The sequence below is a fragment of the Helicobacter pylori genome, assembly GCF_003636935.1.
GTDB lineage: Bacteria > Campylobacterota > Campylobacteria > Campylobacterales > Helicobacteraceae > Helicobacter > Helicobacter pylori_CH.
Genome location: NZ_MVVH01000009.1, coordinates 1 through 57,347, shown reverse-complemented (window position 1 = coordinate 57,347; position 57,347 = coordinate 1). Strand labels below are relative to the sequence as shown.

Below are 57,347 nucleotides of genomic sequence, written 5' to 3'. Positions count from 1 at the left end.
TATCCTTAATTATTGAAATAAACTTTGCATTATACTCAAAATAGCCTTTAAAAAGACTGATTTTAAGGCTAATTTTTAAATGGTTCGTTTAAGAACTACTTTTTTTGAGACATAGAACTTTTAAAGCCTTTCATTCTATCAATAGTGTCTCGGTATTTGGCAATATTTTCTTCTGTAAGTTCTGTTACAGCTTTTTTCATGACAACGGCATACATCCTGTTTAAGATCTTATGTGTCGCATCTTCTTTATTCTTTTCCAAATCTTCATGGATAATGCTGTTAGAAGAATCAAACCCTCCAGAATTACTGTGTTTATAAGTATAGGTCATTGCCTGAAAAGTCCCTACTTCCACAGCAAAATCATGGATTACACGATTGCTTTCTGGCTCATAAAAATTAAACCATACAGAGCCTGAGCTTTGATCCACTAGCGTGTCCAAATTAGGATTATTGGGATCTTTTAAATTCATTTTCAAATCTTCTAAGATTCCTACCCACCCTTTCAAATCCAAAACGGAAAAAATCTTTCTCTTATCTTGCGCGCTTAAAGCTTTTTCATCTTGAAAACGCAACACTTGATAGCCTCTTTTTTCAAAAATAGTTTGGATTTGATTGACTAAAGCGTCTTGAAACTTATCAATATAGGGTTTTAGATTATCGCTCACTTGAATGTGCGGCGCTAAAATACCTACAACATGATGGTTTTGTGGGGCTTGAACAATATGTATCGGATAATTAAAATCTAGTGGCGTAACATGTTCAGAGCTTGTTTGCATTCTTTCATGAGTTTGAGCTGGTTGTTGATTTTTGGCGTTATTTGGTGTCTTTGTTTCAGCGCTTGGATTCATCGCACAACCAATCAACACGCTTGAAAGCCCTAAAGCCACCAACATTTTAGAATAAATTCTAACTTTTTTAAAGATAAACGAACGCTCCATAAAAGACTCCTAAAAATTAAGATGAACTCTCATCATATCCTATTCATGCTATTTTTAAGTAAACCAATTTGCGCTACAATTTTCTTTTTTTCTAAATTTCAAGCATGGCGATTTTAGGGGATTTTATGCTCTATTCTTTACTATATGGCTATTTCAATATCAATCTTTTCCAGTATTTGACCTTTAGAGCAGGGTTAGGGTTTTTCATAGCCTTTTTCCTCACGCTTTTTTTAATGCCTAAATTCATTCTATGGGCCAAGGCTAAAAAGGCTAACCAGCCCATTTCTAGCTTCGTGCCAAGCCACCAGAATAAAAAAGATACCCCTACGATGGGGGGGATTGTGTTTGTTTTTGCAACCATTGTTGCGAGCGTGTTGTGCGCGTCTTTGGGTAATCTTTATGTGTTGTTAGGGATAATCGTGTTAGTGGGCTTTAGTTTTGTGGGTTTTAGAGACGATTACACTAAAATCAACCAACAAAATAACGCCGGAATGAGCGCGAAAATGAAATTTGGCATGCTTTTTGTCCTTTCGCTTGTGGTGTCTGTTTTATTGAGCCTTAAAGGGTTGGACACTTTTTTATATGCGCCGTTTTTGAAAAACCCTTTGTTTGAAATGCCCACGATGTTAGCGGTTGGTTTTTGGGTGTTGGTTTTTTTATCCACGAGCAATGCGGTGAATTTAACCGACGGCTTAGACGGCTTAGCGAGCGTGCCTAGCATTTTCACCCTCTTAAGCCTTTCTGTCTTTGTGTATGTGGCAGGGAATGCGGAATTTTCTAAATACTTGCTCTATCCTAAAGTCATAGATGTGGGGGAATTGTTTGTTGTCTCGCTGGCGTTAGTGGGATCGCTCTTTGGCTTTTTGTGGTATAACTGCAACCCGGCAAGCGTGTTTATGGGCGATAGCGGGAGTTTGGCTTTAGGAGGGTTTATCGCTTATAACGCTATTGTTTCGCACAATGAAATCTTACTCGTTTTAATGGGATCTATTTTTGTAATAGAAACTTTGTCTGTGATCTTGCAAGTAGGGAGCTATAAAACCCGTAAAAAACGCCTTTTTTTAATGGCGCCCATCCATCATCATTTTGAACAAAAAGGTTGGGCAGAAAATAAGGTGATCGTGCGTTTTTGGATCATTTCTATGCTGAGTAATTTAGTCGCTCTTTTAAGCTTGAAGGTGCGTTAAAATGAAAATCTCTTTATTTGGGCATGGCAAAACCACTCTAGCCTTAGGGCGTTTTTTTAAAAAAAACCATAACGAAGTCACATTTTTTGATGATAAATTCCCTTCATCTTTTAAAGATAGCGAGGGTTTTCTTTGCTATCCCAGTAAGGATTTTAACCCTAATGATTCCCAACTAGAGATAGTCAGCCCTGGCATTAGTTTCACGCACCCTTTAGTTATAAAAGCCAAGCATTTAATGAGCGAATACGATTATATTGACAGCTTGTTTGATTCTGTTTTCACGCCCACTATAATAAGTGTTAGCGGCACTAATGGTAAAACCACCACGACAGAAATGCTCACCATGCTTTTAGAAGATTTTAAGGCTGTGAGTGGGGGGAATATCGGCACGCCCTTGATTGAATTGTTTGAAAAACAATCGCCCTTGTGGGTGTTAGAAACAAGCTCCTTTTCTTTGCATTACACTAATAAGGCTTACCCTTTAATCTACTTGCTCATCAATGTAGAAGCCGATCATTTGACTTGGCATTGCAATTTTGAAAATTATTTGAACGCTAAACTCAAGGTTTTAACATTGATGCCTAAAACTTCGCTCGCTATCCTCCCTTTAAAATTCAAAGAGCATTCAAGCGTTCAAAACTCGCAAGTGCAAAAAATCTTTTTTGACACAAGCGAAGAGATTTTAAAATATTTAGAAATCCCTTCTAACACTCTTTTTTTTAAGGGAGCGTTTTTACTAGACGCTGCCTTAGCCCTTTTAGTTTATGAGCAATTTTTAAAAATAAAGAATTTAAAATGGCAAGATTATAGAGAAAACGCCCTTAAAAGACTGAACGCTTTTAAAATCGGATCGCATAAAATGGAAGAATTTAGGGATAAACAAGGGCGTTTGTGGGTAGATGACAGCAAAGCCACGAATATTGATGCCACCTTACAAGCCCTAAAAACCTTTAAAAACCAAAAAATCCATTTGATTTTAGGGGGCGATATTAAAGGGGTCAATTTAACCCCCCTTTTTGAAGAATTTAAAAACCATGAAGTAAGCCTTTATGCCATAGGCTCAAGCGCTTTCATCATCCAAGCCTTAGCGTTAGAATTTAATGTTTCTTGTCAGGTTTGTTTGGAGTTAGAAAAAGCGGTTCAAGAAATTAAAAGCGTTTTATCGCAAAATGAGGTCGCTTTGCTTTCACCCAGCGCGGCCAGTTTGGATCAATTTTCTTCATATAAAGAAAGGGGTGAAAAATTCAAGGCGTTTGTTTTAAAAAATTAAAAAATTAAAGCGTATGCACTACAGCGTCTAATTGTGAAATTTTTTGAAAAATCTCGTTCCGTTCTGCTTCGTTTGAAACTTCCATAGAAACGTTAAAGCTATAAAATTTAGCGTTTTTAGAAGTGTTTTTCAATTCCAATTTAAAGGGGCGTTGGTAGGTTTCTAAAAGCTCTTTTAACACGCTTGTATCTTTAGTGGTCATAATCACCCTATAATCCCAAGCACAAGGGTAAATAATGGTGGGTTTTCCTGAATCAGACGGCATTGAGTAGCTCCTTAAACAATTTAGGAATGGCAATAGGGCTGTATGTGGAACGATTGACAAAGCCAAACTTGATTTCTGAAGCAAACACTTTAAAAGGCTTCATAGGCTCTAAAGAAGCGTTCTGGATGCAATAAATTTCTTGAAAAAGCACCACAAAAACCTTTCTTAATTCTTTAATTTGCGTTCTTATTTCTAAGACCTGCCCAAGGCTTGCGGGGGTGAAAAAATCCGCTTTGATAGAGCGGATAACAAACACGCCTTCTTCATTTTCTGGCAAGACATTTTTTTTAAAAAAGAACTCGCTCCTAGCCCTTTCGCAATATTTCAAATAATTCGCATGATAGACCACGCCTTCAGAGTCGGTATCTTCGTAATATACCCTACAGTGCATTAATTCCCCTTACTTAAATAATGAAATTTTCTTAAAATTATACAATATGTAACTTAACTATAGTATAATCTAGGGGCGTTGCTCTATATTTTTAGGTATTTTTAAAGTGGGTTTTTTCTTAAATCTTAAGATCTTTAAAGATTTTAAAAAACTAATACAGCAATAGTTGGACGATTGAAGACATAGCTCTTTAATTTTAATCATTGACAAGGAGTTTGGTAGTTTAAAAATGGGTAATCATTTTTCTAAAATAGGATTTGTTTTAGCGGCATTAGGAAGCGCGATAGGTTTAGGGCATATTTGGCGTTTCCCCTATATGACTGGGGTGAGTGGTGGGGGTGCTTTTGTCTTATTGTTTTTATTTTTATCTTTAAGCGTTGGCGCGGCGATGTTTATCGCTGAAATGTTACTCGGGCAAAGCACGCAAAAAAATGTAACAGAAGCTTTTAAAGAGCTTGACCTTAACCCTAAAAAACGCTGGAAATACGCAGGGCTTTTGCTTATTTCTGGGCCTTTAATACTGACTTTTTATGGCACTATTTTAGGTTGGGTGCTTTATTATTTGGTGAGTATTAGTTTTAATTTGCCTAACAGTATCCAAGAATCTGAACAAATCTTTAATGATACCTTACAATCCATTAGGTTACAATCCATAGGGCTTTTTAGCGTTTTATTGATAACCGGATGGATTGTTTCTAGGGGGATTAAAGAAGGCATTGAAAAACTCAATTTGGTTTTAATGCCCTTACTCTTTGCTACTTTTTTTGGTTTGCTTTTTTATGCGATGAGCATGGATTCTTTTTCTAAAGCTTTTCATTTCATGTTTGATTTCAAACCGAAAGATTTGACTTCTCAAGTGTTTACTTATTCCTTGGGGCAGGTTTTCTTTTCTTTAAGCATAGGTTTAGGGATCAATATCACTTATGCTGCGGTTACTGATAAAACGCAGAATTTGCTTAAAAGCACTATTTGGGTGGTTTTATCAGGGATTTTGATTTCTCTTGTGGCAGGGCTTATGATTTTCACTTTTGTGTTTGAATATGGGGCGAATGTCTCACAAGGCACAGGGTTAATCTTCACTTCTTTACCGGTGGTTTTTGGCCAAATGGGAGCGATAGGTATTCTTGTTTCAGTTCTTTTCTTGCTCGCACTCGCTTTTGCTGGCATCACTTCTACGGTAGCTTTATTAGAGCCAAGCGTGATGTATCTTACCGAAAGGTATCAATACTCTCGTTTTAAGGTTACTTGGGGTCTTGTAGCGCTAATTTTTATCGTAGGCGTGGTGTTGATTTTTTCGCTTCATAAAGATTATAAAGACTCACTCACTTTTTTTGAAAAAAGTCTTTTTGATTGGTTGGATTTTGCATCAAGCACCATTATCATGCCTTTAGGCGGGATGGCAACCTTTATTTTTATGGGCTGGGTTTTGAAAAAAGAAAAATTGCGTCTTTTGAGCACGCACTTTTTAGGCCCTAAATTGTTTGCATTTTGGTATTTCTTGCTTAAATATATCACCCCTTTAATTGTGTTTTCCATTTGGTTGAGCAAGATTTATTAAAATATTTGGCATGGGAAAATTTTCTAAATTAGGCTTTATTTTAGCCACTTTGGGTAGCTCTATCGGTTTAGGGCATATTTGGCGCTTTCCTTATATGGTAGGTCATAATGGGGGGAGCGCGTTTGTGCTTTTATATCTGGCGCTAACCTTGAGTTTAGGCATTGCTATGCTTTTAGTAGAAATGCTGATCGGGAATTTGGGTAGAAAAGACGTTGTTTCTAATTATCAAATACTAGATCCTAAAAGGAAAAAATATTACCCTTTCACTTCTTTTTTTATTTTAGGCGGCCCTCTCATTTTATCCTTTTATGCGGTGGTGTTAGGCTGGGTGCTTTACTATCTTTTTGTAGTAACTTTTGATTTGCCTAAAGATTTAGAGCAAGCTAAAATGCAATTTAGCATGCTCCAAAATGGCAGTTTAATCTGGCCTGTTATTGGCTTTAGTGCATGCTTATTGCCGACAATATGGTTTGTTTCTAGGGGGATTGAAGAAGGGATTGAAAAATTAAATGTCGTGCTTATGCCGTTATTGTTTGTGATTTTCATAGGGCTTTTAATCTATGCGATGACTTTAGAAAGCATGCCTAAAGCTTTGCGCTTTTTATTTAATTTTGAGATTCAAAAGATTGATTTTAAGGTTGTTATGGACGCTTTAGGGCAGATGTTCTTTTCTTTGAGTTTGGGGGTAGGCACGATTATTACTTATTCAGCTTTTACGCCCAAAAAAGAAAATCTATTCAAAAGCTCTTTATTTATTGTCTTGCCCGGTATTTTAATCTCTTTGATTGCTGGGGTGATGATTTTCACCTTTGTGTTTGAATACCATGCAGATGTGTCTCAAGGGCCAGGGCTTGTTTTTATTTCCTTACCTTTGACTTTCGCTAAAATGGGAATCAGTGGGCAGATTGTATCGCTTTTTTTCTTTATAGCGCTTGTTTTTGCCGGGATCACTTCCACGGTTTCTTTGATAGAGCCTTTAGTGCTTTATCTTATTAATCGTTTTAATTTTTCGCGCACTCAAGCGTCGCTATGGATAGGGGTTGTTGTGTATGTTTTAGGCGTTTTAGTCATTCTTTCTATGAATGAACGATACGCTAAGTTTTTGAGCTTTGCCCATAAGAGCGTGTTTGGGTGGCTGGATTTCATCACTTCTTCATTTTTAATGCCTTTGGGAGGCTTGTTTTCAGTCTTGTTTGTGGGATGGATTTTAAATAAAAAGCGCTCTTTTTTAGCCACGAAGTATTTCTTTAACGCAAACGCTTTTAAAGCGTGGCATTTTAGCGTTCGTTTTATCGCGCCTGTAGTGATTTTAGCGATTTTCATCTTGCAATTTAAGTGAAAATAAGGATGCTTGATGAAAAGCATTTGGCTCTTTATGATTTTTGTAGTTTGTCAGTTAGAAGGCAAAAAATTTTCACAAGATAATTTCAAGGTGGATTATAACTACTATTTGCGCAAACAGGATTTGCACATCATTAAAACGCAAAACGATTTGTCCAATGCCTGGTATCTCCCTCCACAAAAAGCTCCCAAAGAACATTCTTGGGTGGATTTTGCTAAAAAATATTTAAACATGATGGATTATCTAGGCACTTATTTTCTGCCTTTTTATCATAGTTTCACCCCCATTTTTCAATGGTACCACCCCAATATCAACCCGTATCAACGCAATGAGTTTAAGTTCCAAATCAGTTTTAGAGTGCCTGTATTTAGGCATATTCTTTGGACTAAAGGCACGCTTTATTTAGCTTATACCCAAACTAACTGGTTTCAAATTTACAATGACCCCCAATCCGCTCCCATGCGAATGATGAATTTCATGCCTGAACTCATTTACGTTTATCCTATCAATTTTAAACCTTTTGGGGGTAAGATAGGGAATTTTTCTGAAATTTGGATAGGTTGGCAGCACATTTCTAATGGCGTGGGGGGTGCGCAATGTTACCAGCCTTTTAATAAAGAGGGTAATCCTGAAAACCAATTCCCAGGAGAGCCTGTAATCGTTAAAGATTATAACGGGCAAAAAGATGTGCGCTGGGGGGGGTGCCGCTCGGTGAGCGCGGGGCAACGCCCTGTGTTTCGTTTGGTTTGGGAAAAGGGAGGCCTAAAAATCATGGTCGCTTATTGGCCCTATATCCCTTATGATCAATCCAACCCTAATTTGATTGATTATATGGGGTATGGTAACGCTAAAGTTGATTACAGGAGAGGGCGCCATCATTTTGAATTGCAACTTTATGATATTTTCACGCAATACTGGCGTTATGATCGCTGGCATGGAGCTTTCCGCTTAGGCTATACCTATCGCATTAACCCTTTTGTGGGGATTTATGCGCAGTGGTTTAACGGCTATGGCGATGGCTTGTATGAATACGATGTTTTTTCCAATCGTATAGGGGTAGGAATACGCTTGAACCCTTAAAAAAGCGTTCTTTTATGCTATAATAAGACTAAAAATTCAAGGGGATTATTCAGCTATGAAAATCAGTGTTAGTAAAAACGATTTAGAAAATGCTTTGCGCTATTTGCAAGCTTTTTTGGATAAAAAGGACGCTTCTTCTATCGCTTCACACATCCATTTGGAAGTCATTAAAGAAAAGCTTTTTTTAAAGGCTAGCGATTCCGATATTGGGCTAAAAAGCTATATTTTTACGCAATCTAGCGATAAAGAGGGCGTTGGCACGATCAACGGGAAAAAGTTTTTGGATATTATCTCATGCTTAAAAGACTCTAATATTATTTTAGAAACTAAAGATGATAGCTTGGTGATCAAACAAAATAAAAGCTCTTTCAAACTCCCCATGTTTGACGCTGATGAGTTCCCTGAATTCCCTGTTATTGATCCCAAAGTGAGTATAGAAGTCAATACCCCTTTTTTGGTAGATGCGTTTAAAAAGATCGCTCCTGTGATTGAGCAAACCAGCCACAAAAGGGAATTAGCCGGTATTTTAATGCAATTTGATCAAAAACATCAAACCCTTTCGGTGGTAGGCACGGATACCAAGCGGCTCTCTTACACGCAGTTAGAAAAAGTCTCTATCCATTCCACTGAAGAAGATATTTCTTGCATTTTACCTAAAAGGGCTTTATTAGAAATCCTTAAGCTTTTTTATGAAAATTTCAGTTTTAAAAGCGATGGCATGCTAGCGGTGGTTGAAAACGAAACGCACACTTTTTTCACCAAGCTCATTGATGGGAATTACCCCGATTATCAAAAAATCCTCCCCAAAGAATACATTTCTTCTTTCACTTTAGGCAAGGAAGAATTTAAAGAGAGCATTAAGTTGTGCAGTTCTTTAAGCTCCACCATTAAACTCACTTTAGAAAAAAACAACGCTTTGTTCGAATCTTTGGATTCTGAGCATAGCGAAACGGCTAAAACCTCTGTTGAGATTGAAAGAGGTTTGGATATTGAAAAAGCCTTTCATTTGGGCGTGAACGCTAAATTTTTCCTTGAAGCCTTGAACGCCTTAGGGACAACGCAATTCGTTTTACAATGCAATGAACCTTCTTCGCCTTTTTTGATCCAAGAGCCTCTTGATGAAAAGCAAAGCCACTTGAGCGCTAAAATTTCCACTTTGATGATGCCAATCACATTATAAAGGCTTGATTGAATGCAAAATTACCAGAGCCATAGTATTAAGGTTTTAAAAGGCTTAGAGGGGGTTAGGAAACGCCCTGGAATGTATATTGGCGATACCAATGTGGGTGGGTTGCACCACATGGTGTATGAAGTCGTGGATAACGCTGTGGATGAGAGCATGGCGGGCTTTTGTGATGCGATTAATATCACTTTGACTGAGGAGGGGTCATGCATTGTAGAAGATAACGGGCGAGGCATTCCTGTAGATATCCACCCCACGGAAAAAATCCCCGCTTGCACCGTGGTTTTAACGATATTGCATGCGGGGGGCAAGTTTGATAATGATACTTATAAAGTTTCAGGCGGTTTGCATGGCGTGGGCGTTTCGGTTGTGAACGCTTTAAGCAAACGCTTGATTATGACCATTAAAAAAGAGGGTCAAATCTATCGTCAAGAGTTTGAAAAGGGTATCCCCATTAGCGAGCTTGAAATCATTGGCAAAACCAAAAGCACTAAAGAAAGCGGCACGACTATTGAATTTTTTCCTGATGAAAGCGTGATGGAAGTCGTTGAATTTCAAGCGGGTATTTTGCAAAAGCGCTTCAAAGAAATGGCGTATCTTAACGACGGCTTAAAAATTTCTTTCAAAGAAGAAAAAACCCAACTGCAAGAGACTTATTTCTATGAAGACGGCTTGAAACAATTCGTTAAAGACAGCGCTAAAAAAGAATTGCTCACCCCCATTATTTCGTTTAAAAGCATGGATGAAGAAACGCGCACTTCTATAGAGGTCGCTTTAGCGTATGCTGATGATTATAATGAAAACACTTTAAGCTTTGTAAACAACATTAAAACTTCTGAGGGTGGCACGCATGAGGCGGGCTTTAAAATGGGCTTGTCTAAGGCGATTTTACAATACATTGACAATAATATTAAAACCAAAGAGTCGCGCCCCATCTCTGAAGACATTAAAGAGGGCTTGATCGCTGTTGTGAGCTTGAAAATGAGCGAGCCTTTATTTGAAGGGCAGACTAAATCCAAACTCGGCAGTTCGTATGCGCGCGCGTTGGTTTCAAAATTAGTCTATGATAAAATCCATCAGTTTTTAGAAGAAAACCCTAACGAAGCCAAAATCATTGCTAATAAAGCCCTACTAGCTGCAAAAGCCAGAGAAGCCAGTAAGAAAGCCAGAGAGCTTACCAGGAAAAAAGATAATTTGAGTGTCGGCACTTTGCCTGGAAAATTAGCCGATTGCCAGAGTAAAGACCCCTTAGAGAGTGAGATCTTTTTAGTGGAGGGCGATAGCGCGGGCGGGAGCGCTAAACAAGGGCGCGATAGGGTTTTTCAAGCGATCTTGCCTTTAAAGGGTAAGATTTTAAATGTGGAAAAAAGCCATTTGTCAAAAATCCTAAAATCAGAAGAAATTAAAAACATGATCACGGCTTTTGGGTGCGGCATTCAAGAGAGTTTTGATATAGAAAGATTGCGCTATCATAAAATCATTATCATGACCGATGCTGATGTGGATGGGAGTCATATCCAAACCTTGCTGATGACTTTTTTCTATCGTTATTTGCGCCCACTGATTGAACAAGGGCATGTTTATATCGCTCAAGCCCCTCTTTACAAATACAAGAAAGGCAAGACAGAAATTTATCTTAAAGACAGCGTCGCTTTGGATCATTTTTTAATTGAGCATGGCATCAATTCGGTGGATATTGAAGGGATTGGCAAGAACGATTTGATGAATTTGTTAAAAGTGGTGCGCCATTACCGCTACGCGCTTTTGGAATTAGAAAAACGCTACAACTTGCTAGAAATTTTACGCTTTCTCATTGAAACTAAGGACGCCTTAAGCCTTGATATGAAAGTTTTAGAAAAAAGCATTTTAGAAAAATTAGAGGGCTTGAATTATCAGATCTTACGCTCTTTTGCTACTGAAGAAAGCTTGCATTTGCATGCGCAAACCCCTAAAGGCTTGGTGGAATTTAATTTAGATGACAACCTCTTTAAAGAAGTGTTGTTTGAAGAAGCACATTACACTTACCAAAAGCTTATGGAGTATAATTTAGATTTCTTGGAAAATAAGGATATTTTGGCGTTCTTAGAAGAAGTGGAAAATCACGCTAAAAAGGGAGCGAATATCCAGCGCTATAAGGGACTGGGCGAGATGAACCCTAATGATTTATGGGAAACGACCATGCATAAAGAAAACCGCAGTCTCATCAAACTCAAAATTGAAGATTTGGAAAAAACCGATGCAGTTTTTTCGCTTTGCATGGGCGATGAAGTAGAGCCTAGAAGAGCCTTTATCCAAGCGCATGCTAAAGATGTGAAACAGCTAGATGTGTAAGGGATTTTGATTAGAACCCCTAAACATTTAACCAAACAAGAGAGCGTGAATTTAGGGGCTTACTACACGCCCCCTTATTTAGTAGATTGTGCTTACAAGCTTTTAAAAAAGCATGTTGGTATTGAAAACTACACGCTTTTAGACACCGCATGTGGCAATAAAGAGTTTTTAAAACTCCACCACCCTAAAAAAATAGGAGCGGATATTGACCATGAGTGTGATGCTTTAATGATAAACGCTCTAGCCAATCCTAAAAGAGAAAATTATGGCATTAGCCAAGATGAGCCTTTAATCATCGTGGGCAATCCCCCCTATAACGATAGAACCTCCTTTATCAAACAAGATATTAAAAATAAAGATTTCATTTTTGAGATAGACAACGATTTGAAATCTAGGGATTTAGGGATAAGTTTTTTAAAATCTTTTGCAATTTTAAAGCCGGCGTTTATTTGCGTGTTACACCCTTTATCTTATCTCATCAAAGAAGCTAATTTTAAGCAATTAAAGCTATTTAAGGATCATTACAGGCTTTTAGACGCTTTGGTTGTTTCTTCTAAATCTTTCACTAAAAGCAACGAATTTCCTATTGTGATAGCTTTATATGAGCGAGGGCGAATGGACTATGCAGATATTAGGCGTTTTATTTTTCCAACTGATTGCGATACGACGCTATGTTTAAACGATTTTGACTATATAGCCAATTATGTGGATAAATACCCTAACGCTAAAAAGGTTGGGGCATGCGTGGGCTATTTTTTCCCTATGCGAGACATTAACGCTCTTAAACGCAACAAAACTTTTTTAAACGCACCAAGTGCTAATGCGGTGTATATCAGTCAAGATAAATTGATTTATTACCAATATATCCATTATTTTAAGGAAATCGCCCCTAAAATCCCTTATTATTTTGGTAATTTGGATATTATCATTGATCATTTCGCTTTTTTAGAAATTAAAGACGCTTTTTTAAAAGATAAACGAGCGCGTTTAGAATATTTTAAAAAATTGTTTCAAGGACACCCTTGTGAGTTTGATTGAGATTGATGATGATAAAAAAGTAATTGAGGTTTCTATTCCTTTAACTTCAATTTCAGGCAAAGTGCGTGTGAAAATCAGACATGCCTTTAGCGATTATGGTATTTCAACAGCGACCAGAAAAATCCCTTTTAGTTTAAAGCATTATGTAGAGTGGCAAATCGGTTATGATGTCCCCATTAAAGATAAAGAAAAATTGGAGCTCACTACTTTAAAAGATGAAAAATATCATTTTTTAGGGGCTAATAATAAAGTAAAAACTCTTTATGAATTGAGCGAAATGATTTATTACGCTAAGCAATTAGGTTTAATCAGTTTAGAAAATTTAGAAAATACTTTAAAATATTTAGAAAAACAAAAACAATTTATAGAAGATAATTTTATGATTACAAGAGAAAGATTTAGATCGCATCAATTTGATGGCATGGATTTTGAACTTTCACGCATCTCTTACCCTTTACTCATTCATTCTTTTAACGATAATCAATTGAGTGAAATCGTTATTAGAGAACAACAATACGGCTCTAAAACCCAAGCCATGCTGTATTTTTGCTTTTCTGTTTTGGAATTAAAAACCACTACCCCCTTATTAAACAGAACCGCTGCACTCAAAGAACATGCTTTTTTAACCATCCATAAAACCAACGCTCTTGTGTTTTTAGAAATGCTTAAAATTTTTGGACTTTTAAGCCAAGCGCACCATAACGATGTGTTAAAGATTTTAGAAAAAATACTTCAAAATTAACAATGATACGAATTGTTAAAAAGGGAATATCCAACGCTATAAAATCTAGGCGGGATAAAACCATTTATGAGAAACCACCATGCACCAATAAAACGCGCTTCATAAAGCTATAAAAACAAGGCTAGGCTTTAAACTTGTCGTTTTTCTTTAATGGCTTATGTTATACTAATGAAATACAGATCCAATTGAAGGCATTAAACAACTGCATGGTATTTTTTCATAAGAAAATTATTTTAAATTTTATCTATTCTTTAATGGTTGCTTTTTTATCCCATGGGGTTCTTTTAAAAGCCGATGAAATAGTTAAAAAGCAAACTTTTAACTCTTTAGTGGGTGAAAGGCTTGTGTGGGATAAACTCACGCTGTTAGGGTTTTTGGAAAAAAACCATATCCCTCAAAAACTCTACTACAACCTGAGCTCTCAAGATAAAGAATTGAGCGCTGAAATCCAAAGCAATGTTACCTATTACACTTTAAGAGATGAAAATAACACGCTCATTCAAGCCCTTATCCCTATAAGCCAGGATTTGCAAATCCATATTTACAAAAAAGGGGAGGATTATTTTTTAGACTTCATCCCCATTATCTTCACTCGTAAAGAAAAAACTCTCCTTCTTTCTTTACAAACTTCGCCCTATCAAGATATTGTCAAAGCCACCAATGACCCCCTTTTAGCCAACCAATTGATGAACGCGTATAAAAAAAGCGTGCCTTTTAAACGCCTAGCAAAAAACGATAAAATCGCTATCGTCTATACAAGAGATTATCGTGTGGGGCAAGTGTTTGGCCAACCGACCATTAAAATAGCCATGATTAGCTCTCGTTTGCACCAATACTATCTTTTTTCCCATTCAAACGGGCGCTATTATGACTCAAAAGCACAAGAAGTGGCAGGGTTTTTATTAGAAACCCCGGTGAAATACACCCGCATTTCTTCGCCTTTTTCGTATGGGAGGTTCCATCCTGTCTTAAAAGTCAGACGGCCTCATTACGGCGTGGATTATGCGGCTAAACATGGCAGTTTGATCCACTCTGCATCAGATGGCCGTGTGGGTTTTATAGGGGTTAAGGTGGGGTATGGGAATGTGGTTGAAATCCATTTGAATGAATTGCGCTTGGTGTATGCTCACATGAGTGCGTTTGCTAAGGGGTTGAAAAAAGGCTCGTTCGTTAAAAAAGGGCAAATTATAGGAAGAGTGGGAAGCACCGGTTTAAGCACTGGGCCGCATTTGCATTTTGGCGTGTATAAAAACTCCCGCCCCATTAATCCTTTAGGCTATATCCGCACCGCTAAAAGCAAATTACACGGCAAGCAAAGAGAGGTTTTTTTAGAAAAAGCTCAGCATTCTAAGCAAAAATTAGAAGAACTTTTGAAAACCCATTCCTTTGAAAAAAATTCATTTTATCTTTTGGAGGGTTTTTAATGTCTTATTTTAAGAATGCTTTCAATCAAAAATCTTTAATAGATGATTCTAGTGTGTATTTAGAGCCTTGTTCTAGCTCTAATTTCATAGAATTAAAACGCATGCATTATCATGAAGAGAATACTAAGAAAACATGGGATATTATTAGATCTTTAGACAGCGTGGCGGTTTTACTCTATGAAAAAGAATCCGATTGTTTTGTGATTGTGAAACAATTCCGCCCAGCCATTTATGCGCGCCATTTTCATTTTAAACATGAAATTGATGGATACACTTATGAATTGTGCGCAGGACTTGTGGATAAAGCCAATAAGAGTTTAGAAGAAATCGCTTGCGAAGAAGCGCTAGAAGAATGCGGTTATCAAATTAGCCCTAAAAATTTAGAAACCATAGGCCAATTTTATAGCGCGACTGGGTTGAGCGGGAGTTTGCAAACGCTCTATTACGCTGAAGTGTGCGCGGATTTGAAAGTTTCAAAGGGTGGGGGGATTGATGCTGAAAAGATTGAAGTGCTGTTTTTAGAGCGATCAAAAGCTCTTGATTTTATAATGGATCTTCAATACGCTAAAACCACCGGATTGTCTTTAGCCATTTTATGGCATTTAAAAAAATTTAAAAATACTAAAAATGTTTAAAAGGAATTGTATGTTAAGGCTTTTGATAGGACTTCTTTTAGTTGGCTTGATAAGCTTGCAATCAGCCTCTTGGCAAGAACCCTTAAGAGTGAGTATAGAATTTGTGGATTTGCCTAAAAAAATCATTCGTTTTCCAGCTCATGATTTGCAAGTGGGGGAGTTTGGTTTTGTCGTTACTAAACTTTCAGATTATGAAATCGTTAATTCTGAAGTGGTCATTATTGCCGTTGAAAATGGTGTCGCAACGGCTAAATTCAGAGCGTTTGAGTCTATGAAACAAAGCCATTTACCCACTCCAAGAATGGTCGCTAAAAAGGGGGATTTAGTCTATTTTAGGCAATTCAACAACCAAGCGTTTTTAATCGCTCCTAATGATGAAATCTATGAACAAATCAAGGCGACGAATACCGATATTAATTTTATTAGCTCTGATTTGTTGGTTACCTTTTTGAATGGGTTTGACCCAAAAATCGCTAATTTAAGAAAAGCGTGCAATGCTTATAGCGTGGGGGTGATTTATATTGTAACCACCAACACGCTCAATATTTTAAGCTGTGAGAGTTTTGAAATTTTAGAAAAAAGAGAGCTGGATACAAGCGGTGTGACTAAAACTTCTACGCCGTTTTTTTCTAGGGTTGAAGGCATTGATGCAGGCACGCTGGGGAAACTCTTTTCAGGAAGCCAATCTAAAAACTACTTCGCTTACTATGACGCTTTAGTGAAGAAAGAAAAACGCAAAGAAGTGAGGATTAAAAAGCAAGAAGGAAAAATTGACGCTAGAGAAAATAAACGAGAAATCAAGCAAGAAGCCATTAAAGAGTCTAAAAAAGCCAATCAAGGCACAGAAAACGCTCCTACTTTAGAAGAGAAAAACTACCAAAAAGCAGAGCAAAAACTTGACGCTAAAGAAGAAAGACGCCGCTTAAGAGATGAAAGGAAAAAAACTAAAGCCACCAAAAAGGCTATGGAATTTGAAGAAAGAGAAAAAGAGCATGATGAAAGAGACGAAAAAGAGACTGAAGGAAGAAGAGAAGCTTTAGGAATGGAAGGAAATAAAGGAGGAGAAAAAGTCAAACCTAAAGAAAATGAGCAAGAAATCAAGCAAGAAGCCATTAAAGAGCCAAGTAATGAAAGTAATGCCACCCAGCAAGGCGAAAACAAAAACGCTCCTAAAGAGAATAACGCTCTAAAAGAAGTGCCAAAACTCAGTCCTAAAGAAGAAAAACGCCGCTTGAAAGAAGAAAAGAAAAAAGCCAAAGCCGAACAAAGAGCGAGGGAATTTGAACAAAGAGCGAAAGAGCATCAAGAAAGAGATGAAAAAGAGCTTGAAGAGCGAAGAAAGGCGCTAGAAGCGGGTAAAAAATAACATGTTAGACCAACAACACATTAAATATTTTAAAAACCTAGTAGGGGGAGAGGATTTTTTCACTGATTTAGCGCATTTGAACGCTTATTGCTATGACGCTACTAAAGAAAGGCATTTGCCTAGCGGCGTGATTTTCCCTAAAAACGAGCGAGAAATCAGCCAGATTTTAAAATATTGCAACGAGTACCGCCTTATCGTTGTGCCTAGGGGGGCTGGGAGCGGTTTTACAGGGGGGGCGTTGAGCGTGAGCGGGGGGCTAGTTTTAAGCGTAGAAAAGCATTTGGATAAGATTTTAGAGATTGACACTAAAAATTTAATCGCTAGAGTAGAGCCGGGCGTGATTAACAAGCATTTCCAAAACGAAGTGGAAAAATTGAATCTCTTCTACCCCCCAGATCCAGCGAGTGAGAGTCAAAGTACTTTGGGGGGGAATGTCGCTGAAAATGCCGGTGGCATGCATGCGGCTAAATACGGCATCACTAAAGATTATGTCATGGCTTTAAGGGTGGTTTTAGCGAATGGTGAAATCATAAGGGCCGGCAAAAAAACGATCAAAGATGTCGCCGGTTTTAATGTTGCAGGGCTGATGATTGCTAGTGAGGGGTGTTTGGGCGTGATTTCTGAAATCACTTTAAAGCTTTTAGCCAAACCGCCTCTAAAACAAAGCGCGATGGGGGTTTTTAATCGTATTGAAGACGCCATGAACGCTGTTTATAAGACAATGAGCAGCGGCGTTACGCCTGTGGCGATGGAATTTTTGGATAATTTGAGCATCAAAGCGGTTGAAGAAAGATTTTCTAAAGGCTTACCCAAAGACGCTGGAGCGATACTCATCACTCAAGTGGATGGCGTGGTTAAAGAGCAGATTGCATGGCAACTCAATGAGATAGAAAAGCATTTCAAAGCCAATGGGTGCGTGGATTTTAAGATCGCTCAAAACGAACAAGAAGAGCAAGATTTATGGTTTTCAAGGCGTAACGCTTCTCAAAGTATTAGCGTTTATGGTAAAAAGAAATTGAATGAAGATGTGACCGTTCCTAGGGCGAGTTTGCCGAGTTTGTTACAAGAAGTCGCCAAAATCAGCCAAAAATACGGCTTTAAAATCCCTTGCTTTGGGCATACGGGTGATGGCAATGTGCATGTGAATATCATGCTAGAAGATCCTAAAAGGGATTTGGAAAAAGGGCATCAGGCTATGGAAGAGATTTTTCAGTCCGCTATCAGTTTGGAGGGGACTTTAAGCGGGGAGCATGGCATAGGCTTGTCTAAAGCTAAATTCATGCCTTTAGCGTTTAATCATAGTGAAATGGAGCTTTTTAGGAACATTAAAAAAGCCCTTGATCCTAATAATATTTTAAACCCTTTTAAAATGGGGCTATAAAATTTAAAAGTAAGGAAAGCGCATGAAAATCGGTGTTTATGGAGCGAGCGGTCGCATAGGGAAACTGCTTTTAGAAGAATTAAAAGGGGGGTATAAGGGATTAGAGCTGTCTAGCGTGTTTGTCAGGCAAAAATGCGAAACGGATTTCAGCTCTTTTTCGCACGCCCCTTTAGTAACCAATGATTTAAAAGCGTTTGTGAGGGCATGCGAATGCGTGATTGATTTTTCTTTACCTAAAGGCGTGGATCATTTGCTAGAGGCTCTTTTAGAATGCCCTAAAATTTTAGTTTCTGGCACAACCGGTTTAGAAAAAGAAACGCTAGAAAAAATGCAACAATTAGCCTTAAAAGCGCCGCTTTTGCATGCACACAACATGTCTTTAGGGATTATGATGCTCAACCAATTAGCCTTTTTAGTTTCTTTGAAATTAAAAGATGCGGATATTGAAATTATAGAAACGCACCACAATCTCAAAAAAGACGCCCCGAGCGGCACGGCGTTGAGTTTGTATGAGACTTGTGCCAAGGCTAGGGGGTATGATGAAAAAAACGCCCTAATCACTCACAGAGAAGGTTTGCGCTCTAAAGAAAGCATTGGTATAGCTGCTTTAAGGGGGGGCGATGTCGCTGGGAAGCACACGATAGGGTTTTATTTAGAGGGCGAATACATAGAGCTTAGTCATACGGCGACTAACCGATCTATTTTTGCTAAAGGGGCTTTAGAAGTGGCCCTGTGGCTTAAGGATAAAGCCGCTAAAAAATATGAAATCAGCGAAATGTTTGGTTGAATGTTTTAATTCTTTTTGAAATGGCGGTTTAAAGCGTTTCTTATTTTACCTAAGCTTTTAGAATATCATTTCAATTGTTTTGAGTTTCATTTACTTTTTGTTTAATAATAAATCATAGTATTCTAACTATATAATTCAAAGTATTTAATTATTAAAAAATTTTAAAACAAAAGGATATAAAATGAAAACGATTAGAAACGGCGTGGTGGTTGGCATGTCTTTACTTGGCGGTTGTGCTAGCGTTGAGACTCGCTTTGACGCTTTGCGTGTTGCTTGCATTAAAGACGCTTCTATAGAAAAAGAATCGTATTACACGCCTAAGGACTTTGGTAGCCCTTACCACACTGACTAAACCGACACTGGGCTTTAGAGGTGTTATTTCAGTGCTTTCTATCCCCTTAAAAAATGAGTTTTGCATAAAAAATAAAGCTAAAAACCCCACCTTTAAAAAATTAAAGAGCGTTGAGTAAGACTTATCCAAAAAGCAAAAAACCACTTTTTTAAGAACAAGGTATTTTTGCCTTATTCTAAATTTTTAGAGTGGGATTATTGACCCACTCATTCTCAATTCTAGCATGAATAAGTGGTGATAAATTCAAAAGGATGGGGTTTGCTCTCCCATGGGAACACTTCAGCGTTGAATTTAAGCGACTGATAGGCTTGGATAAATTCTTCGCTAAAGACCTGACCCTCTTTTAAATACTGCTTATCGGCCAACATTTCTTCTAGCGATCTTCTTAAAGTGTGGGGCATTTGTTTGATACCCTTTTCTCGGATTTCATCTAAAGTCAATTTGAAAAGGTTAATATCCATCGCTTCGCCGGGATCAATCTTATTTTTAACGCCATCCATGCCCGCCATTAAAATAGCCCCAAAAGCCAAGTAAGGGTTTGATGAGCTGTCCGGGAACCTGAATTCAAACCTAGCACTATTTTTAGAAATCCCATAAGGGATACGCACGCTCGCGCTCCTGTTATTAGCTGAATAGGTTAAAATAGATGGGGCTTCATAGCCTGGAATCAGGCGTTTATAAGAATTAGTGGAAGCGTTAGTGAAAGCGGCTAACCCTCTAGCGTGGTGCAACACACCCCCTAAAAAATGCAACGCCAACTCACTCAAGCCCTTGTAAGTTTCGCCGCTAAAAAGGTTTTCGTTGTTTTTCCAAACGCTCACATGGGTGTGCATCCCGCTCCCGTTATCCCCATATAAAGGTTTTGGCATGAAAGTGGCGGTTTTCCCGTTTAAATGAGCGACCATTTTAACCACATATTTGAGTTTTTGGACATTGTCAGCGGCTTCCACCAAATCCCCAAATTTCACGCCCACTTCGCCTTGCGCTTGCGCGACTTCATGATGGACGACAAAAGTTTCTAGCCCTACTTGGTTTAAGACTTTCACAATTTCAGTGCGAATATCCATCATCGTATCCGTTGGCGGCACAGGCATATAGCCCCCTTGCTTGCCCGGTCTATGCCCAAAATTCACGCCATTTTCAAAGCTCTTATCCCGATTCCATTCGCCCTCTTCACTATCCACTTCGTAGTATTGGGAATTGGAAGCGTCTTTAATCTTAATGGAATCAAAGATGAAAAATTCGCTCTCCGCACCAAAATAAGCCACATCGCCCAAACCTGAATCTTTTAAATGCTGTAAGGCTTTTTTAGCGATACTTCTAGGGCATTTTTCGTAAGGCTGGTTTTTATACACATCATACACATCGCAAAACACGACCACGCTCACATCCGCGCTAAAAGGGTCAATGAAATAACGCACCAAATCGGGGGTTAAAATCATATCAGAGTGTTCAATGCCTTGCCAGCCTTTAAAACAACTCGCATCAAAAGGAATCCCCTCTTTAAGCATGCCATGCGTCAAAGCCCCAAAAGAATAAGCGATATGGTTCCAAGTGCCTTTAATATCGCTGAATCTAAAATCCACAAATTCCACTTCATTTTCTTTGCAAAATTCAAAAAACTCTTTGATCTTGCTTTCACTATTTTGAGTTCTTACTATCATTAACCACCTTTAATTATTATGAATTGAGTTTGATTGATAGGGGTGATTATAGCATTTATGGGGTAAAAAAGTAAAATCTGTATCAAGTTTGATTAAGATACATGCGGTAAAATTCGCTAAATTAAGGAGTGTATTATGGAAGCAGACGCAACCACACTATTAGGATTTTTTGAAGAAAATCAAAACAATCAATTTGTCATTCCCATCTATCAGAGGTTGTATAGTTGGGAAAAGGAACAATGCGAACAATTATGGGATGATATTATAAAAATTGGTGGGAATGATAAGATGAATGGGCATTTTATCGGTTCTATTTTGTATGTACTAGATGGTAATACGCACTCTAGCCCATTACTCATTATTGATGGCCAACAAAGGCTCACCACTATCACGCTTTTACTCATCGCTTTAAGGAATCACTTAAGCGATGAAGTCAAGCGTAAAGAAATAGAGAGCTATCTTATTAACAGCGATAAGGATGGCGATAAGAAATTCAGGCTCATCTTATCAGAGTCTGATAAAGACACCTTGCTGTCTTTGATTGATAAAGACAGAAGAAAACCGAGCGAGCCTTCGTTAAAAATAATGGAAAATTTTAAATTATTTGAAAAATGGATTGGTGAAAACACCGACAAACTAGAAACGATTTTTAAAGGATTAGAAAAACTCATGATAGTTTGGATTGCTTTAAAAAAAGAAAAAGATGATCCTCAACTTATTTTTGAGAGCATGAACTCAAAAGGTATCGAACTCACGCAAACGGATTTGATTAGAAACTATATCGTAATGGAAACAGAGATTGAAAAACAGGAAGACTTTTATAATCAATATTGGAGGGCTATGGAGGAGGATTTTAAACAAAATGAAAAATTGTTTAAACAAAATAAAAAATCGTCTAAACAAAATAAAGATTTGTTTGATCGGTTTGTCCGGCATTACCTCACGATCAAAACAGGAAAGATTCCCAAAGAGAAAAGAGTTTATCAAGCTTTTAAGGATTATCAGCAAAAAGAGGAGATAGAAATAGAGGTATTGCTCCAAGATTTACAAAAATATTGCGGGTATTTTTGCCAGATTGCATTCAAAAAAGAAGCCGATAAAGATTTAAACAAGGCTTTAGGTTTTTTGGTGGATTTAGAGATGGATGTGGTGTATCCGCTATTATTGGAGCTTTATAGCGATTATAAGGATGGCGTTTTATCCAAGCAGGATTTTACCCCTATTATCGCTTTAACAGAGAGCTATATTTGCAGAAGGGCGGTGTGTGGGCTTGGCGCAAATAGTCTCAATAAAGTCTTTCCCTCTTTTACAAAAAAGATTGATAAAAAGCAATACCTTAAAAGCGTGGAGGAGCATTTTGGGTCGCTAACAGGGATGCAAAAATTTCCAAACGATTTTGAATTTAAAGATTCTTTTATTACGATAGATTTTTATAAGTTAAAAAAAAATAAATACTTTCTTGAAAGGTTAGAAAATTTTGACACAAAGGAGCCGGTCAATACTAAGGAATGCACTACAGAACACATCATGCCTCAAACACTCACAGAAGAATGGAAAAGGGATTTGGGTGAAAATTTTCAAGCAATACACGAGAAATATCTCCACACAATAGGGAATCTCACTCTAACCGGTTATAACCAAGAGTATAGTAACAATTCTTTCCAAGAAAAAAGAGATATGGAAAACGGCTTCAAACAAAGCTCATTAAAGCTCAATCAAGGTTTAAAAGATTTGGAATCTTTTGGCGAAAAAGAGATTGAAAAAAGAGCTAATGATTTAGCAGATTGGGCTTTAAAGATTTGGACTTACCCCAAGCTAGATGCAGAAACATTAGAGAAATATAAACCCAAGAAAGACAAGAAAGAAAAAAAGGCTTATGATTTAAGCTCTTATAAGTTTGGTTCTCATTCAAGGGAGCTATTTGATATTTTAAGAAAAGGGATTAAAGCTCTTGATGAAAGGATAACTGAAAAATTTAATCAAAAATATATAGCTTATAAGTTTTGTAAAATAAGTTTTGTGGATATTGTTGTGCAAGAAAAAGGCTTAAAATTGTATTTAAAAATGAACTTGAATGAATTGCAAGATGAAATAAAGGAAAAACTAAAGATCAGAGATGTTTCTAATATCGGTCGTCCATGCGTTGGAAACATGGAAGTAGAGCTAGAAACAAAAGAAAATATCCCTTATTGTTTGGGATTGATCAAACAGGCTTTAGAAAAACAGATGGGTGGTAGGAACAGGCAATAAAAACCCAACTTATTAAAATAAAGAGTATAATTACAAATTACTTACAACTTAAAGGGGATATCATGAAGGTTCTATTACTAGAAGATGTGAAAAATTTAGGCAAAGCGGGTGAAGTGTGTGAGGTTAAAGATGGCTATGGGAATAACTTTTTAATCGCTAACCAAAAAGCCAAACTCGCCACTAACGAAGTGATCAACAAATACAAAGCCGAAGTTAAAAAGAAAGCGGAAAAAGAAGCCCTAGAAAAGGCGCAAAAATTGCAAATGGTAGAAACCTTACAAACCATCACGCTGACTATCCACAAAAAAGTCGGCGCGAACGGCTCTTTATTTGGAGCGATCACTAAAGAAGAGATCACGGAGCGTTTGAAAGAACAGCATGCGAATTTAGATTTAGATAAAAAAGACATTGAACTCAAACACCCGATTAAAAGCACAGGGATTTATGAGATTGAAGTCAAGCTTGGATCGGGGATTGTGGGCGCGTTTAAAATTGATGTGGTGGCTGAGTAGAAAATGTTTGAAGCGACGACGATTCTAGGCTATAGAGGGGAGATGGGGGGCAAGAAGTTTGCGCTCATTGGAGGCGATGGACAGGTAACTTTGGGTAATTGCGTAGTCAAAGCCAATGCGACAAAAATCAGAAGCTTGTACCACAACCAGGTTTTAAGCGGGTTTGCCGGGAGCACGGCGGACGCTTTTAGCTTGTTTGATATGTTTGAACGCATATTGGAGAGCAAAAAAGGGGATTTGTTTAAAAGCGTGGTGGATTTCAGCAAAGAATGGCGCAAGGATAAGTATTTACGCCGATTGGAAGCGATGATGATCGTTTTAAACTTCGATCACATTTTTATTTTGAGCGGCACAGGCGATGTTTTAGAAGCTGAAGACAATAAGATCGCTGCTATTGGGAGTGGGGGGAATTACGCTTTAAGTGCGGCTAGGGCTTTAGATCACTTCGCTCATTTAGAGCCTAGAAAACTTGTAGAAGAGTCCTTAAAAATCGCAGGGGATCTTTGTATCTATACCAACACGAATATTAAAATTTTGGAGCTTTAATGTCTAAATTGAATATGACCCCACGAGAAATTGTCGCTTATTTAGATGAATACATCATTGAACAAAAGGAAGCTAAAAAGTTTATCGCTATCGCTTTAAGGAATCGTTACAGGCGTTTGCAACTGGAAAAATCCTTACAAGAAGAAATCACGCCTAAAAACATTTTAATGATTGGCTCTACTGGCGTGGGTAAGACTGAAATCGCAAGAAGAATGGCAAAAATCATGAAACTCCCCTTTGTGAAAGTGGAAGCGAGCAAATACACAGAAGTGGGTTTTGTGGGGCGCGATGTGGAGTCTATGGTGAGGGATTTAGTCAATAACAGCGTGCTTTTAGTGGAAAATGAGCATAAAGAAAAATTAAAAGATAAGATTGAAGAGGCGGTTATAGAAAAAATCGCTAAAAAACTCCTACCCCCCTTGCCTAATGGCGTGAGTGAAGAAAAAAAACAAGAATACGCTAACAGCCTTTTAAAAATGCAACAAAGAATTGCGCAAGGCGAGTTGGATAGTAAAGAAATTGAAATTGAAGTGCGTAAAAAAAGCATAGAGATTGATTCTAATGTGCCGCCTGAAATTTTAAGGGTTCAAGAAAACTTGATTAAGGTTTTCCATAAAGAACAGGATAAAGTCAAAAAAACTTTAAGCGTTAAAGAGGCTAAAGAAGCCCTAAAAACGGAAATTAGCGACACGCTTTTAGACAGCGAAGCCATTAAAGTGGAGGGTTTGAAGCGCGCAGAAAGTTCAGGGGTGATTTTTATTGATGAAATTGATAAGATCGCTGTCAGCTCTAAAGAAGGAAGCCGTCAAGATCCCAGTAAAGAGGGGGTTCAAAGGGATTTGTTGCCGATTGTAGAGGGGAGTGTGGTGAATACGAAGTATGGTTCTATTAAAACAGAGCATATTTTATTCATTGCGGCCGGGGCTTTCCATCTTTCTAAGCCAAGCGATCTCATCCCTGAATTGCAAGGGCGTTTCCCTTTAAGGGTGGAGTTGGAGAATTTAACCGAAGAAATCATGTATATGATTTTAACCCAAACTAAAACCTCTATCATCAAGCAATACCAAGCCCTTTTAAAAGTGGAAGGCGTAGAAATTGCGTTTGAAGACGATGCGATCAAGGAGTTAGCCAAACTTTCTTATAACGCCAATCAAAAAAGCGAAGATATAGGCGCTAGAAGGTTGCACACCACCATTGAAAAAGTGCTAGAAGACATTAGTTTTGAAGCGGAGGATTATTCTGGGCAAAATATTACTATCACTAAGGAATTGGTTCAATCAAAGCTAGAGGATTTAGTGGCTGATGAAAATTTAGTGAAGTATATTTTATAATGAAAACTAAGGCGGGCTTTGTAGCTCTTATAGGCAAACCAAACGCTGGAAAAAGCACTCTCTTAAACACTTTATTAAACGCTCATTTAGCTCTCGTTTCGCATAAGGCTAACGCGACTAGAAAATTAATGAAATGCATCGTGCCTTTTAAAGATAAAGAAGGGTATGAGAGCCAAATCATTTTTTTAGACACACCAGGGCTCCATCATCAAGAAAAATTACTCAACCAGTGCATGCTCTCACAGGCTTTAAAAGCGATGGGCGATGCTGAATTGTGCGTTTTTTTAGCTTCTGTGCATGACGATTTAAAAGGCTATGAAGAGTTTTTGAGTTTGTGCCAAAAACCCCATATCTTGGCTTTGAGTAAGATTGACACCGCCACGCATAAGCAGGTTTTGCAAAAATTACAGGAGTATCAACAATACGCTTCGCAATTTTTAGCCCTAGTGCCTTTGAGCGCGAAAAAATCTCAAAATTTAAACGCGCTTTTAGAATGCATCAGCGAATATTTAAGCCCTAGTGCATGGCTTTTTGAAAAGGATTTGATGAGCGATGAAAAAATGCGCGATATTTATAAGGAAATCATTAGGGAGAGTTTGTTTGATTTTTTGAGCGATGAAATCCCTTATGAAAGCGATGTGATGATTGATCAATTTATAGAAGAAGAACGCATAGATAAGGTGTATGCACGCATTATCGTAGAAAAAGAAAGCCAAAAAAAAATCGTGATAGGCAAAAACGGGGTGAATATCAAACGCATTGGGACTAACGCGCGATTGAAAATGCAAGAAGTGGGCGAAAAAAAGGTTTTTTTAAACTTGCAAGTGATCGCTCAAAAATCATGGAGCAAGGAAGAAAAGAGCTTGCAAAAATTGGGTTATATCCATCAAAGGAATAGGGATTGAAAAAGGTATTACCGGCTCTGTTAATGGGGTTTGTGGGATTGAGCGCTAATGATCGTTTGTTAGAAATCATGCACCTTTATCAAAAACAAGGCTTGGAAGTGGTGGGTCAAAAGCTGGATTCTTATTTAGCGGATAAATCTTTTTGGGCAGAAGAGCTTCAAAACAAGGACACGGATTTTGGCTATTATCAAAACAAGCAGTTTTTATTTGTAGCGGATAAATCCAAGCCCAGTTTGGAGTTTTATGAGATAGACAACAACATGCTTAAAAAAATCAACAGCTCTAAAGCCCTTGTAGGCTCTAAAAAGGGCGATAAAACTTTAGAAGGCGATTTGGCCACGCCTATTGGAGTGTATCGTATCACGCAGAAATTAGAGCGCTTGGATCAATATTATGGCGTTTTGGCTTTTGTAACGAATTACCCTAATTTATATGATACCTTGAAAAAACGCACCGGGCATGGCATTTGGGTGCATGGAATGCCTTTAAATGGCGATCGGAATGAATTGAACACTAAGGGCTGTATTGCGATTGAAAACCCGCTTTTAAGCTCTTATGACAAAGTGTTAAAAGGCGAAAAAGCGTTCCTCATCACCTATGAAGACAAGTTTTTCCCAAGCACCAAAGAAGAATTGAGCATGATTTTAAGCTCCCTTTTTCAATGGAAAGAAGCCTGGGCTAGGGGCGATTTTGAACGCTACATGCGTTTTTATAACCCCAATTTCACTCGCTATGACGGCATGAAATTCAACGCTTTTAAAGAGTATAAAAAAAGAGTGTTTGCAAAAAATGAAAAAAAGAATATCGCTTTTTCTTCTATCAATGTGATCCCCTACCCCAATTCTCAAAACAAACGCTTGTTTTATGTGGTGTTTGACCAAGATTATAAAGCCTACCAGCAAAACAAGCTCTCTTATAGCTCCAATTCTCAAAAAGAACTCTATATAGAGATTGAAAACAATCAAGTGTCTATTATAATGGAAAAATAAGACTTTGTTTTAATGGGAGCAGTCTAAACGGATTTTTTAACCCATTCAGTCGCCTAATACAAAGTTTGATTACAAACTACAGAGCTTCCATAGCTTTTTCATAGCCAAATTCTGCGGATTTTTGCAAGAATTTTTTAGCCCTACTTTTTTGTTTTCTGGTGCCAAGCCCTTCTTTATAAGCGATCCCAATTCTATAAAGGATTTCCCCCATTTGTTGTTTGAGTAAAATAATATTGCTTGAAATTTCAGCAATATCTTCCCAAAGAAGTGTCTTATCTTTGATTTGAGTGGATTTCTTAACAAGTATTCCAAATTTCTTTCCAAATTTTATAGGATTCGCGCTCAAACCTGAAAGATCAATGAATCGCGATCCAATAAGCATACTAGTGAACGCAAGGTTTGGTAATCTAAAATTGTTAGCAAAATAATTTGTGCTTTTATTAGAAAACATGCGAACCACATGCCTGTAAGTCTTGAGCGCTTGTTTCAAATCCTTTTTCATCCCTAAGCCTTCTGCTTGCATGCGTCCTAAAATAAGAGCGCCCCCTAACAACCCGCTCCCATACCCTTTGATAGCGTTTTGTGCATAGAATTGCGCTTTTTTGTAATCCACTTTCACGCCCTTTCCCTCCAAATACATTTTGGCTAAATAAACGCTGCCAAGCCCAATGCTGTATTCTTGCGCCAATTTAAAATCCTTAAAGGCTTGCTGGTATTGGCCTTGATTAAAATGGTCTAAACCATTTTCAAAATAATATGTCTTATGATTTCGCGCAATTTCATCCCATTGATTTCGCGCCCTTTCATCCCAATCATCACTTATGCTAATATATTCATCAGCTATACAAAGTGAAAACGGCAACAATAAACCCAATAAAAGCAATAAAGGCTTTAAAAAAGAGAGAGTGGTGCGGTGAAAATCTTTAAACATGTTAGATCCTTTTACAATTTGAGCCATTCTTTAGCCTGTTTTTCTAGCCAGATCACATCGCCGCTCGCATGAAATTCCACTTTAGGGAATGCGTGTGTATTTTTCTTAAGGGTGTATTTTTGCTGCAAATATTCCACAATAGCATCGCCCGAATGGATGAGTAGGGGGGGCGTTGAAAGGGCAAAATGCCCCATAAAATAGCCCTCAATTTTTTGAGCGATTAAGGGAAAATGCGTACAACCTAAAATAATCACTTCAGGTAAGATCTTTAAAGGAGTGAAATAATAACGCATGCAAGTTTCTAGCAATTCGCCCTCTAAAATACTTTCTTCAATCAAAGGCACAAAAAGAGAAGTGGCTAAATGCGAAACGTTCAAATAGCCTTGTTGTTTCAGGGCGTTGTCATAAGCGTTGGATTGAATCGTCGCTTTTGTCCCTAGCACTAAAATAGGGGCGTTTTTATCTTTTACTTGTTGTTTGATCGCTAAAATGCTTGGTTCAATCACGCCCACAATAGGGATTTTGGAATGCTTTTGCATCTCTTCTAAAGCCAGAGCGCTCGCTGTGTTGCATGCCACAATCAATAATTTAATCTGGTGCGGTTTGAAAAAATCCAAAGCCTCTAATCCAAATTGCTTGATCGTGGTGGGGTCTTTAGTGCCATAAGGCACTCTAGCGCTATCGCCATAGTAGATGATTTCATCAAATAATTGCGCTTTTAAAAGGCTTTTTAAAACGCTAAACCCTCCCACACCGCTATCAAAAACGCCTATTTTCATGACACTTTTTTTAATTTAATGGGATTAATTAGGGATTTTATTTTTCATTCATTAAATTTAAAAATTCTTCATTGTCCTTAGTTTGTTGCATTTTAGAATACACAAAGCTTAAGGCTTCTATATCGTCCATTTGTTGCATCACATTCCTTAAAACCCACACTTTAGTCAAGCGGTCTTTGCCAAGCAGGATATTATCTTTTCGTGTGCCGGATTTTAAAATATCAAAGGCTGGGTAAATGCGCCTGTCCGCAATATTCCTCGCTAAAACGATTTCGCTATTCCCAGTGCCTTTAAATTCTTCAAAAATCACCTCATCCATTCTAGATCCCGTTTCAATCAACGCCGTAGCGATAATCGTCAAACTCCCGCCTTCTTCAATATTCCTTGCGGCTCCAAAAAAGCGCTTGGGCCTGTGCAAGGCGTTCGCATCTACGCCCCCACTTAAAACCTTACCGCTTGAGGGCGTTACAGCGTTATACGCTCTGGCTAAACGGGTGATAGAATCTAATAAAACCACCACATCTTTTCCCATTTCCACTCGCCTTTTAGCCCTTTCTAGGACTAATTCAGCGATTCTTATATGGTTGTTTGCGGGCAAATCAAAAGTGGAGCTAAAAACTTGACCTTTAACGCTTCGTTGCATATCCGTAACTTCTTCAGGGCGCTCATCCACTAAAAGGATAATCAATTCCACTTCAGGGTGGTTAGAAGTGATGCCTTGGGCGAGTTCTTTCATCAGCTCTGTTTTCCCGGTTCTTGGGGGTGCGACAATCAAAGCCCTTTGACCTTTCCCCACAGGGCTGAATAAATCCAGCATTCTGCCGGTAACTTTAGTGGGTTCGTATTCTAATTTGATTTGTTCATCAGGGAATAGGGGGGTTAGATTGTCAAACAAAGGGCGGTTTCTGATTTCATCTGAAGGCAAATAATTGATGGCTTCTATTTTTAAAAGGGCGTAATATTTTTCCTGGTCTTTGGGGGATCGCACTTGACCGGTAACAATATCGCCATTCCTTAAAGCAAAACGCCTGATTTGAGAAGGGCTGACATAAGTGTCGTTATGCCCGTCTGAAAAACTCCCATCAAACCCTCTTAAAAAGCCATAGCCATCAGGCATGATTTCTAAAATCCCGGTAAAAAGAATGTATCCGCCTTGCGTAACTTGGGTTTTTAAAATTTCAAATATCAAGTCTTGGCGCTTGAATTCTTGAGGGTTTTCCACTTTGAGCTTGTTAGCGATTTCTAAAAGCTTTTCAGTAGGGTAGGTGCGTAAATCTTCAATGTGATAACCGCTCACTGGCGTGTGTGTTTTGACTTTATGCGGATTCTTGTGCGTAGGCGCATTTTCGTTCATTAAATTTCCTTTTAACAAAAAGAGATTTCTAGTTTGTTGCAATTAAGATAAATACAAAAAGCAAATAAGGCAAAAAATGGTGTAACCAACAAGATACTTAAAAGTTAAAATGGTGGATGCCACAAGTGTTGAATTTCGTAATGCTTTGCTATGCTATCATAATTTTTTTAACAAAGTCAAATTTTATTTTAACTTTAGAGTGGTTTTAATTTATTGTTACTTATGCTATAATTTTAAGTTTAAATTTAAAAATAAAGGATACTTGATGAAAAAAGGCATTCACCCCGAATATATCCCATGCAAAGTTACTTGTGTAACGAGCGGGAAAGAAATTGAGGTTTTAAGCACCAAACCTGAAATGCGTATTGATATTTCTAGCTTTTGCCACCCTTTCTATACCGGTAGCGATAAGATCGCTGACACTGCAGGGAGAGTAGAGAAATTCAAGCAACGCTACAACTTGAAGTAACTCTTTTAAAAAGCGTGGCTTTTTGTGCTGTATTTTTTGCCCACTCCTATAGGTAATCTCGCTGACATTACGCTACGCACTCTAGAAGTTTTAGAGCGTTGCGAGGTTTTTTTATGCGAGGATACAAGGGTGAGTAAGAGGTTGTTGCACTTGCTCGCGCAAAACCCTATTATCAGCCATTCTTTCCCTAATATCGCTACTAAAAAAAGGGAATTTATCGCTTTCCATTCGCACAATGACCAGGAATTTTTAAACCAAATAGAGCCTTCTTTTTTTGATAAAGAAATCGCTGTGATGAGCGATGCGGGCATGCCAAGTTTGAGCGATCCAGGCATGAGTTTAGCCGCTTACGCTTTAAAACACAACATTCAATACGATGTTTTGCCTGGGGCTAATGCGCTCACTACGGCGTTTTGCGCGAGCGGGTTTTTAGAAGGGCGGTTTTTTTATGCTGGCTTTTTACCTCATAAGAGTAAGGAAAGGCGCTTAAAAATTGCTAAAATTTTAAACGCTTTGGCGTATTTAGAAGAAAAAACCCCGGTGGTTTTTTATGAAAGCCCGCACCGATTGTTAGAGACTTTAAAGGATTTAAACGATGTGGCTCAAGGCATGCATTTGTTTGCGGCTAAGGAGCTTACCAAACTCCACCAGCAGTATTATTTGGGAGAAATTTCTCAAATCACAGAGCGGTTGCAAAAGAGCAATATCCAAGGGGAGTGGGTTTTAGTGCTTTTGAATGAAAAGAAAATAGAGCCTTGCATGGGGCTATCAGCGTTATTGGAGTTGGATTTGCCTCCTAAAATTAAGGCTAAAATTGAAGCCGCTATGACGCAAAAAAACGCTAAAGAGCTTTATTTCCAGCGTTTGTTAGAAGAAAAAAATCAATAAAAGGGGTTTAGCATGCAAGCAGTGGTTTATGGCAAGCAGGTGATTACGCACCTTCTAAACTCTCACAAAGAAAAATTGCAAGAAATCTATCTTTCTAAAGAAATAGACAAGAAACTTTTTTTCGCGCTCAAAAAAGCATGCCCTAATATCATCAAAGTGGATAATAAAAAAGCGCAAAGCTTGGCTAAGGGAGGGAACCATCAAGGGGTTTTAGCTAAGGTGGAACTGCCTTTAGCCGTTTCTTTAAAAGAAATTAAAAAAGCTCAAAAACTTTTGGTGCTTTGCGGGATTACGGATGTGGGGAATATTGGGGGTATTTTTAGGAGCGCGTATTGCTTAGGAATGGATGGCGTTATTTTAGATTTTGCTAAAGAATTGGCTTATGAGGGGATTGTGCGATCCAGCTTGGGGCTTATGTATGATTTGCCTTTTAGCGTTATGCCTAACACATTGGATTTAATCAATGAATTGAAAACGAGCGGGTTTTTGTGTTTGGGCGCGAGCATGCAAGGCTCTAGCCAAGTAGAAAATCTATCCTTAAAAAAATGCGCTCTTTTTTTGGGGAGCGAGCATGAGGGGTTGTCTAAAAAAATCCTTGCTAAAATGGATATGATATTAAGCGTAAAAATGCGAAGAGATTTTGATTCGCTCAATGTGAGTGTGGCAGCAGGGATCTTAATGGATAAAATCAACTAGGTGGTCAATTGAATGGAACAGAATAAAAAAAGTTTGGAAAATTTAGATCTTTCTGATGTTCAAAACATTTCTAAAGACATTTCTGGTGCGGCTTTAGAAGAATTATCGCTTAAGACTTTGAATAAAAATTTGCAAATTTTAAGAGAAATTGGCATACAAGAAATTTGCAAGGCGACTAAAATCGCTTCTAAAAATATCCATTCTATCTTGGAAAAGCGCTATGAGTCTTTATCAAGGGTGCATGCTAGGGGTTTTATACAGATTTTAGAGCGCGAGTATAAAATTGATTTGAGTGCATGGATGAAAGAGTTTGACAGGGTGTGCACGCTTAAAGAGAGCGTGAGCGAAGAGCCAGATAAAGAAACAAACCCCAAAGAAGCAACCAAAAACCCTTTGAAAGTTGAAATAGATTACAGCATCAATCAAGCTAATATCAAATTATCTAAAGGATTGTCCAAATGGAAACCCTTTGTTTTGGTTTTAGGGGCGGTTGTCATTGTTTTGGCGGTCGTTATCATTCAAAACATTTCTTCTTTAAAAGAAGAAAGAGAGCGAGAAAATGCTATTAAATCCGGCACTAAAAAGAGTTTTTTCAATAAAGCTAATCCCACAGAAGAAAACAAGCCAGAGATAACGCCTAAACTAGAAGAAAAACAAACAGAACAAGACAAGCAAGAAAAAGAAGCGATCAAAGAAGATCCTAATACCATTTATATTATGCCTAAACGAGATATTTGGGTAGAAGTGATTGACTTAGATGAGAAGAAAAACTCCTTTCAAAGAGTTTTAAAAAAAAATTACCCTTTAGAGGCCAAAAACCACCGCTTGTTGTTGCGTTTTGGGCATGGGCATCTTAGTCTTAAAAACAACCATCAAGAACAAGATTATAACGACGGCAAAACCAAACGATTTTTATACGAGCCAAATAAAGGTTTGACACCCATCAATGAGTCTCAATACAAAGAACTTCAGCAATGAAAAATCTTTTTTTAGCTTTTATTGTTGGGGGAACGCTATTAAACGCTGATGCTTTAAACGATAAGATTGAGAATTTAATGGGGGAGCGGGCTTATCATACGAACAAGCTTTTTTTAGAGCGTTTGTTTAAAAATCGTAAGGATTTCTATACAATGGGGCGTTTGGATTCCTTAAAATTGCTCAACACTCTCAAAGAAAACGGGCTTTTGTCTTTTAATTTTGACAAGCCAAGCATGTTGAAAATCACTTTCAAGGCTTCAAGCAATCCCCTAGCGTTTGCTAAAAGCATCAATAATTCTTTGAACATGATGGGGTATTCGTATGTTTTGCCTATTAAAATGCAAAGCTCTTCAGGCGAGAATGTTTTTTCATACGAGCTTAAAACGGAATATGTTTTAGACCCTAACATTTTGATAGAGACGATGAAAAGGCATGGTTTTGATTTTGTGGATATTAGGCGCATATCCTTGAAAGAGTGGGAATACGATTTTTCTTTACAAGAAGTCAAGCTCCCTAATGCGAGAGCTTTAGTTTTGAGCAGCGATCCTGTGGAGTTTAAGGAAGCGAGCGGGAAATACTGGCTGAGCGTGAATCAAAACGCGTATTTAAAAATAAGCTCTAATAACCCTTTGTGGCAACCCAAAATCATTTTTTATGATGAAAACTTAAAGATCGTTCAAATCATTGCGAAAGAAAACAAACAACAAGAAATCGCTCTTAACTTGCTTGATGGCGTGCGTTTTATCCATATCACTGATGCGAAAAACCCTATCATTTTAAAAAATGGGATTAGCGTGGTTTTTGATGCGACGCCTTAAAGCAGGGGTAACCCTTATCCAATTGATTGGAATATAAGAAAATACGCTTTTAGACTTAAAAAAAGAGGACCTTAATAATAGCGATCCACCCAATATTTACCAAAAAAAATCTTTTGTATCACACAGCCCACCAATAGATCAGCTCCCGCTTCTATAAAAAGGACAGCCCACCAATTAATAAAGCCAAACCATACAAAAAATAAATGCGCTGGTAAAGCGCCAAGCAATAGTGAAACGCCGCTCACAATAGAAATTCCAAAGCGGGTTTTAAGGATTTTACTTTTTTTGCCAAACGCCATGTCCGCTACAAATTCCCCACTAAAAGAAATCAAAAACCACCAAATCAAATGTTCAGGCATCAATAACCAAGCAACTGCACTACTTCTATTAACCGCTGTAATGACAAGAAGTGAGAAAAAATACACGCTTGCAGATGCAAAATGCCTGCCCCTATCCCTTAAAGACCAATTCCTAGAAAAGCGGCTTTTGATTTTTTCATATGTAACCATGGGATTTCTTTCTTTTTTAAAATACCATTAGACCTAACTTTTGTATTGTAAAATAAGAATGCTTTCATCCAATACGCTGATCATGATGATTGTTTTTTTATATTCAAACAAAAGGAGAGAGATAGCAGATTGGTAACATAATGATGTTTTTTATATTTTTTACAAACTATGTAAAATATTCGCCTTTTTCTAAAATGATAGCAAGTGGTGAAAAATTTGGCTTTGTTTTTATTGAGCGTTGGTTATAAAAAAATATTGCATTTTTTAAGATTGGATAGTAAAGAGATTGATTTTATCAAGCGGTATTTTTAAAAGCGGTCTTTAGGGGGATTTTAGTTGGGGAATTATTTCAAAATACCCCTTATTTCTTTAAGTGAATGAGTTTAAAATAAAGTTTAAACACACAATTTTAAAAGTTAAAGAACTAATTATCAATATCTCATTAACGCAAAGTTTTTTATAGAACTTCTTTATTATATTTTAAAATTTATGCTTTTTAATTCATGCCCTCCACAAACGAACCAAGCGACATCAATTTTTGATAGCGGTTGTCAAGGAAATGAGGGTCTTGTTGGATAGTCCTTAGAGCGTCTAAAAAATACTCTTTGATCGTATTGGCGGCTGAAAATTTGTCTCTATGAGCCCCTTTGCTAGGCTCTAAAATAATATCATCAATAAGCCCCGCCTCCTTTAAGTCTCTAGGCGTGATTTTCATCGCTTTAATAGCCACTTCAGTCTTGCTAGGGTCATCCCAAAGAATCGCTGCGCAGCCTTCTGGGGATATAACGCTAAAAATGGAATATTCCATCATAGCCAATTTGTCAGCTACCGCAATCGCTAACGCACCACCACTACCCCCTTCACCGATAATTACAGAAATAGTAGGGACTTTTAAGGAAGCGAACTCTTGGAGGTTTTTAGCGATCGCTTCACTCTGGCCTCTTTCCTCTGCACCAATTCCCGGATACGCCCCGGCTGTATCCACAAGCATTAAAATAGGCAAATTAAACTTTTCAGCAAACTTTGCCATTTTCAAAGCTTTACGATAGCCGCAAGGATTGGGCATGCCAAAATTTCTTAAGAGCTTGTTTTTAGTCCCTCTGCCTTTTTCTTCTCCGATCACCACAACCGGAACATTATCAATTTTCCCTATAAAACATACGATCGCTTTATCATCGTTATAGTGCCTATCCCCAAAGACTTCATACTTATCCTTTAAGATGAGATCAATGTAATCCATAGCGTAGGGTCTGTCAGGGTGTCTCGCTAATTGGAGTTTTTGAAAATCAGTGAGATTGGAGTAAATGCTTTTAACTTCCTTATCCAATCTTTTTTCTAAGATTTCTTTAGCGTCCTCATCGCCTCTAATAAGGGCTAATTCAATTTCATTTTGAATCTCTTTAATATGATTTTCAAAATCTAAATAAATGGCCATTCAAAATCCTAACTTTGTAAAACTAGGCTTTTTTGAAAATCACAACACCATTAGTGCCACCAAAACCAAATGAGTTGCTCATCACTGCATTTACTTGTTTTTCTCTGGCCGTATTAGGGATATAATCCAAATCGCATTCTGGGTCAGGCGTTTCTTGATTGATAGTAGGAGGTAAGATCCCTTGATTCATGGCCATGATAGAAATAACGGCTTCTAATGCGCCCGCAGCGCCTAAACAATGCCCAATCTGCCCTTTAGTGGAGCTGACGGGAGGGACTTTTTCTTTAGAGCCAAACACATTTTTTAGAGCGATGCTTTCATACCAATCGTTATAATGCGTGCTAGTTCCATGAGCGTTCACATAGCCTACTTCCACTTTCGCCATTTCTAAAGCCATTTTCATGGCTCTAAAAGCCCCTTCGCCCTCAGGGGCTGGGGCTGTGATGTGGTTAGCATCGCCGCTCTCGCCATATCCGGCAAATTCTGCATAAATTTTCGCCCCTCTTTTTTTCGCGCTCTCGTATTCTTCAAGCACCAAAGCCCCAGCACCTTCGCCCATCACAAAACCATTGCGATCCTTATCAAAAGGTCTTGAAGCTTTTTTAGGCTCATCATTCCTTGTAGAAAGGGCTTTAATGCTCGCAAACCCCCCAATCCCTACAGGACAAATGGTAGATTCCGCTCCCACGACTAGCATTTTATCAGCCCCATTAAGCAAAATGGTTTTAACAGCTTCAATAATGGCATGAGTGCCAGCTGCACAAGCCGTTACGCTAGAGAGGTTAGGCCCTTTAATGCCAAACTCAATGGAAGTGAAACCTCCAATCATATTCACTAACGCAGAAGTGATAAAAAAGGGATTGACTTTTCTAGGGCCTTTTTCAAAACAAAAAATGGAATTCGCTTCAATATTGCCTAACCCGCCAATTCCAGAGCCAGAGCTTACGCCCATGCGGTTTGCCAATTCTTCAGGGCATCTATTGTGAGCGTCTAAAATCCCACTATCTTTCATCGCCTCTCTTGTGGCTTTCAAGGCTAATTGAATGAAACGACCTGCCTTTTTAACATCTTTGGGATTCATCACCTCTGTAGGGTCAAAGTCAGTGATTTCCCCAGCAATACGCACAGGAAACGCACTCGCATCAAAACTTTCTATGTTTTTGATACCGCATTCCCCTTTAGCGATCGCCAAAAAAGAATCTTCTTTATTTAAACCTAGCGAATTGATCATTCCCATTCCAGTTACTACAATCCGACGCACCAATAGCTCCTCATTTCAAAAACTTTCACTCAATAAAACTAGATTTTAGCTAAAGCTAAATTTTTACTAAACCTGGAGACAAACGCTCCAAGTTAAAAAGATTAAGCTAGTTTATTATCCTCAATATACTTCACCACATCGCCCACATTGACGATTTTTTCCGCTTGTTCATCAGGAATTTCAATACCAAACTTTTCTTCTAACGCCATGATTAACTCCACGACATCTAAAGAGTCCGCACCCAAATCCTTCACAAATTCCGCTTCTGGCGTAACTTGTGCCACATCCACATTCAACTGCTCAGCAATAACTGCCTGAATATCTTCAAATAAAGCCATGATTAAAACTCCCTTGTCTTGTAAAAATTAAATCAACCATTATTGGAGCGTTTATTTTTGCTCCAAAACATCTAAAATTCTATACAACAAATAAATTACAATGAGAAATAATATTAAGTAAATAATCCCCATTTGACAATAACCTCTTTGTTTTAGAATAACCTCATAATGTTAGCATGATTTTTGCTACTTACAAACTTTTATCGCTAAAAGAACCCTTTGTTTAGGACTACATATAAAGCCCGCCATTGACTTTGAGAGTCTCCCCAGTGATGTAACTAGAGTGATCGCTCAAAAGAAACGCTACCGCTTCTGCCACTTCTTTAGCAGACCCTAGCCTGTTTAAGGGAATATTTTTAATATAATCCGCTTTGACTTCATCTTTTAAAGTGGCGTTCATGTCGGTTTCTATAAAGCCTGGCGTTACACAGTTAAAACGGATATTCCTTAAAGCTCCCTCATAAGCAAAGGACTTGCTCATCGCAATCATTCCCCCCTTACTCGCTGAGTAGTTTGTTTGCCCCATATTGCCTCTTTCACCAATGATAGAAGCGACATTAACCACGCTCCCAAAACGGCTTTTGCTCATAATTTTTAGGGCTTCTCTGCAACCTATAAACGCTGAAGTGAGGTTATTTTCTATGACATGGTGAAAATCTTCTGTTTTCATTTTGATTGCTAATTTATCGCGCACGATACCAGCGTTATTCACCAAGTAAGACAAACCCCCATCGCTTTGGACAATGGTTTGTATCGCTTCAATAAAATCGCTTTCAGAAGTCGCATCAAATTTAATGACAGCTACCTTATAGCCTTTTTCTTCAAGCTTATTTTTCAAAGCGTCAGCCACTTCAGCATTGCTGCGGTAATTGATCCAAACTTTCAGCCCCATAGAAGCGAGAGTTTTGGCGATTTCAGCCCCAATGCCTTTAGAAGCTCCCGTAATAAGAACATTTTTCCCTGTGAATTGCATTCTTTAATAATCCTTAACTTTTAAATTCGTTCAAGTTCTTATAGTCTTGATTCATAACGCCTTAACATATAAAGACGCTTTAAAACTTTCTTTTTAGCGCTGATTTTTTGTTTTTTACGCTTTTCCGTTTTAGACTCAAAGAACCTTCTTGCACGGCATTCTGTTACCACCAGATTGCGATCGGTTTGCTTTTTAAACCTTCGGTAAGCTTCATCAAACGCATCGCCTTCTCTAACCTTAATCCCTGGCATACTGCTATCACCTCTTTTCCATAGCTTAAAATCATTGCTTAACAATGGCTACAAACGAAATAGCATTATATAAGACGAATTAACTGGTTGTCAAGAATTTTCACTTTTTTCTAGCGATTTTGTTAATAAGGTTATAAGGATCAAAGGCGACCGTCATATACACTTGGTAAGATTCTGACCAAGGCAAGCTCCTATCAAAGCCTCCACGCATCGCATTAAGCACGAAGTTGATCCGAACAGACGCAAAGTCGTTTTTCCAATTGTAATAAAAATCAAAACGATTGTATAAATTAGCTTGAAAGAATGGCACGCCACGATAAATGGGCGTGGGGCAATAAGAGGGCGTGCAATACATTTCAACATATTGGTATTGGTTATAAAAGGGCATCTCTGGGGTCTTGGCGAAGAAAAATAAATTGTGGATGCCAAAGCCTTTGTATTGAATCTCCACATCAAATTGCCCGCCCACGCTATTGATAAAAGGCACATTGTTGTGGATTTGCCTTAATCGGCTTGATTCAGAAACCATGCCAAAACTGGCGTTGAGCTTTTCCATAAAGGGGGCGATGTCTAAAAGGCTTGTCCCTATGTAAGCGTTAAAATAAAGGCGATCCATGAGATAAATATTATTGCTATCAATCGCCTTTTTTTCATTAAATTTCATGCCATCAGCCCCATTCAAAAGGTATTTGTCTTCGTTATGGAACAAGACAAAATACCCTCCAATACCCAATAAATCCTTAAAGAAATTATAAGCGACAGAGCCGTTCATTTGAAACCTGTCCATTGCGTTCCCATAAGGGTTTCTCCCGAATTTACAAGTGTTATAACAATTGCCTCCAAACCAATCTAGCATGAACTCCGCATGCCCATAATAGGGTTTTGAAGGCGAATAATGGTTTTGAAACTGCAATAAAAACCCTCTAGCGTTGGGATCTATAAACCAATAATAAGGGGCAAAAATATTCAAACCATACCTCCCTAAGAGGTTTTTTCTAGGAAAGATGCCGCCATAAAAAGTAAAACGTTTTCCCCTAGCCTTATAATACATAGTAGGCCCCCAACGGTAGGGAAAATTAGTGCTGTAGTTATGGAAATTTTGAAAAAAATACGCCCCTACAGTCAAGCTTTGCTCCACACCTTTTGTATAAAATTGGATCCCAAAATTTGGAGTCAAACGGGTTTTAAGATTGGTGTTAGTATTGACCCAATAAGGCGTTGAGCCTTCATGGTCCATGATAAACATATTGAAACCCAGATTGTATTTAAAAATATTCCAATCAAAAGCGTAAGAATTAACCGCTAACAAACAGACTAAAAAAGAATGTTTTAAAAAGGTGTTTATGGACACTTGTTACCCCTATGTCATCATTATTTTGATAAAAAAGCTTATCTTGTAACAAATGGGTATTCTAGCACATCTAAAAATATTTTTCTTTAGATTTAATATAAAATGGCGTTTATTTCATGTTAGAATAGCCGTTATGATGTTACATTACACACTAACTAAAAAAGGAAATTTTAATGGAATTAGGAAATAAAAATATAAAACCCGGTCGCAAGCGTGTCGCTGTAGATGAGTTGAAACGCAATTTTTCAGTTACTTTTTATCTCTCTAAAGAAGAGCATGATGTTTTAAGACGATTAGCTGATGAAGAAGTGGAAAGCGTCAATTCCTTTGTCAAACGCCACATTTTAAAAACAATCATTTACAAAAAAGGCACTAATCAAGATTCTTCTATCAATTATGATTCTTCTAGTAGGCTTTAAGCCTACTTTAAGGCATCAGCTCTTAAGAGCAACACCCACTAGAGCATTTAGTTTTAATCCCAACCGATGAGCGATCCATCAAGCAAAACCCTTTCCCCTCTAAATAGCGTTTCGCATCAAACCCGGCCACAAACAAGCCTCCAGCAAATAACGCCAAGTCTTTAACCACTAACCTTCCAGCCCCAGAAAGCCATGGGAAATGCTGATTGACAAACACTTCTGGCGTTGTGAATAAAAAAGATAGAGTCGTGATCGTCATTCCAGCGACAAGCAAGCCCCCAATCACGCCCATTAAAGGCATCCAAAGCCCTAAAAGCACCAAAATACCTAAGATCATAATTGTGATCCCTAGAGCTTCAGCCACTAAATAAGTGCGGTTTTCTTTATGCCATTCTTTGTTTTCAACGATTTTAGGGTCATCTTGCATTTCTTCTTGCATGGATTGGGATTCAGACATTTTGTGTTGTTTGTATGCGGGTTTTTCAAATTTATACATGAAAGAAAAGAAAGGGGAGTTAGCCACAAAAGGAGCGATTCCTTCGGCTTCATACGGCACAAACTTAAGCCCTCCGATCCAAATAAAAATGATAAAAATAGCTATATGCATCAAATAGCCGCCTAGATTCTGGAGTTTTGTAATCACTTCAAGCAATGATTTTAACGCTTGCATGGTTTTATTCCTTTAGGATATTTTTTATATTGCTAAAAACAACTCGCAAATGATAGCGCATTATGTTTAATTACGACAAAATTATTTTGATTACCATTACAAGAAATAATGATCAAAAACACCCATTTTCAAAAACCCTCATGCCCAAAACACTCATGCCAATATAACGCACCGCGCCTTTATAAAAAATTTCATCATTTTTTAAAGAAAGCTCTAAAGATTCGTTGCTTTTAGGGATGAGAGTGGTCTTTTTAGGCGTGTTATAAAAAATGCGCGCGGCGATAAAAACCGCCGCCATGCCTGTCCCGCAAGCTAGCGTGAAATCTTCAACCCCTCTTTCATAAGTTTGTAAAAAAATCGTCTCTTCATTTTCTATAAAAGCGATGTTAATATTAGCGTTAAATTCATGCCTTAAAGCCCTTAATTCCAGCGCATTAAGGGAATTTAACCATTCTTTATTTTTGACAAATCCCACTAAATGCGGCACTCCTGTATCTATGAGATAGAAAGTAGGGATATGTTCTAAAACGCTGTCGCTAGTAAAAAATTTTTTGCATCTTAAGGCGGGTATGGTATCTAGGATTTTGTAGTTACCGAGATTGCTCTCTATGATATTGGGTTCTTCTATGCAAATAGAAATCTCTCTTTTTCCGGCTAAAAAAACATGGTTTTTAGGGGCTATAGCATGTTGGTAAGCAAATAACCCCACGCAACGGCTCGCATTCCCGCACATGCCAGCTTTAGAGCCGTCTGAATTGTAAAAATCCCATTCGTAGTCATAATCCTTACTCGGTAAGATAACTACAAGCCCATCAGCCCCAAAACCCTCATGCCTATGGCACACCTGTTGAGCTAAATTGGAAAAATCTTTTTTTTTGAAGCTTTGAACGATTAAAAAATCATTCCCGCTCCCTGAATATTTGTAAAACACCATCAATGAAAGCCTTTTTGATTTTAATTATAGGTTAAAAGAAATTTTTTATCCTTAAAAGAGCGTTTTTTAGCTAACATTTGATAACTTTTGGTTCAGTTTAATGGGGATAATTTCATGAAAGCTCAGTATTTCTTTTGGATTCTTTTTTTGATTGGTTTTTATTGGATGATCTATTTATATCAAGATTTTTTAATGGATGCGCTGATCGCTGGGCTTTTGTGTGTGGGGCTTTTTCAAGTGAAAGTTTTTTTGAGTAAGCGCTTTTCTAATGTTATCAGCTCGTTTTTATGCGTTTTAGTTTTAGCGAGCGTCTTGATCGTGCCGTTGTATTTTATTGTTTATAAAAGTTCTAATATCATTTTTGAAATCAACTTTGAAAAATTTTCAGCTCTGATTAAATGGCTTAAAGGGGCAATCACCGAAAATTTATCGCATTTTCCTGCCATTCATGATGGAGTGAGCAAGTTTTTAGAAAATTTTAGTGCCGCTTCCATCACGGGCTATTTGTTGAAAATAAGCAGTTATGTGGGAAAATACAGCTTGAAACTCATTACAGACGCTTTGTTTATCTTGGGGCTGTTGTTTTTCTTTTTTTATTATGGGGAGAGATTTTATCGTTATTTTTTAGGGGTTTTGCCTCTTGGAATCAATCAAAGCAAAAAGATTTTTGAAGAAGTGGCTGGGATTTTACGCATCGTGCTTTTAACTTCTCTCATCACGGTTATTTTAGAGGGCGTGGCGTTTGGGGTGATGATTGTATGGTTTGGGCATGACGGCTGGTCTTTAGGGATTTTATACGGCCTGGCGTCTTTGGTGCCGGCTGTTGGGGGAGCTTTGATTTGGATCCCTATAGCGATTTATGAGCTTTATCATGGGCATGTGAATGAGACGATATTTATCGTTTTGTATTCTCTTTTGTTGATTGGCGGGTTGATTGATAGCGTGATCAAGCCGTTTTTAATTGTCTTTATTAAAAAGAGAATCTTTAAAACCACCCTTAAAATCAATGAAATGCTGATTTTCTTTTCCATGATTGCTGGGATTTCACAATTTGGTTTTTGGGGGATTATTGTAGGGCCTACTATCACGGCGTTTTTTATTGCGTTGCTGCGGTTGTATGAAAATTACTTTATCCAAAACGATCAAAAAGCATGCGAATGATATAAGGGCTCACAACGAAATTTTTAAAAATGATATATAAGAGTGAGTTATAGAAATAACCATTCTTATGAAGAATTTTCAAACACCTCATTCAATGCGAACGCAAATTTAAACCCATATCTTAATAGATACAAATTTTATTTTTTATAGCGGATCAAAGGGTAGGAGCAGTTTTTGCATAAAAGTTCTAACGCTTCGCCCTTTAAAAAATGGGTTTTGATAGCCATAGCTTTTTGGCTCTTTAAAACATCTTTTAGGGGCGTATGGTTTAAATCGCCAAGGTTGATATGAGCTTGCGTGTCCATGCAGCATGGCACGACAACGCCATTAGATAAAATAGCGATTTGCTTGATTAGGCCGTAGCAATAGGGGATTTTTGATTCTTGCTTTAAAGGATTTTGGGCGTTCAAATTCGGCCATTTAAAGGTTTTTTGGATATTCAAAAAACTTTTTTTAAACAAACGAGCGCGGCCTTGCGATTTTAAACCCTCTAAAGAAACGCATTCAAAGCTTTCTAAAAAAGGCTTGATTAAATTCTGGTGTTTGTCAAGGGTGCCATCTTGAATGCGTAAATTCAAAAACACTTCGCTATTTTTTTCACATTTGTAGCGGCAAAATTCTAAAATTTTTTGGATGTAGCGGTGCTGGTTGATTTTGTTATGATGGTCTAGCCCTGCGTCTAAAGAAATAGAGATTTGATAGATTATATCTTGTAAAAACGTCTCAAAGTCGTGCAAATACACCCCGCTAGTAACCAAATCCACTTTCAAAGAAAAGCGTCTAGCGGTGCTTAAATAGTGGTTTAAATTTTTGAGCTTGCAAGGATCGCCTAAGACATGCAAAGTAATCATTTGGGTTAAGGGGGCGGCTTCTTTACAAACTTTTTCAAACAATTCTAAAGGCATCACGCCTCTGATATTTTTAGGGTTAGGGCAAAAACTGCATTGCAACCCGCAAATATCGCTTAACTCTATATAGATTTTTTTAAAAAGTTTCTTGTTGGGTGTCAATTCTTATGAGAAACTAGCAATAAGACAGACTAGACATTGAAGCGAAAATGCAACACATCACCATCTTGAACGATATAATCCTTACCTTCAATGCGTAACACTCCCTTTTCTTTCGCTCCGGCTTCGCCCTTATAAGCGATAAAGTCATCATAACTGATGGTTTCAGCTCTAATGAAGCCTTTTTCAAAATCCTTATGGATCACCCCAGCAGCCACAGGTGCGCTAGAGCCTTTTTTAATCGTCCATGATCGCACTTCCTTGACTCCAGCGGTAAAGTAATTGATCAAACCTAATTCCTTAAAACTCAAACGAATGGTCTTTTCTAACCCGCTTTCTTCTACGCCCAAACTTTGCAAAAATTCTTTGACTTCATCTCCACTCATAGAAACCATTTCTTCTTCTAATTTAGCACACAAGGCGACAAACTCGCTATTTTGCTCTTTCGCATGGTTTTGGACTTTTTTAGCATGCTCATTGAGAGCGTTTAAATCTTCTTCGCCCACATTAGCGATATAGATCATTTTTTTATGGGATAAAAAACGCAATTCCTTGTCCAACTCTAAAAAAGCCTCGCTTGTATTTAAGGCAAAAGTTTTCGCCGGCTTTAATTCTTCTAAATGCGTTTTTAAACTCAAAGCGCATTCTAAAAGATTTTTAGCGTCTTTTGAGCTTTTTAGGGCTTTTTGCAAGCGTTCGATCCTTTTGTCTAAAGTGGCAATATCCGCTAAAATCAACTCCAATTCAATGGTTTCTATATCATTCAAAGGGTCAATTTTATCGTTCACATGCGTGATATTGTCATCTTCAAAACAGCGCACCACTTGCAAGATCACTTCGCATTCCTTGATATTGGCTAAAAATTGATTGCCTAAACCCTCCCCTTTGCTCGCTCCCTTAATCAATCCGGCAATATCCACAAATTCCACCACAGAATGCAAAATGCGTTCAGGCTTTACGATTTGAGCCAACGCATCAAGCCGCCTATCAGGCACATTCACAATGGCTTTATTGGGTTCAATGGTGCAAAAAGGGTAGTTCGCACTTTGGGCGTTTTGGGTTTTAGTGAGCGCATTAAAGGTGCTGGATTTGCCCACATTAGGCAAACCCACAATGCCTACAGACAAGCCCATTTCAAGCCTTTTTCAAAAACTCTTCCACAAAAGCTGTGCAAGCTCTCACGCCAGCCCCACTCGCTCCAAAGCTATTCACATCCCATTCTTTTTCCACATAAGCAGGGCCTGCAATGTCAATGTGCAGCCACTTATCCTTAAACTCATCTCTAATAAATTCATTCAAAAACAAGCCCGCTGTGATCGCACCGCCATAGCGTGAAGAAGAAATATTACACACATCAGCGATTTTAGATTCAATCAATTTCTTTAAATGGCGGTTAAAGGGGAGTTTGGCTAACAATTCACCGGATTCTAACCCTGAAGTTTCAAAGAGGTTTTTTAACTCTTCATTATGCCCCATGATCGCTGAAGTGAATTCGCCTAAGCCTACAACGCATGCCCCAGTAAGGGTCGCAAAATCCACGATCACATCAGGGCTTAAATCTTGAGCGTAGCTCAAACAATCCGCTAAAACCAAACGCCCTTCAGCGTCGGTATTACGCACTTCAATGCTTTTGCCTTCTTTGGAGATCAAAATATCATCTGGTTTATAGGCAGCTGGGCCTATCATGTTTTCTGTAGCCCCAATAATGCCATGCACTTCAGCTTCCACGCCTAGTTTGGCTAATGCGTTTAAAAGCCCAATCACCGCAGAGCCACCGCCTTTATCCGCTTTCATGGTAACCATGTAATCGGCCGGTTTCAAGCTCAAACCCCCACAATCATAAGTCAAGCCCTTGCCCACTAAAGCGATTTTTTTCTTCGCTTTTTTGGGCTTATAGACTAAATGGATCAAGCGGGGAGGATTGACGCCAAGAGAGGCTTTATTAACCGCTAAAAAGGCGTTCATTTTCTTTTCTTCTAAAAATTTTTCATCATAGACATGGATTTCTAAATGGTTTTCTTTAGCCACTTTTTGCGCCACTTCAGCCATATAAACCGGAGTAGCAATCATAGGGGGGGTATTGACTAGATCTCTAACGATATTCAAGCTTTCTGTCATGATTTCAGCGTATTTTAACGCTTCTTTAGCGCTCTTTTCTAAAGAATTCGCGCAAGTTTTTTCGCAAGGTTTGTGCAATTCTAAAGCGACAACCGCTTCTTCTAAAACGCTTTCTTTTTTGTTGGATTTAAAAGTGTCGTATTCATACAAGCCTAATTTCAAGCCCAAAAACAACGCTTTCAAGTTTTCTAAAAGCGCGTTATCTTTAGAATGCGTCCCGCAAGTATAAACCCCCACTTTAACGCTTTTAAAAGCGAGTTTTTTAAGGGTGCGAACGGCTAAACACGCGCTCTCTCTCAATAAATGCACATCGTCTTCTTTAACGCCCACATACAAGATTTTATTTTCTTGGTCTAAAAATACGCCTTCGCCTTCGTATTTAAAGGTTTCTAGCAATTCTTTATTTTTGACCCAAGCGTGGCTAAAATCCTTATTGACAATAAAAACTAAGCCACATTCAGCTTTTGCGTTTTCAAAAGTGGTTTTTTCTAATTTGATTTTTAACATAAATTCTCCTTTTTTAATTTCATATCTTTCAAGAATTGTATTGCGTTCTAGTGGTTTTTCTTACTATAGTATTGGAAATACCATAGAACCAACGCCAAGAAAGATACTAATAGTAATATTAGCGCATAAGGGTGTTTTTTAAGCCACCCTAACGCATGCAATAACTCTTCTCCTAAATACCACGCTAGAATAATGGTAATGCTCGCCCACACCATCGCGCTAATGAGATTGATGATAGCGAATTTTAAAGCACTATAACGCGTGAGACCTATGCTAATGGGAATGATGGTGCGCATGCCATACATGTAGCGTTGGATAAAAATGATAAACCAGCCGTGTTTTTGCAACAATAAATGGGCTAGGGCGAGTTTTCGGCGTTGTTTTTCTAGCTTTTTTTGGATGTAAGCTTTATTGGTGCGGCCGATGTAAAAATAGATCTGATCCCCCACAAAACCCCCAATCCCTGCGACTAAAATGGCTAACCCTAAATGCATATGACCGGTATAGCTGGCAATCCCTGCTAAAATTAACCCAATTTCTCCTTCTAAAATGCTCCACCCGAATAAAATGAGATACCCCCAAGTCGCTGCATGCTGATTCCATAAGTCAATGATGTATTCTTCCAAAACTCACCCTTATCCTAGCACTCTAACAAACAAAAGGTTTTCACTCGTTCTTCTAAAAGTTGGATACCCGGTAATTCTTTTAACCCTATCAAAAAGCATGCTTCTATGCATTCGGCTTGTAGGGCTTTGATAAGCTCAAGGCTCGCCAAAGCTGTGCCTCCAGTGGCTAATAAGTCATCAATTAACACCACCCTTACCCCCTTAATTCCCCTAAAAGCGTCGGAGTGGATTTCTATGTTATCGCTCCCGTATTCTAGGCTGTAGCTTTGAGACAGGGTGTGCGCGGGGAGCTTGCCCTTTTTCCTCACAGGCACAAAACCCACCCCAAGCGCATAAGCTAAAGCAGAGCCTAAAATAAACCCTCTCGCTTCAATGCCCACGATAAAGTCTATATTGAGAGCGAGATAGCGTTTTTTGAGCGCGTCAATGAGTTTGTTAAAGAGTTTAGGGTAGTTGAGTAGCGTGGTAATATCTTTGAATAAAATCCCTTTTTTAGGGTAGTCTTTCACTTCTCTGATGCTTTGTAAAAGTTCTTCTTTGAGCGTTTCATTCATTTTGATTTCCTTTAATATAACTGATTGGTTGTAGAATTTTGATTCATTATAGCGTTTTTAAAGGAGAGCTTCTATTTTTTGCTCCAATTCTTTAATACGATTTTTATATTTATCCGATTCGCCTTTGTATTCAGAGTTGCGTTGTTTAAGGGCTTTTAATTCCGTTTTTAACGAGCTCATTTCTTGGGTAAGAATATCAATATTACCTAAAGCTCTTTGGAGTTGCAACTGGTGTTTTTGGATCAAAATTTCAGCTTCTTGTAAGGTGAGCTTCATGGATGCGTTGGTGCGTTCTTGCCGTTTAGCCACGGTTTTAAAAAAGAAAGTACGCACACCCATATAAAGGATAAAAACAATAGCGATAGTGATGATAAACCATTGGGTAAACATGCCTATTAAAATATCCTTTTTAGCGAAACGGTGTAATTATACTACACTAGGTTGATGATTTCAGCGATTCATCTAGTTTTTGGATGCGCAACACATGACGACCTTGTTCAAATTCTGTAGAGAAAAACGCTTCTAAAATGCTTTCCACCACGCCAATACCGCTAATCTTTTCGCCCAAACACAAGACATTAGCGTTATTGTGCAAGCGAGTCATTTTAGCCATGTAAGCATCAAGACACAAAGCGGCTCTAATACCCTTAAAACGATTAGCGCCCATGCTCATGCCTATCCCTGTAGCGCACACTAAAATACCATAGCTTTGCGCATTTTCTAAGACCTTTTGGCACACTAATTTAGCGTAATCAGGGTAATCCACTCTCATAGTGGGTAAAAAAGCTTGGATCTTAAAATCCTTGTCTTCTAAAAAATGTTGGACAAACTCTGCAAGATGCACCCCTGCATGATCGCTGCCTATAAAAACTTGAGAAAACTTTAAGGGTCTATTCATAAGCTCTCCTTGATGAAAGATTAAGAAAGGAGTAAAGAAAATAAAAATCTTGTGGGCGCATGGATAAAAAACTCCGATAAAGGGGGGATAAACAAAAAGATAAACACGACCAACATGCCGTAGCGTTCCATTTTAGAAAACCATTCCAATAAAAACGCGCTTTTGAAATGCAACGCCAAAAAGCCTAACGCTTTGGAGCCGTCTAAGGGTGGGATAGGGAGGCTATTGAAAACGCCTAGGACAAGATTATAAAGAATGCCTTGAATGAGAAAGGTTACTAAAGCGAGCTGATAAAGGTTTAATTCATTAATGCTTAAAGCGTTGATCCCTAGTTTTTGGAAGCTCAAATGCGTGATGGAAGCGAGCAGAACGGCTAGGGTGAAATTATAAGCCACCCCGGCTAAACTCACCACTACGCATGCTAGAGAGCCTTTTTGAGAGACAATATAGCGCATATCCACAGGCACGGGTTTAGCCCACCCAAACAAAAAAGGGGCTTGAAAGATGAGTAATAAAGCCGGTAAAAGCACTGAACCCATCATGTCTAAATGCCTGATAGGGTTCAAACTCAAACGATTAGCGTCTTTAGCGCTCCTGTCCCCAAATAAAAACGCGCTCAAGCCATGCATGATTTCATGCCCTATAATAGCGATTAAAAGGGCTAGGATCTTCATTAAGGTGGTAATAAAACTTTCTAAAGAGAAATCAAAAAATTGCACAAAAAACCTTAACGCGTTGCTTTTTCTTTTTTAATGATTTTTTCTAAACCTTCAACGCTTTTAAACATGCGTTCCCAACGCACCAAATAGCGTTTTTTGGGGTTATTTTCTGCATCCATTTCCAGGCTATTTTTTAAACTCAAACTGAAATAAACAAACCATGGCGAACCCACGATGTTTTTATAAGCCACACTCCCCCAAAAGCGCGAGTCGCTAGAATTATCCCTGTTATCGCCGATCATGAAAAATTCATCGTTATTGATTTTTTTATAAAACACCTTTTCGCCCTCCATTTGAATGAGTTGCATGCTGATATTAGCTTCTGCGCCTTGAGTGGCTAACTGCTCCATTAGGTGGAAGGTTTCATTGTCTTTTTGGTAATGGATACCCGGATGCTCACTTTTATAAGGGTTTAAAACAAAAATTTTACCCATAAATTCTTTAGTCATGGCGTTAGGGTAATGTTTAGAAATATAGTCGCTGTCTGTGCCGCTCTCAAAAGGGTGCAAATAAAACCCCTCATTAGTGAATAATACCTCATCGCCTCCAATGGCAAAATTCCTTTTGACATAGTAAGATTTTTTTTCATGGGGGGGGATAAACACCACCACTTCGCCGCGCTTAGGGCGATCCCCCTCTATCAAATGGCCGTTATTTTTAAAATCAGGCATGACAGGAAGCTCAATCCATGGGATTTTGGGAATGGGTATGCCGTAAGAAAATTTTTTGACAAAGAGCATGTCGCCCTCATAGAGCGTGCCTACCATAGAGCGAGAGGGAATGATGAAGGCTTGTGCAACAAAAAAGATAACCAACAGCACAATAACAATCGTCCCTACCCAACTGGAGCAAAATGCATAAACAGAGCGTAAAAATTTCATTTAAAATCCCTTCCTTTGTTGTTTTTCAAAAGCGGTTAGAGTGTTTTCTAAAAGCGAGACAATTGTCATAGGCCCCACGCCTTTAGGCACAGGGGTGATAAAACCGGCGACTTTTTGTGCATTTGTAAAATCCACATCGCCCACGATACGCCCATCATTCAAATGATTGATCCCAATATCCACCACTACAGCCCCTTTTTTTAACATGCTCGCTTTAATCAAATCAGGCTTACCCACGCCCACGCAAACAATATCAGCGTTTTGGGTGTAAAAACTAATGTCTTTAGTCAAAATATGGCACACGCTCACGCTAGCCCCGGCGTTTAACATGAGCATGCTCAAAGGTTTTCCAATGATATTGCTCGCCCCAATAACCGCCACATCCTTGCCCTTGATTCCAATATGATAATGCTTTAAAAGACGCATCACGCCCATAGGGGTGGCTGGCAGAAACGATTCTTTTTGAGTGCAGAGCTTGCCGATATTAAGGGGGTGGAAACCATCCACATCTTTACTGGGGTCAATGGCTTCTAAAATCATTTTAGAATCAATGTGTCTGGGCAAAGGGAGCTGGACTAAAACGCCTGAAATGTTTTGATCGGTATTGTAATCTTTAATCAAGGACAATAATTCAGCTTCAGTAATATTCTCCTGGAGGGTTTTTAAGTCAAAATCCATGCCCACCCTTTGGCATGCTTTGATCTTCATATTGACATAAGTGATACTAGCGGGATCTTTCCCTACTAAAATCACGGCTAGTTTGGGGCGTTTATGCGTTTGTGCGGTTATTGTTTGGATTTTATGTTTCAAATCTTTTTCTATATCATAAGCTAGCACTTGCCCGTCTAATAAAACAACGCCCCTATTTGGCATGCCTATTTGTCCTTTATCCATTAAAATCCTATTATTGTAGCAAAAATCATGCGTTTAAGGGGATTAAAAACTCAGTTTGTCAATCTTTAAGATTAGCCCCATGATAGAGCAAGTAAAAACTAAGGGCTTTTAAAAATTCTAATTGCTGGTAAAATTTAGAAGCTTCTGTTTTGTCGTTTTGTTTATCCTTTGGCTCTTTAGGGTTTTTGTTCAAATACCTTAACCCCAAACTCGGGTTATAAAAATAATCTTTGGTAGCGATCGCTTCATAACCTAGCGCGTAATTGGGGTGGCTTGGAGGGTTTGTTGTATTGTTAGAAAATAAAGGCTTCCCAAAACTCACAAATTGAAAACCTTTAGGAGCGATTAATTCAATAATCGTAGGGGCGATGTCTAAATGCGATCCGACTTGACTGATTATTTTAGGCTTTAAAGTAGGAGCGAACACAATAAGCGGCACGGATTTAATGGTATATAAATCGTTTTTAGCGTATTCATAGCTCCTGTCAAAATGATCTCCTGTGATGATAAAAAGCGAGTTAGGGAATTTTTGGCTGGCTTTTTTGATAAAATTAACGATTACTTTGTCATACCAGTAAATATGCCCTAAAGAATTAGCGTCCGGTAGATTTTCTGATTTGGGGGTTTTTTCCACAAATTGTTGGATTTTTTCTAAAGGCACGCCAAAGGCTTTGAGATTCACGTTTTTGATCGCATGATTGCTTAAAGTCATGACCATGCTGAAAGTTTTTTCATTGGGGTTGGTGTTTTCTAAAATATAGTCAAATAAAATATTATCATGCACTCCCCAGTTGCTCTCTATGGGTTTAGGGTAGGGCTTGTTTTTGGCAAATTCTAAGAGGTGGTTATTGAAATAAAGGGCGTGGAAACCTTGTTTTTTGGTGAAACTCGTTAGTTTGTTCCAAATCCCGCTACCCCCATAATAAAAGTTGTTTTTATAACCCAGAGTTTTTGTGATATTGCCAATCGCCATAGGAAAGCTAGGGAGGATCACTCCAGAATTGATCAAGTTATTATCATTGATGTAGGGTAAGCCTGTGATCTGGACATCCAGGCTCTTAACGGTCCGTGGGGCGCCTTCAATAAAAGCAGAAAGCATGCAGGCATGCTCTTTTTTAACCAAATCTTGTAAAGCGCTCGTTAGCCCTATAGAATCAAATTTTGGATCAAAATGCCATGAACTCAGGGACTCTGAGATAATATAAAAAACATGTTGAATGGTTTGATCGGAATTGTTGTGGCTTGTTTGGGAAAGCAACTCATAAAGATTGTTTTGGGGGTTCTCTTTAAGATGGAAATAATTTTTCGCCACTTCTAAAGGCGTTTCTTTAGCAAAATCGCTGAATTTAAGGTTATGGCTTTGTCTGTAATTGCGCGCTAAAAGATAAAGGTTGCGAAAGGCTCCGGGGGTAATTTTCATTAAAAAAGGATCTTTAGCTGGCTCTATGCTGAGATCTAAAGACGCACCCACAAAGCTCAATTGCGCGTTAATGTAAAACATTTGCGTGAGCGAAAAAAGAATGAATAAAATGAAAGTTTTAAGGGGTTTGGTGGCTTGATAAACATTTTTGGGTTTAAAAAGGGCGTTTTGGAGTTTGAAATAGATAAAAGAGGTTAAAACGCTAAGGATTACAAAGAGTGAAAAACTAGAAAAAATAGGGTATTCCTTGCTCATTTTTAAAATCGTGAGCGTGTCTTCATGCAAAAATTCCAATAAATTTTCATCAAACACATTCCCATAAATGCCATAATAAACGATGTTTGCAATGTTTAAAAACAGGATAATAGCGATAGAAAAATACGCCATAATATTAAGCATTTTGGTTTGGTGTTTAGGGGCAAATAACCCTAATAACCCAATGATGATAAAAAGAATCGCTAAGCTTGAGACCACACGATTATCGTATCTTGCCCCGTTGAGTAGGGTTTTGATGATTTCATCAAAAACAGGGTTTTTTAAAGCATGCTTATAATAGCCAGTATAAAGGATAAAGCCGATACGATTAAACACAAACAATAAGCTCATAAAAAAGGTGAAATAAAAACCTTTTAAAAAGAGCGAAAAAAGGGCATAAGATAAGGATTTCATAAGCGTTAATACAACCTTTTTTGAACAAGATATAAAGTCTTAAAAAAGACAAAAAGAAACAAGGGGAAATCCAATAAAGAATCCAAGATTTGAAAATGAGAACGCATTAAAAGCGAACTGGATAACGCCATTAAAGCGATCACGCCCAGTAAGGGGCTGCTCAAAAACAAACTGCTGCAAAAAAGCACGCTAAAAATAAGAGAAGCCATGAAATGATGATAGATTGAAAAAGGCAAGAACCCTAAAATGTCTATAAGGAGCAACAAACTAAAAAATAGCATGACGCTATAAGATTGCAAGGTTTCTAAAGGAGGCTTTTGGAGGAGACGGCAAGAAAAGCTCACATAAGCAAGGATTAAAAGACAGCTAAAAGGGCTTAAGGGGGCTGTAAAACTGCTTAAAAATTCATTGAGCGATAGGGAGTCTTTTAAAGCGATATTGCTTAAAATCACGCTTAAAAAAGAGAGCGAAAACCTCAAACCCAATGGCTTATTTTTGAAAAAAAAGAAAATTAAAAAAAGCCATGCAAAACTCAGCGTGTAAGAAGAAGATATAAACATGACTAATCACTTGAGAAGGGATTTTAAATAAGCCATATTAAAACGGATGTGTTTGATATGAGAGCGGTTATAAGTATAGACAATATCTATAAAATGAGGATTAAGGCTATAGCTTGGGTAACTCACTTCATTGGCTTTGTCTAAAACTTTTAAGGTTTTAAACGAGTTTGAGTTTTCTAATTTAGAAAGCCAGAGTTCTTTACGGCGCAGTGATAAATCGCTAGGGTTGTGGATCAAATACAATTCTTTGTTTAAATTGATTAAGTTCAAAGCGTCATTCAAGTTTTTCAAATTCGTTGCAATGACTTTTTGCCAAGCGGTGGGGGTTTTACAGGTTTCTAGCATAAGATAATCTTTAAAAGAATAGTTTCTAAACGCCATGACAGCGCAGTCTTTAAAGGGGGTTAAGCTTGGCTGGAGCTGGTGGTTTAGGGCATTAGGCCTTAAAAGCTCTCTTGGGTTATTTTGTTTGTCAAATTTCAACAACAAGGGGTATTGGGTGGCTAATTCGTGATAGAGTGGTAGCATAAACCCGCCATCGGTGGTGCTTAAAGGTTTATTTTTTATCAAATGGCTTAAGTTTAAAAAAGGGCTTAAGGAGAGTTTTCGCACAAACTTAAAACGAATCGGCTCTAAAGCGCTTTCAAGTTGATAGATTTTAGAAGTCGCCCACCCGCCCATGCTCACCCCTACGACAAACAACAAAATTTTATCGTCATGCAAAAAGAGTAAGGGGTTACCTAGTTTTTTAATGTATTCATGCGCGTTTTTGGAAAGCTCTTCTTTGGTTAAAATAATGAAGGCTTCGCTCCAGCGATTAGCCTTGCCATCAAAAAGATTTGCGCTGATTTTCACATCTTTTGCCCCTTCTTTAGTGCCGCTAAAATAAGCGCTCAAGAGGTTATCATTAGGCAAGTTGATTAAAGCGCTCGCATGCACGCTTAAAGCGTCATTTGGTTTAGGGATAGTGAGCTGAGTGAAATAGGGGGGATTTTGGGTTGAAAGGGCTTGATTGCGCATGAAAGCATAGGGGGGGGTTTGATGCGTCATTATAATTAAAAATAAAACGATAAAAAGCCCCACGAAAAAGGCGGCATGTTTTAGGCGATTTCTTGAAGGTTCCAAGATAGCGTTTCGCCCCCTCTTAAGATAGCGATTTTTTCATTCAAACAAAGCGTGTGTGTAGGGACTATAAAGGGTTTTTTAGACAAACGCGCTTTTTTACTAGGCAAATTTTCTAGCGCATAGATTGTTTTAGCGTTATCGCTGATAAAGGCTTGCAAGTTTTCTAAAGCGTTGTGTTTTTCAAAAAGTTCGCACAACGCAGGCAACAAAATAGGGGCAGAAAAGATGCCTGCCGGGATGTTAGCGCTATGCTTTTTAGAGATAAAATGCGGGGCGCTATCAGAGCCAAAAGAGATTTTAGGGTGGGCTTTTAAAGCAAGGGATAAAAGCCTTTCTTGGTCTTTTTGGGTTTTGATTAAAGGTTTGCAAAAACAATGCGGGTTCAAACTCCCCCCTAATAAATCATCTAAAGTCATGCTGATATGGTGTAAAGTCAAAGTCGCATAGAGGTTGTCATGCTTTTCAATTAAAGCGATACTGCGCCAATCGCTCAAATGCTCTATAATGATTTTGAGTTTAGGGAATGAAAGCACAAAAGTTTCTAAAACGCTATGGCATAAAAATTCTTTATCCAAGCAAAACCCGGCTTGTTCTGCATGGATGCATAAAATAAAGCCTAATTTTTGGGCGTTTTCTAAAACCTCTAAAGTCTTTTCACCCAACAAATCCGAAGTGCCGTTTTGCGCGTTTGTGGTCATGCCTTTGGGGTAGAGTTTTAAAAATCTGATGCCTTTTTCTTGGGCACGTTGCAATTCTTCTAAAGTCAAACCATCATTAAAATACAAACTCATTAAAGGTTTGAAGTTTGAAGAATGGTTTAAAATGTCTTCTTCATATTCAAGGGTGGTTGGAGTGTCAATCAAGGGCTTACTGAGGTTTGGCATGATCACTGCAGCACTAAAAGGCTCGCTAGAGTATCTTAACACCGCTTTTAAAAGCGCGTTTTCTCGCACATGTAAGTGGGCGTCTATGGGGTCAAAAAGCGTGATTTCCATTTTTTAATTGCCTCCTAAGTAATAACGCACTCTAATGCGAATAAGGGTTTTAGTTTTAGGGCGTGGGTAATCTTTATAAGCGATTTGAATGGTCTTTAAAGTGTTGTCATCAAGCATTTTATATTCAGAGCCAATGATGATTTTAAGATCGGTAATATCGCCGTTAGGGTGCAAGTAAAACTCTACCGCATTCGTCCCGTCCTGCCCTAAATAAGCCGCTACTTGAGGGTATTCTAAATATTTTTGCGTGATGCGCCCAATATCCCTTAAATTATTCCTGATGAAATCTTTTTCGGCTGTGCCTAAATCCCCAAATTCTTCGCCATACAATTCATCAATATCCCTTCTGGTTTGGTTATCCAAGCCTTTATTGTTTTCTTTTCTGGGTGGCGCAACTTCTTTAGGCAAGAAAGAAAGCTGGTTAGGATCAAATTCTTTTTTGACAGGTTTTTTCTCTTCCACTTTTTTATGCTCTACTTTTTGTTCTACTTTCTGCTCTACGATTTTTTTCTCTTCTTTTTTCTCCTCTACTATTTTTTTCTCTTCCACTTTTTCCACTTTTTTAAGAGCCTTATGTTTGTGATTGGGCTTTTTGGGTTCAGGTTTTGGCTTAGGTTTAGGCTCAGGCTTAGGCTTTTCTATAGGTTTTGGCGGTGTTGGCGGCTGTCTCTTATACACTCTTATACACATCT

The 57,347-nt window shown here is 38.2% G+C and carries 59 protein-coding genes; 28 read left to right on the top strand and 31 right to left on the bottom strand.

The window, feature by feature from the left end:
• Window positions 1-95 precede the first annotated feature (95 nt).
• Entirely contained in the window at window positions 96-938 is an 843-nt protein-coding gene (locus tag EAL87_RS06175) for an HpaA family protein (RefSeq protein WP_120913736.1), read from the bottom strand.
• Window positions 939-1,063: 125 nt separating this feature from the next.
• Here EAL87_RS06175 and mraY point away from each other — a divergent pair, with 125 nt between their 5' ends.
• Both mraY and murD read left to right on the top strand, forming a co-directional pair.
• On the top strand, window positions 1,064-2,125 hold the full coding sequence (gene mraY / locus EAL87_RS06170; RefSeq protein WP_120913734.1) for a phospho-N-acetylmuramoyl-pentapeptide-transferase: 1,062 nt from the start codon (window positions 1,064-1,066) through the stop codon (window positions 2,123-2,125).
• Window position 2,126: 1 nt separating this feature from the next.
• Window positions 2,127-3,395: a UDP-N-acetylmuramoyl-L-alanine--D-glutamate ligase gene (gene murD / locus EAL87_RS06165; protein ID WP_120913732.1), complete on the top strand. Its 1,269-nt coding sequence runs from the start codon at window positions 2,127-2,129 to the stop codon at window positions 3,393-3,395.
• 4 nt (window positions 3,396-3,399) lie between these two features.
• On the opposite strand, the gene EAL87_RS06160 is transcribed toward murD, so the two are convergent.
• Window positions 3,400-3,660, bottom strand: coding sequence for an HP0495 family protein (locus EAL87_RS06160; protein ID WP_120913729.1), 261 nt, complete (start codon window positions 3,658-3,660; stop codon window positions 3,400-3,402).
• Complete coding sequence (ybgC, locus tag EAL87_RS06155; RefSeq protein WP_000543550.1) at window positions 3,650-4,051, bottom strand: acyl-CoA thioesterase YbgC; 402 nt, start codon at window positions 4,049-4,051, stop codon at window positions 3,650-3,652. Before ybgC ends, EAL87_RS06160 begins: the two co-directional genes overlap by 11 nt.
• Window positions 4,052-4,280: 229 nt before the next feature.
• On the opposite strand from ybgC, the gene EAL87_RS06150 reads away from it, so the two are divergent.
• From EAL87_RS06150 to EAL87_RS06090, 13 genes are all read left to right on the top strand, one after another.
• Window positions 4,281-5,609 carry a sodium-dependent transporter gene (locus EAL87_RS06150; protein ID WP_120913728.1) on the top strand — a complete coding sequence of 443 codons (1,329 nt, stop codon included), beginning with the start codon at window positions 4,281-4,283 and terminating at the stop codon, window positions 5,607-5,609.
• Window positions 5,610-5,619: 10 nt separating this feature from the next.
• On the top strand, window positions 5,620-6,948 hold the full coding sequence (locus EAL87_RS06145; RefSeq protein ID WP_120913726.1) for a sodium-dependent transporter: 1,329 nt from the start codon (window positions 5,620-5,622) through the stop codon (window positions 6,946-6,948).
• Between the two features lie 15 nt (window positions 6,949-6,963).
• Window positions 6,964-8,031: a phospholipase A gene (locus tag EAL87_RS06140; RefSeq protein WP_120913724.1), complete on the top strand. Its 1,068-nt coding sequence runs from the start codon at window positions 6,964-6,966 to the stop codon at window positions 8,029-8,031.
• Between the two features lie 55 nt (window positions 8,032-8,086).
• Window positions 8,087-9,211, top strand: a complete 1,125-nt coding sequence (gene dnaN, locus EAL87_RS06135; RefSeq protein ID WP_120913722.1) for a DNA polymerase III subunit beta — start codon at window positions 8,087-8,089, stop codon at window positions 9,209-9,211.
• Window positions 9,212-9,223: 12 nt separating this feature from the next.
• Window positions 9,224-11,545 carry a DNA topoisomerase (ATP-hydrolyzing) subunit B gene (gyrB, locus tag EAL87_RS06130; RefSeq protein ID WP_120913720.1) on the top strand — a complete coding sequence of 774 codons (2,322 nt, stop codon included), beginning with the start codon at window positions 9,224-9,226 and terminating at the stop codon, window positions 11,543-11,545.
• Window positions 11,546-11,590: 45 nt separating this feature from the next.
• The gene (locus tag EAL87_RS06125) at window positions 11,591-12,583 is read left to right on the top strand and encodes an adenine methyltransferase (RefSeq protein WP_120913742.1); all 993 of its coding nucleotides are present in this window, start codon (window positions 11,591-11,593) and stop codon (window positions 12,581-12,583) included.
• The gene (locus EAL87_RS06120; RefSeq protein WP_120913718.1) at window positions 12,570-13,325 is read left to right on the top strand and encodes a R.Pab1 family restriction endonuclease; all 756 of its coding nucleotides are present in this window, start codon (window positions 12,570-12,572) and stop codon (window positions 13,323-13,325) included. Before EAL87_RS06125 ends, EAL87_RS06120 begins: the two co-directional genes overlap by 14 nt.
• Before the next feature lie 206 nt (window positions 13,326-13,531).
• On the top strand, window positions 13,532-14,749 hold the full coding sequence (gene csd3 / locus EAL87_RS06115; protein WP_120913716.1) for a peptidoglycan DD-metalloendopeptidase Csd3: 1,218 nt from the start codon (window positions 13,532-13,534) through the stop codon (window positions 14,747-14,749).
• Window positions 14,749-15,384 (top strand): NUDIX hydrolase, encoded by a 636-nt coding sequence (locus EAL87_RS06110; RefSeq protein ID WP_120913714.1) that lies wholly within the window; start codon window positions 14,749-14,751, stop codon window positions 15,382-15,384. The genes csd3 and EAL87_RS06110 overlap by 1 nt, the downstream gene beginning before the upstream one ends.
• A 10-nt stretch (window positions 15,385-15,394) precedes the next feature.
• Window positions 15,395-16,750, top strand: coding sequence for a plasminogen-binding protein PgbA (gene pgbA / locus EAL87_RS06105; protein WP_120913712.1), 1,356 nt, complete (start codon window positions 15,395-15,397; stop codon window positions 16,748-16,750).
• A 1-nt stretch (window position 16,751) separates the two neighbouring features.
• Window positions 16,752-18,131 (top strand): glycolate oxidase subunit GlcD, encoded by a 1,380-nt coding sequence (glcD, locus tag EAL87_RS06100; RefSeq protein WP_120913710.1) that lies wholly within the window; start codon window positions 16,752-16,754, stop codon window positions 18,129-18,131.
• A 22-nt stretch (window positions 18,132-18,153) separates the two neighbouring features.
• A complete protein-coding gene (gene dapB, locus EAL87_RS06095; protein WP_120913708.1) occupies window positions 18,154-18,918 on the top strand; it encodes a 4-hydroxy-tetrahydrodipicolinate reductase in 765 nt (254 codons plus the stop codon).
• 181 nt (window positions 18,919-19,099) lie between these two features.
• Window positions 19,100-19,270, top strand: coding sequence for an urease-enhancing factor (locus EAL87_RS06090; protein WP_120913706.1), 171 nt, complete (start codon window positions 19,100-19,102; stop codon window positions 19,268-19,270).
• Window positions 19,271-19,488: 218 nt separating this feature from the next.
• Here the strand turns inward: EAL87_RS06090 and glnA are convergent, their stop codons facing one another.
• On the bottom strand, window positions 19,489-20,934 hold the full coding sequence (gene glnA / locus EAL87_RS06080; protein WP_120913703.1) for a type I glutamate--ammonia ligase: 1,446 nt from the start codon (window positions 20,932-20,934) through the stop codon (window positions 19,489-19,491).
• Between the two features lie 135 nt (window positions 20,935-21,069).
• Here glnA and EAL87_RS06075 point away from each other — a divergent pair, with 135 nt between their 5' ends.
• The 6 genes from EAL87_RS06075 to csd6 all read left to right on the top strand — a co-directional run bounded on the left by EAL87_RS06075 (window position 21,070) and on the right by csd6 (window position 27,467).
• Entirely contained in the window at window positions 21,070-23,184 is a 2,115-nt protein-coding gene (locus tag EAL87_RS06075; RefSeq protein WP_120913701.1) for a GmrSD restriction endonuclease domain-containing protein, read from the top strand.
• A 62-nt stretch (window positions 23,185-23,246) separates the two neighbouring features.
• Window positions 23,247-23,696 (top strand): 50S ribosomal protein L9, encoded by a 450-nt coding sequence (gene rplI, locus EAL87_RS06070; RefSeq protein WP_162972668.1) that lies wholly within the window; start codon window positions 23,247-23,249, stop codon window positions 23,694-23,696.
• 3 nt (window positions 23,697-23,699) lie between these two features.
• Entirely contained in the window at window positions 23,700-24,242 is a 543-nt protein-coding gene (gene hslV / locus EAL87_RS06065; protein ID WP_000461043.1) for an ATP-dependent protease subunit HslV, read from the top strand.
• A complete protein-coding gene (hslU, locus tag EAL87_RS06060; protein WP_120913699.1) occupies window positions 24,242-25,573 on the top strand; it encodes an ATP-dependent protease ATPase subunit HslU in 1,332 nt (443 codons plus the stop codon). Before hslV ends, hslU begins: the two co-directional genes overlap by 1 nt.
• Entirely contained in the window at window positions 25,573-26,478 is a 906-nt protein-coding gene (gene era / locus EAL87_RS06055; RefSeq protein ID WP_162972666.1) for a GTPase Era, read from the top strand. The genes hslU and era overlap by 1 nt, the downstream gene beginning before the upstream one ends.
• Window positions 26,475-27,467 (top strand): cell shape-determining L,D-carboxypeptidase Csd6, encoded by a 993-nt coding sequence (csd6, locus tag EAL87_RS06050; RefSeq protein WP_120913695.1) that lies wholly within the window; start codon window positions 26,475-26,477, stop codon window positions 27,465-27,467. The genes era and csd6 overlap by 4 nt, the downstream gene beginning before the upstream one ends.
• 76 nt (window positions 27,468-27,543) lie before the next feature.
• Here the strand turns inward: csd6 and EAL87_RS06045 are convergent, their stop codons facing one another.
• Genes EAL87_RS06045 through rho form a run of 3 tightly spaced genes read right to left on the bottom strand, consistent with a single transcriptional unit; the run spans window position 27,544 to window position 30,531 of the window.
• Complete coding sequence (locus EAL87_RS06045; protein ID WP_120913693.1) at window positions 27,544-28,398, bottom strand: SEL1-like repeat protein; 855 nt, start codon at window positions 28,396-28,398, stop codon at window positions 27,544-27,546.
• 11 nt (window positions 28,399-28,409) lie between these two features.
• On the bottom strand, window positions 28,410-29,177 hold the full coding sequence (murI, locus tag EAL87_RS06040) for a glutamate racemase (RefSeq protein WP_120913691.1): 768 nt from the start codon (window positions 29,175-29,177) through the stop codon (window positions 28,410-28,412).
• 37 nt (window positions 29,178-29,214) lie between these two features.
• Window positions 29,215-30,531 carry a transcription termination factor Rho gene (gene rho / locus EAL87_RS06035; RefSeq protein ID WP_120913689.1) on the bottom strand — a complete coding sequence of 439 codons (1,317 nt, stop codon included), beginning with the start codon at window positions 30,529-30,531 and terminating at the stop codon, window positions 29,215-29,217.
• 265 nt (window positions 30,532-30,796) lie between these two features.
• Here rho and rpmE point away from each other — a divergent pair, with 265 nt between their 5' ends.
• From rpmE to EAL87_RS06010, 5 genes are read left to right on the top strand one after another with little or no spacing between them, the layout of a single operon-like run.
• Window positions 30,797-31,000 (top strand): 50S ribosomal protein L31, encoded by a 204-nt coding sequence (gene rpmE, locus EAL87_RS06030; RefSeq protein WP_000715278.1) that lies wholly within the window; start codon window positions 30,797-30,799, stop codon window positions 30,998-31,000.
• Window positions 31,001-31,024: 24 nt separating this feature from the next.
• On the top strand, window positions 31,025-31,888 hold the full coding sequence (gene rsmI / locus EAL87_RS06025; protein WP_120913687.1) for a 16S rRNA (cytidine(1402)-2'-O)-methyltransferase: 864 nt from the start codon (window positions 31,025-31,027) through the stop codon (window positions 31,886-31,888).
• 12 nt (window positions 31,889-31,900) lie between these two features.
• The gene (rlmB, locus tag EAL87_RS06020; protein WP_120913685.1) at window positions 31,901-32,584 is read left to right on the top strand and encodes a 23S rRNA (guanosine(2251)-2'-O)-methyltransferase RlmB; all 684 of its coding nucleotides are present in this window, start codon (window positions 31,901-31,903) and stop codon (window positions 32,582-32,584) included.
• Window positions 32,585-32,596: 12 nt separating this feature from the next.
• Window positions 32,597-33,562: a sialidase gene (locus EAL87_RS06015; protein ID WP_120913683.1), complete on the top strand. Its 966-nt coding sequence runs from the start codon at window positions 32,597-32,599 to the stop codon at window positions 33,560-33,562.
• Window positions 33,559-34,380 (top strand): hypothetical protein, encoded by an 822-nt coding sequence (locus EAL87_RS06010; RefSeq protein WP_120913681.1) that lies wholly within the window; start codon window positions 33,559-33,561, stop codon window positions 34,378-34,380. Before EAL87_RS06015 ends, EAL87_RS06010 begins: the two co-directional genes overlap by 4 nt.
• Window positions 34,381-34,451: 71 nt before the next feature.
• Here EAL87_RS06010 and EAL87_RS06005 read toward each other — a convergent pair whose 3' ends face one another.
• From EAL87_RS06005 to EAL87_RS05975, 7 genes are all read right to left on the bottom strand, one after another.
• Window positions 34,452-34,889, bottom strand: a complete 438-nt coding sequence (locus EAL87_RS06005) for a hypothetical protein (protein ID WP_120913679.1) — start codon at window positions 34,887-34,889, stop codon at window positions 34,452-34,454.
• Between the two features lie 496 nt (window positions 34,890-35,385).
• Window positions 35,386-36,324: an acetyl-CoA carboxylase carboxyl transferase subunit alpha gene (gene accA, locus EAL87_RS06000; RefSeq protein WP_001029385.1), complete on the bottom strand. Its 939-nt coding sequence runs from the start codon at window positions 36,322-36,324 to the stop codon at window positions 35,386-35,388.
• Between the two features lie 22 nt (window positions 36,325-36,346).
• Entirely contained in the window at window positions 36,347-37,585 is a 1,239-nt protein-coding gene (locus EAL87_RS05995) for a beta-ketoacyl-ACP synthase II (protein ID WP_033756460.1), read from the bottom strand.
• A 101-nt stretch (window positions 37,586-37,686) separates the two neighbouring features.
• On the bottom strand, window positions 37,687-37,923 hold the full coding sequence (gene acpP, locus EAL87_RS05990) for an acyl carrier protein (protein WP_001163106.1): 237 nt from the start codon (window positions 37,921-37,923) through the stop codon (window positions 37,687-37,689).
• A 229-nt stretch (window positions 37,924-38,152) separates the two neighbouring features.
• Window positions 38,153-38,896, bottom strand: a complete 744-nt coding sequence (fabG, locus tag EAL87_RS05985) for a 3-oxoacyl-ACP reductase FabG (RefSeq protein ID WP_120913677.1) — start codon at window positions 38,894-38,896, stop codon at window positions 38,153-38,155.
• A 38-nt stretch (window positions 38,897-38,934) separates the two neighbouring features.
• Window positions 38,935-39,147: a 30S ribosomal protein S21 gene (gene rpsU / locus EAL87_RS05980; protein ID WP_001117778.1), complete on the bottom strand. Its 213-nt coding sequence runs from the start codon at window positions 39,145-39,147 to the stop codon at window positions 38,935-38,937.
• Between the two features lie 100 nt (window positions 39,148-39,247).
• Window positions 39,248-40,498, bottom strand: coding sequence for a hypothetical protein (locus tag EAL87_RS05975; RefSeq protein WP_120913675.1), 1,251 nt, complete (start codon window positions 40,496-40,498; stop codon window positions 39,248-39,250).
• A 173-nt stretch (window positions 40,499-40,671) separates the two neighbouring features.
• Between EAL87_RS05975 and EAL87_RS05970 the strand changes: the two genes are divergently transcribed.
• Window positions 40,672-40,917, top strand: coding sequence for a ribbon-helix-helix domain-containing protein (locus EAL87_RS05970; RefSeq protein WP_000418876.1), 246 nt, complete (start codon window positions 40,672-40,674; stop codon window positions 40,915-40,917).
• Window positions 40,918-40,939: 22 nt separating this feature from the next.
• On the opposite strand, the gene EAL87_RS05965 is transcribed toward EAL87_RS05970, so the two are convergent.
• Both EAL87_RS05965 and dapF read right to left on the bottom strand, forming a co-directional pair.
• Window positions 40,940-41,587, bottom strand: coding sequence for a YkgB family protein (locus EAL87_RS05965; RefSeq protein WP_001148292.1), 648 nt, complete (start codon window positions 41,585-41,587; stop codon window positions 40,940-40,942).
• 112 nt (window positions 41,588-41,699) lie between these two features.
• Window positions 41,700-42,521, bottom strand: a complete 822-nt coding sequence (gene dapF / locus EAL87_RS05960; RefSeq protein WP_120913673.1) for a diaminopimelate epimerase — start codon at window positions 42,519-42,521, stop codon at window positions 41,700-41,702.
• A 114-nt stretch (window positions 42,522-42,635) separates the two neighbouring features.
• Here dapF and EAL87_RS05955 point away from each other — a divergent pair, with 114 nt between their 5' ends.
• Window positions 42,636-43,682: an AI-2E family transporter gene (locus tag EAL87_RS05955; protein ID WP_120913671.1), complete on the top strand. Its 1,047-nt coding sequence runs from the start codon at window positions 42,636-42,638 to the stop codon at window positions 43,680-43,682.
• A gap of 137 nt (window positions 43,683-43,819) precedes the next feature.
• Here the strand turns inward: EAL87_RS05955 and EAL87_RS05950 are convergent, their stop codons facing one another.
• The 15 genes from EAL87_RS05950 to EAL87_RS05880 form a co-directional block, all read right to left on the bottom strand.
• On the bottom strand, window positions 43,820-44,692 hold the full coding sequence (locus EAL87_RS05950) for a radical SAM/SPASM domain-containing protein (RefSeq protein ID WP_162972664.1): 873 nt from the start codon (window positions 44,690-44,692) through the stop codon (window positions 43,820-43,822).
• A gap of 29 nt (window positions 44,693-44,721) precedes the next feature.
• A complete protein-coding gene (gene ychF / locus EAL87_RS05945; RefSeq protein WP_120913669.1) occupies window positions 44,722-45,822 on the bottom strand; it encodes a redox-regulated ATPase YchF in 1,101 nt (366 codons plus the stop codon).
• Window position 45,823: 1 nt separating this feature from the next.
• Entirely contained in the window at window positions 45,824-47,314 is a 1,491-nt protein-coding gene (locus tag EAL87_RS05940; protein ID WP_120913667.1) for a leucyl aminopeptidase, read from the bottom strand.
• A gap of 47 nt (window positions 47,315-47,361) precedes the next feature.
• Window positions 47,362-47,940, bottom strand: coding sequence for a DedA family protein (locus EAL87_RS05935; protein ID WP_120913665.1), 579 nt, complete (start codon window positions 47,938-47,940; stop codon window positions 47,362-47,364).
• Between the two features lie 14 nt (window positions 47,941-47,954).
• Window positions 47,955-48,494: an adenine phosphoribosyltransferase gene (apt, locus tag EAL87_RS05930; RefSeq protein ID WP_120913663.1), complete on the bottom strand. Its 540-nt coding sequence runs from the start codon at window positions 48,492-48,494 to the stop codon at window positions 47,955-47,957.
• Window positions 48,495-48,551: 57 nt separating this feature from the next.
• Window positions 48,552-48,884: a hypothetical protein gene (locus tag EAL87_RS05925; RefSeq protein ID WP_000495089.1), complete on the bottom strand. Its 333-nt coding sequence runs from the start codon at window positions 48,882-48,884 to the stop codon at window positions 48,552-48,554.
• 46 nt (window positions 48,885-48,930) lie between these two features.
• Entirely contained in the window at window positions 48,931-49,392 is a 462-nt protein-coding gene (rpiB, locus tag EAL87_RS05920; RefSeq protein ID WP_120913661.1) for a ribose 5-phosphate isomerase B, read from the bottom strand.
• Window positions 49,393-49,412: 20 nt separating this feature from the next.
• On the bottom strand, window positions 49,413-50,111 hold the full coding sequence (locus EAL87_RS05915) for a site-2 protease family protein (RefSeq protein ID WP_120913659.1): 699 nt from the start codon (window positions 50,109-50,111) through the stop codon (window positions 49,413-49,415).
• Between the two features lie 8 nt (window positions 50,112-50,119).
• Entirely contained in the window at window positions 50,120-50,992 is an 873-nt protein-coding gene (gene lepB / locus EAL87_RS05910) for a signal peptidase I (protein ID WP_120913657.1), read from the bottom strand.
• Window positions 50,993-51,865 carry a bifunctional methylenetetrahydrofolate dehydrogenase/methenyltetrahydrofolate cyclohydrolase FolD gene (folD, locus tag EAL87_RS05905; RefSeq protein ID WP_162972669.1) on the bottom strand — a complete coding sequence of 291 codons (873 nt, stop codon included), beginning with the start codon at window positions 51,863-51,865 and terminating at the stop codon, window positions 50,993-50,995. It lies immediately after the preceding gene.
• Between the two features lie 79 nt (window positions 51,866-51,944).
• The gene (locus EAL87_RS05900) at window positions 51,945-53,975 is read right to left on the bottom strand and encodes an LTA synthase family protein (protein ID WP_120913655.1); all 2,031 of its coding nucleotides are present in this window, start codon (window positions 53,973-53,975) and stop codon (window positions 51,945-51,947) included.
• Between the two features lie 5 nt (window positions 53,976-53,980).
• Window positions 53,981-54,535: a 3-deoxy-d-manno-octulosonic acid hydrolase subunit 1 gene (locus EAL87_RS05895; protein WP_120913653.1), complete on the bottom strand. Its 555-nt coding sequence runs from the start codon at window positions 54,533-54,535 to the stop codon at window positions 53,981-53,983.
• Between the two features lie 6 nt (window positions 54,536-54,541).
• Window positions 54,542-55,660 (bottom strand): 3-deoxy-d-manno-octulosonic acid hydrolase subunit 2, encoded by a 1,119-nt coding sequence (locus EAL87_RS05890; RefSeq protein WP_120913651.1) that lies wholly within the window; start codon window positions 55,658-55,660, stop codon window positions 54,542-54,544.
• A complete protein-coding gene (gene pyrC, locus EAL87_RS05885; RefSeq protein ID WP_120913649.1) occupies window positions 55,636-56,655 on the bottom strand; it encodes a dihydroorotase in 1,020 nt (339 codons plus the stop codon). Before pyrC ends, EAL87_RS05890 begins: the two co-directional genes overlap by 25 nt.
• A 3-nt stretch (window positions 56,656-56,658) precedes the next feature.
• A partial coding sequence (locus EAL87_RS05880; protein WP_162972662.1) for an energy transducer TonB occupies window positions 56,659-57,347 on the bottom strand: 689 nt, incomplete at its 5' end.

Excerpts from the sequence above, each read along its gene's own strand:
- EAL87_RS06005 (WP_120913679.1), bottom strand. The coding sequence starts at position 34,889 with ATGGTTACATATGAAAAAATCAAAAGCCGCTTTTCTAGGAATTGGTCT.
- EAL87_RS05970 (WP_000418876.1), top strand. The coding sequence starts at position 40,672 with ATGGAATTAGGAAATAAAAATATAAAACCCGGTCGCAAGCGTGTCGCT.
- EAL87_RS06075 (WP_120913701.1), top strand. The coding sequence starts at position 21,070 with ATGGAAGCAGACGCAACCACACTATTAGGATTTTTTGAAGAAAATCAA.
- EAL87_RS06150 (WP_120913728.1), top strand. The coding sequence starts at position 4,281 with ATGGGTAATCATTTTTCTAAAATAGGATTTGTTTTAGCGGCATTAGGA.
- dapF (WP_120913673.1), bottom strand. The coding sequence starts at position 42,521 with ATGGTGTTTTACAAATATTCAGGGAGCGGGAATGATTTTTTAATCGTT.
- lepB (WP_120913657.1), bottom strand. The coding sequence starts at position 50,992 with ATGAAATTTTTACGCTCTGTTTATGCATTTTGCTCCAGTTGGGTAGGG.
- accA (WP_001029385.1), bottom strand. The coding sequence starts at position 36,324 with ATGGCCATTTATTTAGATTTTGAAAATCATATTAAAGAGATTCAAAAT.
- EAL87_RS06140 (WP_120913724.1), top strand. The coding sequence starts at position 6,964 with ATGAAAAGCATTTGGCTCTTTATGATTTTTGTAGTTTGTCAGTTAGAA.
- fabG (WP_120913677.1), bottom strand. The coding sequence starts at position 38,896 with ATGCAATTCACAGGGAAAAATGTTCTTATTACGGGAGCTTCTAAAGGC.
- mraY (WP_120913734.1), top strand. The coding sequence starts at position 1,064 with ATGCTCTATTCTTTACTATATGGCTATTTCAATATCAATCTTTTCCAG.
- rpsU (WP_001117778.1), bottom strand. The coding sequence starts at position 39,147 with ATGCCAGGGATTAAGGTTAGAGAAGGCGATGCGTTTGATGAAGCTTAC.
- glcD (WP_120913710.1), top strand. The coding sequence starts at position 16,752 with ATGTTAGACCAACAACACATTAAATATTTTAAAAACCTAGTAGGGGGA.
- EAL87_RS05965 (WP_001148292.1), bottom strand. The coding sequence starts at position 41,587 with ATGCAAGCGTTAAAATCATTGCTTGAAGTGATTACAAAACTCCAGAAT.
- ychF (WP_120913669.1), bottom strand. The coding sequence starts at position 45,822 with ATGGGCTTGTCTGTAGGCATTGTGGGTTTGCCTAATGTGGGCAAATCC.
- murD (WP_120913732.1), top strand. The coding sequence starts at position 2,127 with ATGAAAATCTCTTTATTTGGGCATGGCAAAACCACTCTAGCCTTAGGG.
- acpP (WP_001163106.1), bottom strand. The coding sequence starts at position 37,923 with ATGGCTTTATTTGAAGATATTCAGGCAGTTATTGCTGAGCAGTTGAAT.
- hslU (WP_120913699.1), top strand. The coding sequence starts at position 24,242 with ATGTCTAAATTGAATATGACCCCACGAGAAATTGTCGCTTATTTAGAT.
- EAL87_RS06090 (WP_120913706.1), top strand. The coding sequence starts at position 19,100 with ATGAAAACGATTAGAAACGGCGTGGTGGTTGGCATGTCTTTACTTGGC.
- csd3 (WP_120913716.1), top strand. The coding sequence starts at position 13,532 with ATGGTATTTTTTCATAAGAAAATTATTTTAAATTTTATCTATTCTTTA.
- EAL87_RS06045 (WP_120913693.1), bottom strand. The coding sequence starts at position 28,398 with ATGTTTAAAGATTTTCACCGCACCACTCTCTCTTTTTTAAAGCCTTTA.
- EAL87_RS06010 (WP_120913681.1), top strand. The coding sequence starts at position 33,559 with ATGAAAAATCTTTTTTTAGCTTTTATTGTTGGGGGAACGCTATTAAAC.
- dapB (WP_120913708.1), top strand. The coding sequence starts at position 18,154 with ATGAAAATCGGTGTTTATGGAGCGAGCGGTCGCATAGGGAAACTGCTT.
- apt (WP_120913663.1), bottom strand. The coding sequence starts at position 48,494 with ATGAATGAAACGCTCAAAGAAGAACTTTTACAAAGCATCAGAGAAGTG.
- rpiB (WP_120913661.1), bottom strand. The coding sequence starts at position 49,392 with ATGAATAGACCCTTAAAGTTTTCTCAAGTTTTTATAGGCAGCGATCAT.
- EAL87_RS06175 (WP_120913736.1), bottom strand. The coding sequence starts at position 938 with ATGGAGCGTTCGTTTATCTTTAAAAAAGTTAGAATTTATTCTAAAATG.
- era (WP_162972666.1), top strand. The coding sequence starts at position 25,573 with ATGAAAACTAAGGCGGGCTTTGTAGCTCTTATAGGCAAACCAAACGCT.
- pgbA (WP_120913712.1), top strand. The coding sequence starts at position 15,395 with ATGTTAAGGCTTTTGATAGGACTTCTTTTAGTTGGCTTGATAAGCTTG.
- pyrC (WP_120913649.1), bottom strand. The coding sequence starts at position 56,655 with ATGGAAATCACGCTTTTTGACCCCATAGACGCCCACTTACATGTGCGA.
- dnaN (WP_120913722.1), top strand. The coding sequence starts at position 8,087 with ATGAAAATCAGTGTTAGTAAAAACGATTTAGAAAATGCTTTGCGCTAT.
- rlmB (WP_120913685.1), top strand. The coding sequence starts at position 31,901 with ATGCAAGCAGTGGTTTATGGCAAGCAGGTGATTACGCACCTTCTAAAC.
- EAL87_RS05940 (WP_120913667.1), bottom strand. The coding sequence starts at position 47,314 with ATGTTAAAAATCAAATTAGAAAAAACCACTTTTGAAAACGCAAAAGCT.
- hslV (WP_000461043.1), top strand. The coding sequence starts at position 23,700 with ATGTTTGAAGCGACGACGATTCTAGGCTATAGAGGGGAGATGGGGGGC.
- EAL87_RS06110 (WP_120913714.1), top strand. The coding sequence starts at position 14,749 with ATGTCTTATTTTAAGAATGCTTTCAATCAAAAATCTTTAATAGATGAT.
- folD (WP_162972669.1), bottom strand. The coding sequence starts at position 51,865 with ATGCCAAATAGGGGCGTTGTTTTATTAGACGGGCAAGTGCTAGCTTAT.
- EAL87_RS06145 (WP_120913726.1), top strand. The coding sequence starts at position 5,620 with ATGGGAAAATTTTCTAAATTAGGCTTTATTTTAGCCACTTTGGGTAGC.
- EAL87_RS06015 (WP_120913683.1), top strand. The coding sequence starts at position 32,597 with ATGGAACAGAATAAAAAAAGTTTGGAAAATTTAGATCTTTCTGATGTT.
- glnA (WP_120913703.1), bottom strand. The coding sequence starts at position 20,934 with ATGATAGTAAGAACTCAAAATAGTGAAAGCAAGATCAAAGAGTTTTTT.
- rpmE (WP_000715278.1), top strand. The coding sequence starts at position 30,797 with ATGAAAAAAGGCATTCACCCCGAATATATCCCATGCAAAGTTACTTGT.
- rplI (WP_162972668.1), top strand. The coding sequence starts at position 23,247 with ATGAAGGTTCTATTACTAGAAGATGTGAAAAATTTAGGCAAAGCGGGT.
- EAL87_RS05955 (WP_120913671.1), top strand. The coding sequence starts at position 42,636 with ATGAAAGCTCAGTATTTCTTTTGGATTCTTTTTTTGATTGGTTTTTAT.
- rho (WP_120913689.1), bottom strand. The coding sequence starts at position 30,531 with ATGAACGAAAATGCGCCTACGCACAAGAATCCGCATAAAGTCAAAACA.
- EAL87_RS05900 (WP_120913655.1), bottom strand. The coding sequence starts at position 53,975 with ATGAAATCCTTATCTTATGCCCTTTTTTCGCTCTTTTTAAAAGGTTTT.
- gyrB (WP_120913720.1), top strand. The coding sequence starts at position 9,224 with ATGCAAAATTACCAGAGCCATAGTATTAAGGTTTTAAAAGGCTTAGAG.
- EAL87_RS05925 (WP_000495089.1), bottom strand. The coding sequence starts at position 48,884 with ATGTTTACCCAATGGTTTATCATCACTATCGCTATTGTTTTTATCCTT.
- EAL87_RS06160 (WP_120913729.1), bottom strand. The coding sequence starts at position 3,660 with ATGCCGTCTGATTCAGGAAAACCCACCATTATTTACCCTTGTGCTTGG.
- EAL87_RS05895 (WP_120913653.1), bottom strand. The coding sequence starts at position 54,535 with ATGTTTATATCTTCTTCTTACACGCTGAGTTTTGCATGGCTTTTTTTA.
- murI (WP_120913691.1), bottom strand. The coding sequence starts at position 29,177 with ATGAAAATAGGCGTTTTTGATAGCGGTGTGGGAGGGTTTAGCGTTTTA.
- ybgC (WP_000543550.1), bottom strand. The coding sequence starts at position 4,051 with ATGCACTGTAGGGTATATTACGAAGATACCGACTCTGAAGGCGTGGTC.